The sequence below is a fragment of the Microbulbifer donghaiensis genome, assembly GCF_900129095.1.
In the GTDB taxonomy this organism is placed as follows: Bacteria; Pseudomonadota; Gammaproteobacteria; order Pseudomonadales; family Cellvibrionaceae; genus Microbulbifer; species Microbulbifer donghaiensis.
On the sequence record NZ_FQVA01000001.1, the window covers coordinates 692,057 to 749,727 of the forward strand.

The window sequence follows — 57,671 nt, forward strand, 5'->3', positions numbered from 1 at the left end:
AGGCCGGCGACGGTCCGCTGGTGTTCCTGCTGCACGGCTTTCCCGAGTGCTGGGCCAGCTGGGGACCGCAGATCAAGTTTCTTGTCGACCAGGGCTATAGGGTCGTGGCACCGGAAATGCGCGGCTACGGCGACAGCGACGCCCCCGAGGACATCACCGCCTACGATACCGTGGAGTTGGCGGCGGACGTGATCGGCCTGCTCGACGCCTACGATCAGGAGCGCGGCGTGATCATCGGCCACGACTGGGGCTGTATCGTCGCCTGGCATACCGCCTGGCTGCACCCGGAGCGCATCAAGGGCGTCGGCGGCCTCAGCGTGCCCTGGTTCGGGCGCGGGCAGACCGACACTTTAAGCGCGCTGAAGCGGCAGATGGGCGATAACTATTTCTACATCATCGATTTCCAGAACGCCGCCGCCCACGAGGCCCTGAACCGTGACAAAGGAAAATCACTGGAAGCGATCCTCACCGGCCATTTTGACCTGCTCGGGCAGAAGGCTGGCGACCAGGGCCTGCTGGAACGCATCACCATGCCGGCACGGCGCCCGGACTATATGCCGCAGGATTTCCTCGATTACATTACCAGCCGCTACCAGCGCCACGGCTTCGAGCCGGTACTCAACTGGTACCGCAACTTCGAACGCACCTGGCAGCGCACCGCCGACCGGGATGGACACACCATCACCGTGCCGGCCATGTACCTGACCGGCAGCAAGGACTGGACCAACCGCTACGCCGACAGCATCGGTCTGGACATGCACGAGCGCTGCAGTGACCTGCGTATCAATGAAGTGATCAAGGCCGGACACTGGCTCGGGCAGGAGGAGCCGGAGTTGGTCAATCGCAAGATTGCCGAGTTTCTTGCGTTGATCGGCCACTGACCGTTGGCCTGATTGACCCCAGAGGATACGCTTGTAATTTTGGTAACTTGTCTGAGTGCTTTGAAAAGTAGCAACTAAATGCAACAAGTCGGCTGCCGCTGCTGCAACAACAGGTAATTTAATATTTCGATACGGTGATTCGTTTCATCGCACTCGAAGTGGCACATAACCGGACCAGGCTGTACAAGCCGGCATCGCCATGCGTGAATCACGGAAGCAATTACTCATAAAAGCAATTAGTCATAAAAACAAGGAAGGATAGATAAGTGAAGGATTCGAAAGCGTTTTGGGACAAAACCGCACCTCGATACGCCAAAAGCAAGATCCGGGATGAGAAAACTTACCAAAAGAAACTGGCACTCACGCAGGAGTACTTCCGACCGGATTGGTCTGTCTTAGAGTTCGGCTGCGGCACTGGCAGTACGGCAATTATCCACGCGCCCCACGTCAAGCATATTATCGCCACCGATATATCGGACAAGATGCTGGATATTGCCAGCCGGAAGACAAGGGCAGCAGGCATTGAAAACATCAGTTTTCACCAGGGCACACTGGATAGCCTCGATCTGGCAGCAGAAAGTTTTGATGCCATTCTGGGCCTCAACGTCCTACATCTCCTCGAAGACGTGGATATCACGATTACACGAGTGCACGAGTTACTGAAGCCGGGCGGCGTCTTCGTATCCAGCACCGCGCTGATCGATGAAATTGCCCTCTATTGGAGATGGTTGATTCCCGTTATGCAGTTCGTGAACCTCGCACCTTATGTGAATCGCTTTACCAGGCAGGGTTTCGTCTCGAAACTGGTCGATGCAGGCTTTAACCTCGAGCTCGAATGGCAGCCGGGGAAAGGATCGATTTTTATCGTTGCCCGGAAGTGTGCATAAGCAAGGCTACCCCCAATGGCAAGGAACTGAAATTCCGGGGTATGGAAGTTAAATAACAAACTGGTAAATTGCGCGCCTGCAGTGCCAGACGCAGCTGTACTGCGCTGGTTGCCGAAGGAATAGTGGTCCAGCACCCACCCCTCGACGGCTGGCCTCATTACCAGCCAGCCGGAAAACTGGCTAGCATTAGAACGATTTCAGGTAGGATGCGGTCGCCGCTGGCGTCTCAACACGCTTGATCGAGATCAATCCAACCGCGGCGATGACGGCTATGCTTGCCGCGAGTCAAATAGCGGGGAAGCCCATGCAATCCAACTTCCAGAAACTAATCGAAGCCGCCCAGAACCAGCCCCAGCCGCAGCGACTGCTGTTCCTGCTGGCAAAGGCAGAGCGCAACAACAACCCGAAGAAGTCCACCGCCAAGGGAGCCATCACACCGGTGATGTGTGTGGACAAGCTGCCGGAGGAACTCTCCAGCTTTGCCGACTTCATCGCCGAAGCCGACGGGATCGACACCAGCTGGAACATGATCCTGATCGCCGGCCTGAACGGGGAGAACGGCCAGGCGCCGACCACCGAGGAGGCCGAGCCGCTGTTGAACAAGATGGCGAATGACCTGATGCAGGGGCAGGACCTCTCCCGCTACCTGATTCTGGACCGGGAAGAAAACCAGATTGAAATGATGCCGCGCTAACCGCGAGCAGCCCGCCTGACCTCCGCGCGCCGGCTTACTGCAAGCCGGCGCGTGCGGTCATCAGCCCCGCCCTGCGTTTCTTCGGGCAGCAGGCCTCACACCACCGTAATCAGCGCCTTGGCACCGTCCTGTGCCAGCAGTTCACCGATCGGCTCGATGCCGAAGCCGTCGCGGCGCAGCAGTGCCTGCACGCGCGCCTCGGCCTCCGGCGCAACCGCCAGCAACAGGCCGCCACTGGTCTGCGGATCGCACAGCAGCTGTTGCTGTTCTTCACTTAGTGCACCAACCTTGTGGCCGTAGCTGTCAAAATTGCGCCCGGAGCCCCCGGGCACACAGCCCAGCGCACGGTAGTGCCGCGCCGCCTCGATCACCGGCACCGCGGAATATTCGAGCCGGGCGCAGAGGCCACTGCCCTCGCACATTTCCGCCAGGTGTCCCAGCAGCCCAAAACCGGTGACATCGGTCATAGCCCGCACACCGTCGATCTGCGCCAGCTCGGCGCCGATGCTATTCATCAGGCACATGCTGTCGCGGGCCAGGTGGGCGTGTTCCGGTTGCAGCTTCTTCTGCTTCTGCGCGGTGCTCAGCACGCCCACGCCCAGGGGCTTCGTCAGGTAGAGCCGGTTGCCCGCCTCGGCGGTGTCGTTGCGCTTGAGTTGCTCGATGGCCACGGAGCCGGTCACCGCCAGGCCGAAGATCGGCTCCGGCGCGTCGATGCTGTGGCCACCGGCCAGCGGAATACCGGCCTCGCGACAGGCCTGGCGGCCGCCATCCACCACCTCACGGGCGATCTCGGCCGGCAGCACATTGATCGGCCACCCCAGAATGGCGATGGCCATTAGCGGCCTGCCACCCATGGCGTAGATATCGCTGATAGCGTTGGTGGCGGCGATGCGGCCGAAATCGAAGGGATCGTCCACGATCGGCATAAAGAAATCGGTGGTACTGATCACCGCCTGGCCGCCGCCGATATCGTATACGGCGGCATCGTCGCGGGAGCCGTTGCCCACCAGCAGGCGGTCACCCGCCGCGCACGGCTCGGCGGGCAGCTGGCTCTGCAGGATCACATCCAGCACGGCAGGGGAAATCTTACAGCCGCAACCGGCGCCGTGACTGTATTCGGTAAGCTTGACGGTCTCGCTCATAACCGCTGGAGGCCTTCGATTTGGATTGGAGCCGCTATCATACGAATTCTGCCGCCAACACAAAAGGTGGCCGGTGGCGAGGTCACAGAAAGCCACAGAGGCTGACGGTAGTAACCGCGTTTTTGAGCCAGACTGTTGGGGCAGTTTCCAGCCCAGATTAGTTTCCCCTCGCAGGAGCAGCCAGGGACAATGGCAGAATCCAAGACACCCCTCACGCGGTCCCAGAAACTGGGCTTGGTGGCACTGACTTTCGCGATCTTTCTGATCGGCAACGACTTCACCGCCTTCTCCGTTGCCGTGCCCGCCATCGAGAAACACTTCAATTCAGACATCACCACGACACAGTGGGTCATCAACGGCTACGCCCTGGTGTTCGGCGTCTTGATCGTATCCGGTGGTCGGCTGGCTGATATGTTCGGGCGGCGGCGCATCTTCTTTATTGGCACCGCAATATTCGTGGCCTTCTCGGTATTGGGCGGACTCGCGGTAGATATCTGGATGCTGTTAATTTGCCGCTGCCTGATGGGAGTCGGCGGTGCAATGATGTGGCCATCCGTTTTGGGCATGACCTACAACCTGATGCCAAAGGATCGCGCCGGCCAGGCCGGTGGCCTCATTATGACAGTTGCCGGTGCTTCCAACGCGATCGGCCCCCTGCTCGGCGGTACACTGACCGACGTCCTGAGCTGGCGCTGGATATTCTTTATCAACCTGCCCATCGCCGCGCTGGCGGTTTTTATCTGCTGGAAGGAGATCGCCGACGACAGGCCGGAAGATCGCCAGGAGCGCATCGATTATGCCGGCGTGACCACCTTGTCGCTGTCTCTGTTCGGCCTGCTACTGGCACTGGATCTCGCTGTAGACCTGAGTTTCAAGAACCCGCTGATCATGATGCTCCTTGTCGCTTTTTTCGTATTCATGGGTATTTTTATCAAGGTGGAAGGTCACAAAGGACGCAGTGGATTGATCCCCGAAGACGTGGCCAGCAACCGCAAGTTTTTCGCTGCCGGCCTGACGACCCTGCTGCTGTCGGTGATTTTCTTCGCCGCCCTGCTGTACATTCCGCAGTATCTGACCAAGGTAAAGGGCTTCTCGGCGATGGGCGCCGGCGCCGGGCTGCTGCCGATGATGGTGACCTTCGCACTGATGTCTTACCAATCGGGGCGGCTCTACGAAAAGCTCGGTGCCAAGCTGATCATCACGGCCGGCATCATCTGCCTGGGCGGTGGCATGTTTATGTTGTCACACCTGCACAAGCAGACAGAATTTTCAGCGCTGGTACCGGGCATGATTGTACTGGGCGCCGGCATCGGCCTCTTCTACCCGACAATTACGACCGCCGCGATTACCTCCGTGGATCCGAGCAGGTCGAGCCTGGCCGGCGCCATTCTGTATATGTTCCAGATTGCTGGCGGAGCCATTGGCCTCGGCATGAACACCACCATTGTTGCGATGGCACCAGATATTTCGACGGGTATTGACCGCGCATTTACCGTCAATTCCTATCTCGCGCTGGCGGGGCTGATTGTGTGCTTACTGTTTGTGAGCGGTAAACCGGCCGAGCAGACACAGTAGAACCAGGCCAAATAGGCGAGCACACTTCTCAACCTGGATTTTTCAGGATCATAAAATGACTCAAGTCATGAAACTGGCCGATGGCCGTCAGCTGACCTACGACATATTTGGCGATCCCCACGGAGTACCCGTGATCTTCAGCCACGGGTACTCAGACTCGCACCTAATCCGCCACCCGAACGACTTCCTCACCCGTTCAATCGGCGTGCGCTGGATTGCCGCCGATCAGCCGGGCGTCGGTGGATCAACCGCAAAGAATGGACGCAGAATGGTCGACTGGGGTGCAGACATGGAACAGCTGGCGAATCACCTCGCTCTCGACAGATTCAATGTTGCCGGACACTCGGGCGGCGGCCCGCACGCCCTGTCAATCGCCTACCGCATGCCGGAGCGGGTCGGGAAAGTCGTGCTCGCATCACCGGTAGCCCCATTTGACGACAAGGCCGTGACAGGCATGCTGGTGTTAAACGAACTCAAGGCCATTGTAAAGATGCGACACCTCCATCACGTCTTGCGCTGGCTGCTGAAAGCGGAGGCCAGAAGAATCAACAAAAACATCCCCGCGTACGTAGCCGCCACCGCCAAAATGCTACCGAGGGAATCCAGGACGATTCTACGCAACCCTGCTCAGCAAGCGCTGTTCGAAGACAACTTCCGGGCCGCCTTCGCGCAAAAGGAAGAAGGCATCTATGAAATGACCCTCGCGTTGTGGAACTGGGGATTTTCGCCGCGTGACATTCGCCCACCAGTGGAGATTTTCTATGGCAACAACGATGGGATCATCTCCCCGCGAATGCCACTATACCTTTCCGAGCAGCTTCCATCGGCCAAGGCACATGAATGGAATGGAGCAAATCACTACAGTTTCGTCGATGAGGACTGCTGGATTGATTTCATCACGGCCGCCCGGGGATAAAAATGATCCGCCGTCCATCGAGCGGCCAACGCAGAGTAAACAATTGGTTCTCATCCTAACAGAGACACTGAAGTGTTACTCGGCAACTGACTTTCAGCCGCGTGCCTGCGACCCTTGCCAACGCTAGTCGGCCGCAGACCATTGAGGCGCAGAGAACTACATAGCATGGCGGGAAAGGTCGCACTGTTGCGCCAGACTGTCAGGGCAGCATTCACCCAGATGATTCACCAGCGGTAAAGCGGGCAGCGGTTATGGCGCAATCCAAGACGCCCCTTGCAAGCGCTCAACGGTTAGGCTTGACGGCGCTGATTTTCGCCATTTTTCTGGTCGCCAACGATTACACCATTTTCTCCACCGCCCTGCCGGCGATAGAGCAAGAATTTCACACCGACATAACTACCACCCAGCAGGTCATCAATGGCTACACATTGGTCTTCGGCGTATTGATTGTGTCCGGCGGGCGACTGGCAGACCTCTTTGGGCGACGGCGTATCTTCTTTGTTGGCGCGGCGATTTTTGCCACTTTCTCACTGCTCGCTGGGCTCGCAGTTGAAATCTGGATGCTGCTACTGTGCCGGGCGCTGATGGGTATCGGCAGCGCGATGATGTGGCCATCCATTATAGGGATGACCTACCACTTGATGCCCGGCAATCGAGCCGGCCACGCCGGCGGCCTGATAATGACCGTCTGCGGCGTTGGCAATGCCGTTGGCCCGATTCTCGGCGGCACTCTCGCCGACATATTGAGCTGGCGATGGATCTTCTTTTTGAACCTGCCTATCGCCGCAGTGGCCATTTTTTTATGCTGGAAGGGGATCACAGACACCAGGCCGGAGAATCGCGGTGAGCATCTCGATTACGCCGGCGTAACATCACTGTCATTGTCCCTGTTTGGCTTGCTTCTGGCCCTCGATCTGGCGGTGGATATTGGCTTCCAGAGTCCGTTGACGTTGGCTCTATTGGGCGGGTTTCTACTATCTATGTGTATTTTCCTGCGGGTGGAACGCCGCGCAGGGCGCAATGCGCTGATCCCGAAGGACGTAGCCAGAAACAGAAAGTTTTTCGCCACGGGCATTGCAACCTTGTTGCTGGCAGTGATTTTCTTTGCCCCACTGCTATACATCCCCCAATTCCTGAGCAAGGTACACGGATTTTCGGCAATGCATGCGGGCATGGGACTGCTGCCGATGATGGTTACTTTTGCCGTCGCATCCTATGGTTCTGGGCAACTGTACAACAGGCTCGGAGCCAAGCCGATCGTATCGGCAGGTGCGGTATGTATGTGCATCGGCATGTTTGTGCTGTCGTATTTGCATGAACAAACACAATTTACGGCGTTGATACCGGGATTGGTGGTGGTCGGCGCCGGTATCGGTCTTTTCTATTCAACCGTTATTACCGCCGCGGTCACCGCGGTGGATCCCAGCAGATCGAGCCTGGCCGCTGCCATTCTGTTCATGTTCCAAGTTGCGGGTGGCTCCATAGGGCTCGCTATGAATACCACTATCGTCGCCATGTCTCCGGATCTAACGACGGGCATTGAGCGGGCATTTACCGTCAATGCCTATCTCGCCCTGGCGGGTCTTATCGTCTGCCTGCTCTTCGTGAGCGGCAAGCCCGTTGAACTGGCGCAAAAGGTCCGGGACAAGTAGCGCCTCGCCAATTTAATTGCCACCGGACATTAATTATGAGAGTTATTGGATCTCAGAACATACTGTAAAAGGAGTGTAATCAACCACTTGAATTACACTTCTATAGCCACGGTACAGTAGTTGCTGTACTGTAGAATCTTTCAGCGTTATCTGAGGGTTGCATGTCTACGGATCTCATCGATGCACAAGTGTCCCCAACCGGGCAGTTCGATATTCTATCCAAGTACGAAATCAACAAACTCAGCTGCGAAAGCCGCGGCCCCCAGTACCAGACTTTCCGCAACTGTTCCCTGGCCGTACTCAGCAGCGGCGGCCACATGGTCGACGGCAAGGAGCTCCTGGAAACCTATGCCGACTTCGATATCTCCGTTATCCCGACCGAACGCAGCGTAAAGCTCCAGGTCAAAAATGCCCCTGCCATTGCCTTCGTCGACGGCAAGATGATTCGCGGTATCGCCGAACATCTTTTTGCCGTACTCCGCGACATTATCTACGTGAACAGCGAAATCACCGGCGACCCGCGCTACGACCTGGTATCTGCACAGGGAGTTACCGACGCGGTATTCCATATCCTGCGCAATGCAGGCACTTTTGACCGGACCCGCGTCCCGCGGCTGGTGGTCTGCTGGGGCGGGCACTCGATCTCGGGCGAGGAATACGATTACACCAAACAGGTGGGCTACGAGCTGGCATTGCGACATCTCGATATCTGCACCGGTTGTGGTCCTGGCGCGATGAAAGGCCCGATGAAAGGCGCCACAATTGGCCACGCCAAGCAGCGCGACCGGCACGGTCAGTACCTCGGCATTTCCGAACCGGGCATCATCGCGGCAGAGGCGCCAAACGCTATCGTCAACCAGCTTGTCATCATGCCGGACATCGAGAAACGACTGGAGGCTTTTGTACGCACAGGCCACGGAATTATTGTATTCCCTGGCGGCGCGGGAACCGCCGAGGAGATTCTCTATCTTCTGGGAATACTCCTGCACGAAGACAACAGGAAGCAACCCTTCCCGGTGATTTTTACCGGGCCGGCGAGCGCCGCAGATTATTTTATTCGCATCGACCAGTTTATTGCCTCGACCCTGGGTGAGGAAGCGAGATCCAGGTACCAGATCATTATTGATGACCCTGAGAAGGTGGCACGGCAAATGGCCGCGGGCATTCAGGAGGTGCGGCAACACCGCAAGGAGAGCGGCGATGCCTATTACTTCAACTGGCAACTGAAGGTATCAACAGAGTTCCAACGGCCGTTTGCCCCCACCCACGAGAATATGCGCGGCCTCGAGTTACACAGAAACCAGGAACCTTACCTGCTGGCTGCCAACCTGCGCCGCGCGTTTTCCGGTATCGTCTCCGGCAACGTCAAGGACGAGGGTATCCGTACGGTGGAGAAAAATGGCCCATATGAACTGTGTGGAGACCCGGCAATAATGCATAGCATTGATACTTTGCTGGAGTCCTTCGTGAAACAGCAGAGAATGAAACTTCCTGGAAAAGAATACATTCCCTGTTATCGGATCAGTGAAGGCTAACAGTTAAAGCATCCAATAAATCGGGTCAGATTAACGTTCTGGTACGACATGCACCAAAACAAAGGAACGTCACAATGGCTATCTGACCCCATTTAATTCCGGAATCACCTCCTGGAGCGCTGTCGATCGGCAAATCGAACAAGTGGGCACCCTATTTATCGCATTGTTATCATTATCAAGCCCCATAAGTTTGCCCTACTTCCAACTGGACCCGCCAATGCCCAGCAGCAACGGCTCCAATGCCTCCTGCTACACTGGGGGGAGGCTGGAAGCACACCGAGTATCTACCGGCACCCGCTGTATGCGTGTTTATCCCTGTGGAACCTGCGTTCATGAGCGATCCCGACCGCACCCGGATTACCCCCTCCCGCAAGATCTATGAACACCTGGATGAAGCCAGCCTGGAGCTGGAGAAACACTACACTCCCGGCGGCGCTTCCGACCGTTTTGCCATGGCAATGGTCAAGATGCTGCGCTTTATTGCCGATACCTTTTTCGCCAAACGTTACGGAAACCGCGCCATTGTTCTGGAAACAGTTGCCGCAGTACCGGGCATGGTCGGCGGCACCCTGCAACACCTGAAATGCCTGCGCCGGCTGTGCGATGACGAAGGCTGGATTTTCACCTTGCTGGACGAGGCGGAAAACGAGCGCATGCACCTGATGGCATTTATGGAGATCATCCACCCCGCCTGGTACGAACGACTAATTGTGGTGATTGTGCAGGCGATCTTCTACAACGCCTTTTTCCTCTTATACCTGATCTCCGACAAGACCGCTCACCGTCTGGTAGGTTACTTCGAGGAGGAGGCGGTAATAAGCTACACGCTATACCTCCAGCGCATCGACAGCGGTGACGAGGAAAATGTGCCGGCGCCGCAGCTCGCGATCGACTACTGGGGGCTGCCCGAAGATGCTCGCTTGCGTGAGGTCGTGGAGGTGATTCGGGCTGACGAGGTGATGCACCGCGATACCAACCATCGCTTCGCCGACCGGATTGCGGCAGGACAGCATTATTAACGACGGCAATTATTCTCCCCGCTGTCGACAGGGTTACTTCACCGGAACAATGCGATCGCTGTTTTCACAACCTGCGATTCACCCGGGCTTCAGCACTCACCAGCGCCAGTTCGACACTGCGTCGCAGCACCCGGTTTTCGCAAACCCTGCCCTTGCTGATAAAGAATGGGGCGGACCCGCCTGACACTAGCCCGCTCGAAACTATGCCTCTCCAGCTTTGAGATTTTTCAGGAAAGGACCAAAGCCTTTCGCGCCCAGCCAGAAGCGCAACAGGTTTTCCACGCCATTGCTAGTTAACGTCGCCCCGGACAGGCCGTCGACCTGGTGTATCGCTTGTGGACTGTTGGGATCGACGCTGCCTTTGACAACACTAATGGCGACATCACCATCGGCGTCGAATACCTTGCGGCCATGCCACAGGGCCTTCCAGTTGGGGTTGTCGACCTCACCGCCAAGCCCCGGGGTTTCCCTGTGTTCGTAAAACGCGAGCCCCGCAACAGTGTTCAGGTCGCTCTCCAGAGCAAGGAATCCAAACAGGGTGCCCCAGAGACCGGAACCGCGCACGGGAAGAATCAAGCGATTCAGTTTGCCGTTCTCTTCCACCAGGTAGACTTCGGAAACATTCTCGCGGCGGAAAATCTTGGCGATGTCATCGGATCGCGCCAGGCGCTCATGGGCGCCTTTGATGCGGGAGGCCGCGCGACCGCTACCCCCGGCGGGCATTTCCTCCGTGAATTTACCGGTGGTCAGATCCACATAGCGCGTGGTCACTGTCTGGAAAGCCTCATTTACCTCTTTGGCACTGGCGCCGCTCTCAACCAGACCACCTGCCACCAGGACATTGCGCTTCCTGTCCAGCTCGACGTTGGCCTGCTGCGCCGGTCTCAGCAGCACCGCTGCAGTGGCGACCACCACGGAGCAGACGAGACACATTACCAGGGCAACCAGCAAAGTGCCCCTGACGGAATCCTTGTTTACCATGTGACAACCTCCTGCTGATCCGGGACTGCCCAAAAAGTGTACAGACAATAGTAAGAGTAGGATTGCGAGCAAATATCATCCGTCGGACGGACACCCAGACACGCCCGCTGCTGCTCTCGAGGAAAATCGGTCCGCCAAATACAGAGCCAAGGACATCGGCGGTGAGAATGTCGGCGAAGAGCTGTATGGGCACGACACAATCCTGGGCACGGCCCGCGCCCCCTGCACGGGTGTCTACCCGGAAGATCCGGTAGTTTCAGCAGATCGGCGGCCCCAGCGCTACCGCCTGGCGAGAGTCACGCTGGCTCGCGTAGAGCAAGCACAAAGCTCTGCACCCAGTCATTCCGCACCGCACTCCCGAGACTGATCGGTCAATCTCCGGGACTGGTCATAATGCCGCTCAATAACTGGTATAGTGCCTTTACTCTCACCAACCTGGTACGGGTGACGACTAACAAAAACTAGAGGGAGAATTCCCCCGTTGATTACCAAGGCCAAAGGCACTTTGCGGCACACCGTCAACGGTCTACAGAAGCGCCTTATCCAGCTGTTACCCCGTCACGTCCCGATTGCATTCAAATTGGCGCTGGTCATGACCCTGCTGCTGGTGCTGGGGATGGCGAGCCTGGGCCTGTTTATCAGCGATAACCAGAATCGCCTGATTCGGACACAACTGCATGAGTTCGGCAATACCATGGCGTTGCAGCTGGCGAAACTGGCCAGTGAGCCGATATTGTCGGAGAACAGCCTGAACCTGCGAATGCTGACCACCAACCTTGGCCAGGACGAAAAGATCCTCGGGGCCGGTATTTACGCACGCGACGGCGAACTGCTGTCGGCGACCGGTATCCAGCCGGTTTTGACCGATTCTCCTTTCGATGCCGCCGGGGTCATATCCCGGCCCTGGTTCCGGTACACTGCTGACGGTTCCCAGGAGCGGTTGCTCAGCTTTATCGCCCCGGCTACCTACCTAAACGTCCGGGTCGGCTCGGTGGTGGTGACCCTGTCGGCATCGCAGATGGACCAGGCCGCAACCAAGGCCCGCGATGCCATTGTCTACGCCACCCTGGCCATGACTGTGCTGGCGTCCCTGCTGGCCTATTGGCTGAGCCGGCGCCTGTCGCTGCCGATCCACCATTTGATGGAGGCGACCCAGGCCATCGACCGCGGCGACTTTGCCACCCGAATTGAGCAGCAGCGCAATGACGAGATCGGCTATCTATTCGAGGGATTCAACAATATGGCGGCCGGGCTGTTGAGAAAATCGCAGGTCGAGCAGGTCTTTTCCCGCTATGTGTCGAAAAACGTTGCCGACAAGGTACTGGCCAACCTGGACGAAATCCGGCTGGTCGACCGACCGATCGAGGCAACGGTGCTGTTCGCAGATATCACTGGTTTTACCGCGATGTCAGAAAAGCTGCAGCCGAGCCAGGTTTCCGAACTGCTGAACGAGTACTTCTCGTATATTTCACGCGCCTGCTCATTGTATGGCGGAGTGGTCGACAAATTTATCGGCGACTGTGCGATGCTGGCGTTCGGTGTGCTGGAGGACGATACCGACCACGCGTTCAACGCGGTCAGCTGTGCGGTGCTGATTCAGCAACTGGCCGCACAGTTAAACGAGGAGCGCCGCGCCGACGGCCGAGCCGAAGTGCATTTTCGCATCGGCATCAACTGTGGCGTGATGCTGGCCGGCAACCTGGGCTCCGACGAACGAATGGAATTCACGGTGGTCGGCGATGCCGTCAACCTGGCATCCCGCCTGTGCAGCGAGGCCCAGCCGGATCAAATTATCATTCGAAAACAATTATTTACCATGCTACAGCCGCGCATCGTCGCACAGTCCGAGCGGACAATCCCGATCCGCGGCAAGTCAGCCCCGGTGGCGATCTACTCGGTGCAAGATATCCATCAGAAAAATCAGCCGCAGCTGCAGACCAACCTGCAGAAGCTACTGAATAGCCGCCCCCGCAAAAAGAGCCGACAGGCGGCCTACCATGTGTGATCGCCGGTTAGCGCTTTTATGGTTTTTGCTGTTGCCGCTGCTGCCGGCGTGCAGCCTGATCCCCACACAGCAACAGGCGCTGGAAGATTTTCCAGCCGACGCGCTGCAACAGGTGCGCCAGCAGTCCGCCGAACTCGGCCGGCTGCAGAATCTGGCTACTGCAACGCCGGCCCAGCAACAACAAATCAAACAATTGCATAGCAGCCTGCGGCAGTTCGAGCGCAACGTAATCCATACCGCGAGCCGGCTGGAGAAACAGGACGACTGGCACGGCGCCGAGCGGGTTTTACAGGGTGCCAAAGACATACTGCCGCAAAGCCAGGCGCTATACAGCGCGCACCAACAATTTTCAGAGCGACGCCAGTTGCACGAAGAACGGGTGCGTATGGAACTGGCGATCCACCGCGGCGAGCAGTTGCTGAAAGACGCCGAGACTTACCAGCGCCTGCAGCAGCTCAAGGGTCCCGACGTTCTGACCTGGCTGGAACTGCAGAACTTTCACCGCAAATGCCGCGGCTCGGCACAGGCACTACAGCAACATGCGCAACAAGCGTTGCAACGGGAGGACTATACGCTGGCCCAGCGCGGCCTGAAGATTGCACGGCGTCTGTACGGCAGCGACCTTCTGCAGGATGAGAATCAGCGCGAAAAAATCGATCAGGACCTGGCCCTGGCCAACCGCCAGCTTCGCCCAACGAAACGCCATCCCGCCGGGGACTCCCAGAAAAAGGATAACCAGATCCTGGTCGCGGAAGTGCAACAGGCACTGGACGCCGGCGACCTGCTCGGCGCACGGCATCACTTGAACCGGCTACAGCAAGAATCGCCGCAAGATCCGCTCCTGTTGCCGCTGCAATCGCAGTTTCGAACGCAGCTGGACGCGCGGCTCGAAGCCGCGATCAAGCGGGGCAATGACCTGTACAGCGAGGGCAAAATCGAGCGCGCCGTGGAAATCTGGCGCGAAGCCAAAGCCCTGGATCCGGAGAATGTCGAACTGCTGACCAATATTGCCCGGGCCGAGAAAGTACTGGAGAACCTGAAAGCGCTGTCGGCACCAACCGGTGCCCGGCCCTAGGAGTAGCATTCAGAATTCTGTGCCATCTCTAGACGATTAACAAAAAGAGATGACCCATGTCCAAGCCTGCCTTCAACATGGATGCCACCATGGAGGCGCTACGTGAGGGCAACGACCTCAGCGGCGAGGTGGGCAACAGCTACAAGGACATCCGCACACATTGCCGATGTCGAACAAGTGGGGGGTGGTCAACGTTTTGGCACGGTGTGCGCCTAAATGAATAAGCGTCAAAAGTTGATCTGACCCCATTTATTTATTGCTCCTCTCCATTAAATTCTAGCTTGTAAATAGATCTCAACAAGCCGCCTGATTATTCGACTTATATTTATCAGCCACATTCTATCTAACCACCTGCATTACACCAGGATTGATATTGGGAAGGCTGCAGCTTTATATGAAATAAAAACCGCTGCATAATCAACATAAAACATACTAATCAATGGATTGTTGTTGGACTAAAGACATATGAATAATTTAAACATACCGAAGACACTTCAAGATGCTATTGAGAATGAGCGACTTGTATTATTCATAGGCGCAGGGTTATCTATAGGAAGTGGTTTGCCAAGCTGGGGGAAAATAGTAGAAGAAATCTTAGGGGAAAATGAACAGTATATAGACAATTCTCATGCCTACATCACGGCATTAAATGCGAAAATAATGTCTCCATTAGAAGTCCTCGATAAGTTGAGTGAACACAAAAAAATAATTTACAAATCTTTCGAGAAAATTCTAAATAGACCTACGTCTTCGTCAGAAATTCACGCTTCGTTAGGTAGATTGACGAAGCGATTTGTTACTACGAACTTTGATACACTTATCGAATCAAATACGGATTTAACCAATGTCATCACACATGAAAGCAACTACAACTTATCAAAAATAGATGATGATGATGAGTATGTGGTAAAAATCCATGGCGATATTAGTCGAGTGGATAAATGCATCATATTTTCCGAGCAATATGATTCACTTTATCAACACGAACAGCTGGCTACATTTCAATTAAAAAAACTACTATCTAAGTATAACTTTCTTTTTGTTGGATTTTCTTTCAACGACCCTTATGTAAAAGAGCTGTTTGATTATGTAAGTAGTATGCTGGAGGGCTATGGCCCCAAGCACTATTTTGTGTCGGATAATGATGTAAATATCGAACACTTAGAAAGTATAAACATTAATGACTACGCAAAATTGAATTCTTTTGTTGACAACCTCTTATCTTTCAAACCATCTGCCGAATCAGTCATCGCCGCCGATTCAGAAACACCTAAAGATAAATTTATCAAGGATATTGACGGAAGTGATAGAGCGCCTACAGTCAAAGGATGGGTTGGTAGAGGAAAGGAACTATCCATTCTACATTCAGATACATTTAAAGTGATATTTATCACAGGCATAGGAGGAGAAGGTAAATCAGCCTTAGCATCTCACTATATAGCTGAAGAAGAACAATATAGCTTGACTGACTGGAGAGATTTTAAAGAGGAGGATCATAAGTTCCAACACAAAATCGCTTCCATGATACAAAGAGTCGATCCGACTATTAATGCAAAAGAACTAATGGGATTAAGTGATGAGGAACTCGTCGATTTATTTTTCTTAAAACTTGGTCAGAAAAAAGCGCTTTTTGTTTTAGACAACGTAGATAGCTATATAGATTTGGAAAACTTCGAACCTGTGAATGGTGTGGGATATCTTTTCTATAAAGCCATAGAGCTAGATCATAATTCCAAATTCATGTTTACTTGCAGACCTTTTATTAGGTTTGCAAGTGTAGAATTTTATCAGCTTTCACTTTCAGGATTAACAGAGAAAAACACCATAGACTTTTTTTTGAATAGCGCAACTAATATCTCAAAGGACAAACTAGAGATATACGCCAAAAGAGCTTTTGAGTTAACTAATGGTCATGCTCTATGGCTAAGCTTGATTATTGCTCAATCGCATCGTGGTGAGAAATCACTTATAGCCTTTCTAGATAAAATTGAGTCAGGAATTTCGATTGATGAGAATGACTCGACAATTTTATCAAAAAATGTCTTAAGTAACATCTGGACTTCATTGCACGAGCGAGACCGCTTGTTACTTAGAACATTAGCTGAGTCAGTAGTTGCAGAAAGCACAGAAGACTACGCTGAGATTCTTCGGTCAGAGCTAAATTACAACCAGTACCAAAAAGCGCTAAAAGCGCTAAGAAATTTTAACTTGGTGGTAGAAAAGAGAGGAAGTAATTACATCGAGCTACATCCTCTTGTGAAGGAGTTTATACGAAAAAACTATCAAACCTCAGAGAGAAATAAATACATATCTCTCATTGCCACCTATTATGATAAGTTTATATATGTATTGAGAGAAAAATTAAGCTACAAACTCAGTTTTGATGAATTCGTGAACTTTACAAACAAAGCAGAGCTTTCAATTAATGCTGGAGATTATCAAAATGCTATAAACTCATTGTGGGAAGTGCATGACTCGATGGTTGCTGCAGGATACAACGAAGAATTTTTACGCGTTGGGAAACTGCTGCTTTCTTCAATAACCTGGTCAAAGAAACGCATAGATCAGTTTGAAAATTTCTATCTACTGATGGCTTATATTATTAGGTGCCTAGTGGAGTATGGCGACGATGAATATGCTTTAAAGTTCATTGAAAAGTATGAAAGCCTTATCAATAATAAAGAAGAAGCCTACATAAGATTATGCGACATTAAGTCATATAGATATTGGTTTAAATGTGAATACCCTCGCGCAATTAATGTGTGTGAAGAAGCGATTTATTTATTAGAAAAAGGTAACCAAGAAGATAAATTCAGCATTGCACATACTTTAGCACTTGCTCAGCGAGATAGTGGAGAATCGGAAGAAATCCACAAAGCATTAGAATATTTTAGAGGAACCACATCACTTGAAGAGTTATTATCTACCGAAAAAATAACGAGATCAGGTAACGGGCCAATGCTAGGAAACATTGGTAAGTGCATGTATTTAATGGGAGATTTGGAGAAAGCCCTCATCTGTTACACCAAGTCATATTATTGTTTGTTTGAAAGTGATTCACATAATCGGTTGATCAACTTAGGTTATGCCTCTTTCTGGCTAGCGGAATTACTACTCGAACTAGGAAAGAATGAAGTAGCCTATTATTTTTATAGGTTTGCTTTTGAATCTTGGAGTAATTCATCACCGGTTCTTTCTAATAGACACAGATCAAAAATAGAGCCAAACTCCACATACCGCTCTATATATTCTCAAGAATTATGGCGTGTAGAAAAATATTGTAATGACTGGGTAAAGAAAACTCTCGACATTAAATAAATATTTAACCGGATTTAAGTCAATTAGCTAGGCATATGTGTCTAGCTAATCCGGTAGTATTCAGAATTCGTAAGCGCTCAAAATTTCCCAGTTGAGAAATTGTAACTTTAAGGAGTATGCGGGTTTTTCAGCAGCCTGCTAGATAGGTGGTCAATTGCAAACTAGAACCATCAAGCCAAACGGCCCTTTACCGATCAGCATTAATTGAATTTACTTTAGATTTATTTTGCAAAACGCGAAGACAGCTCGTGCGCGAAATGGATGTACAGTGAGGGTATTCACCTGACAGTTGCCTCCTAGGATCTGTGGATAACTTAGGCTGCTGCCGGTGTGCTCTTCTTCTCTCCTCCTGGCTTAGGTAAGCCAGCTTTAAACATCGTATACGGCGTTCGACCGTTCATGTTGCGGCCCTGATGGGGCCGTTTCTCGTTGTACTTGAGCAGATACTGATCCAGATCATTCTGCATTTCTGCCAGGGACTCGTACCACTTCTCCCTTCCCTTGATACGGAAGTGTTCATCGAGAAGTGTTCGGTGAAGTCGCTCTACGAAGCCGTTGCTCTGAGGACGCCGCACTTTAGTTTTCCGGTGCTCGATCCCCTCCAACTGTAAGAATAGTTCATAGGGGTGGGTGTCCGAACGGCCACAGAATTCGCGGCCGTTGTCACTCAGGATAGTGCTGATTTTTGCTAGATGTTTCTCGAAGAATGGCAGCACATCACTATTCAGAACATGGACGGCAGTATCCGGCATCTTGTTGGTGTAGAGACGGCCCCAGGCATAGCGGCTGTAACAGTCAATGACAGACTGCAGGTAGATCTTGCCGACGCCTTTCAATACGCCGACAAAGAACGTGTCTACAGCAACTAAATCACCTGTATGCCGCGTTTCTATGTGTCTTTCGCGGAATTCAGGACTGAAGCGTTCGAGCGCTTCGACTTGGGAATCTGTGAGGTGAAAGCCCGATTGAGAGCTGGTCTTTTCCAGCCGCAATAGCCGCTCGTGCTTGGTCGTGAGGTTATGGCGAACCCAGACACCTCTGACTCCACCGGAGCTTACCTGTATGCCTTGAAGTGAGAGTTCTTGGGCCACTCGTAGACAACCCTCGGTTGGATTCTTCAGGCAATAGTCCAGGATGGCTTTTTCTACCTCGTCGGTTACTCGGTTTGGGTGGGGGGCCCCTCGCCCCCGGCAGCCGATCTATCAACCCCTGAGAGCCGTAAGTCTGGTAGTTACGGCGGATCTCGTAGAATTGCTGGCGGGAGTAGCCCATGACCTTGCAGGCCTTGGAAACATTCCCCAGTTCATGTGCCAGCTCTAGCAACGACAGTTTGCGACGTGCTACTTTCGCTTGTGTGGCCATGGTGATTCTCCTGAGTAAAAGATTGGTTTGGCGATTAATCTTTTAACCCAATGGAGGCACCATGGCCACCGCTTAAAAAGTGGCCAGGTGTCAGGTAAATACCATCACACTACAAAATGGACAGCAGAATACAGGGCCTGTTAGGCAGCAGGCAGAACCCCAGAACTTCAAAACCTCCAACCAGAAGAGGTCTGGCGAAGTAACTTGATTACCCATGTAAATCCCAAGTGACACATCAAATATCCATTTGGGATCCTCACCACCTGAATTTAATACGAACTTAATTTCGAGGCACAAAAAAGCCCGCTAAAAGCGGGCTTTTTGATATATGGTCGGAGTGGCCGGATTTGAACCGACGACCACCACACCCCCAGGGGGAAAATGGCGTGAATCTCAATGAATCCCAGTGAACAAGAATGAACGTCGAAACATACTTTAATCTTTATATATCAAACACTTACAAAGTTCATTGTTGTTCATTCAAGTCTACTCCCCTTCCCCCGAGTTCACTCCAATTGGACTTAATATGGACTTAAATTTACTATCCCATCAAAACGGGGGTAGTGATGAAGGCCAAACTCACCAGCAGAACAATCAAGGATCTCGCGCCAGCCGAAAAGGCCTATGAGGTCGTCGATACAGACGTGAAGGGGTTCCTACTCCGGGTCCAGCCCACCGGCCGTATGACCTACTACTACGCATACCGCACCGCAAGCGGAAGCAAGAAGCGCATCAAGATCGGCTCTCATGGTACCCAGGTGACTGCTCAGCAGGCCCGAGATCTCGCTACCCGCTATGCGGGACAAGTGGCCGAAGGCAAAGACATCCAGGAAGAGAAGCAGTCCTCCCGTAAGGCCGCCCGCGCCGCCTCGGAAAAGACCCTAAAGCGGTTTACCGAGAACCACTACAGGCCCTGGGCACAGACCAACCTGAAAAGCTCAGACAGCACTATTCAGAGTGTCTACGCCAGCTTCCCCGACCTCCTCGATACCCCTATGGCAGATATCTCTGTTGCCTGGATCGAGCGCTGGCGGGTCCAACGATTGAAGGATGGCAACAAGCCGGCCACTCTCAACCGCCTAGTCAATGCATTGCGCTCCATTCTCACCAAGGCCGTAGAGTGGGAAACCATTGAGGAGCACCCTCTCCGCAAACTCAAAGCGCTCCATGTCGATAGTGCTCCCAAAGTTCGCTACCTGAACAGTGACGAGGAAGAGCGACTCTACCGAGCTCTGGAAGAGCGCGACATGAAGCTCAAGGAAGCCCGGGCGAGAGCCAATGAGCACCGGGCTATTCGCGGCTACGAGCTGATGAGCGACCTTTTCCGATTTACATACGGAGATCGGCTCACACCTTTGGTGACCCTGAGTCTCAAAACCGGCATGCGCCGGGGCGAACTATTCGACCTGACGTGGGAGAACGTGGACCTCGACACCAAGGTCATCACAGTCACAGCCGAAACCGCGAAATCTAGGCGCACCCGGCATATCCCCCTGGGGCCAACCGCACTGAAAGTCCTTACGGCCTGGAAACAGCAAGCTCCTCTTCAAGCTGGGCGCGTATTCCCGGCAGACGACGGTGGCAGGCTCGATAACGTGAATACAGCCTGGCGCAACCTTCTAAAGGCCGCAGATATCTTCAATTTCCGCTGGCATGACATGAGGCACGACTTTGCCTCAAAGCTAGTGATGAAGGGAGTTCCTCTAAATACCGTACGAGAGTTGTGCGGCCATTCGGGACTTGATACCACCTTGCGTTACGCGCACTTGGCGCCAGATCACAAGGCCGAAGCTGTCGCCCTAATTGGGTAAGATCCATACCAACCTGCTCTATATAGAACTGCTATGAAAGATTACACAGGACTCTGTTATACCTTCGCGGAAGCTCAAGACATCATGTCCTTGCGCCCGTCGGAGCTCCAGCACGAGATAAGAACCAAGAAGTTGAAGCCTGTTATCTATACAGAGCCCAGGCAAATACTCCTCTTCCTTCCGAGAGAGTCAGGAGAATGGGTAGGCCTCGCCACCTGCACTTATCGCGGCCATATGACTGTTGCTTTTAGCACAGTTGCCAACCTCCTAGACGGCAGTTCTTCCAATGTTGGTAACGGATGGGGCCGGCTGCTCGATGAGAGTGGTATTTCCCATTGGAATAGCGCTTATCCGTTTCAGCGCCCAGTGCCCCACGGGCACTTAAAGGAGTGGCGACCTCTCGCAAGGGATGAAATCCCTCTCCACCGCCTTTGCGCAACGCCCTTACCAAAGGAATTCACCCCACTTCACGATACGGTTAATGATTTCATTCGCCAGATTGCCACTGTATATAAGGGCGAAGAGGCTACAGATAAGGCCTTGAAGGAGCTTCCTGAGAAAAACGGCCTGATGCTAGATTTCAAAACAAACTCTGAAATCCACCCAAATTCGCTACGGATACCAGCTTCTGAGATTGATCAATATCAACAATCTCTCAAGGAAGATAAGGTCGTAGTATCTACGACGACAAATGGGAAGAAGGAAAACCAGTTCCATACCCTGTTAACACGAGTAATTAAGCACTCGCCAGAAATCAAGGCCAAGCATGCTTGGACGCTGCTGGAGAAAGACTTCGAGTCCGATGAGGCCGCTTTCGATCTCGATGGCATCATACAGGCAATAAGCCCAACTGAACTGGAGTGGAAAAGTAGGCACGGAAATACGAGCTATCTAAAATTTAACTCTTTCGCCCCTACTCTCAGCAAAGTCCGCGGCAAACTTAAAGAGGATGAAAAGAATAACTAATGGAAAGGCTATTAAAAAAATCTTATGAACTGGAGGCCGAGTTAGGCCAGTTTTTCCAGCTTGGGCTGCGCGATGATTCTGCAAATTTTGTCGCAAGCCATGCAATGTGCAGTTTGGCATTTGAATACGCAGAATCTGTGAAGTACTTGGTTGCGGCTGAAAAATACAATGCTGCAATTAGCCTTCTTAGACTTCAGTTCGAAGTACTGGTTAAGGGGATGTGGTGCCTCTATAGCGCTCCAGAGAAGGCAATAGAAAATCTCTTCACACCAATATCAATAGATAATTTTAAGCAGTTAAACAAGACTCCTGGGCTGAGTCAGATGCTAGAGGAACTGGAGGGAAAGGCACCTCGAGAAGCCACATCCATGCTCAACGAGTTCAAAGAGTGCCATTGGCAACCCCTTTGTTCATTCGTTCACGGAGGCGTGTTTGCATTTCAAACACACGCAATCGGTTTCCCACCCAGTCTCATCCTGAATATGCTTCAAACCTCTAATGCGATCTCTACCATGGTCGCCATGCTTATGATCATCCTATCGGGCGATATTGAGCAAAGAGGCAAGCTTACTGAATTGCAGAGAAAGTACGCAGACTGTCTCCCTATCCTCCTTCCAGCCTAACACTCAAGCGTTCACATTTTAACCAACCTCAAGCTGCGGGTGCCCTGCTCGCATCACTTCGCATCACTTCTTCACCGTTCGCTTCACCATTCGGTTCACTTTCGGTTCACTTTCGGTTCACTTTCGGTTAAGCGGAGGGTCCAGTTCGGTTAACCCAAAGGGTTAAAAATTAACGCTGAGCCCGATTTTTTAACTCTGGGCTTAACGCCCCATTCCAGCACTTACGGTTAGATCATCGACTTCAAAAGCTTGGTGAGACAACTGATGACTACTGGTAAACAAGCCCTGCTACCCAGATCCCTCTCGGAGGCACAGGCCGCTCAATACATCTGTATGAGCCGGTCATTTCTTCGCCAGTCCCGTATGGATGGCAAACGGGACTCTCGTACACCTGCACCGCCCTTCATCAAGATCGGTCGCTCAGTTCGCTACCTACGGGAAGACCTGGACCAATGGTTGGACGAACAACAGAAGTTGGACCATTTGGGTCAGATGGGGCTATAGCATGGCTGTCGTATCAGATCCGGCCTATAGCCCAAAGCTCGCAAAACCCTGTTTGGCTTATAGCCTTAACCCTGTTTTGACCCTGCCTGGAACCCTGCAGGGACCTATAGGCCATGTCCGACCTATAGGCCAATGGGCTAAGCCCCACGCTCTACCTATAGGCCACCAACCCTCACGAGAACCTACGCTCGCGCTAAAGGGGTCTGAGTCCCGTGACTGAGTTCGCCGTCGACGAGGCTCTACAAATCACCGAAGGCTTCGGGACCCACGAGTGTCGCGCTTTCAGAGCCCACATATTCAAGTCACACGAGTTCATCTGCCTTGCTCTCGCCCAACACTACAAACGCATTGCCTTCGCGGAGGGGCACGTAAAGGCTAATCAGACCCTACGAAAAATCCACGAGACCCTAAAGCTTGGGAAGTCATTTGAAGGATTGTTGATGACATCCCCTGATGACGATGTACGGCACTTCGCCCAGCACAAGGCCAAGATGCTTAAAGCTATGTTCTTTAGGGAGAACAAGGCCGGGCGATACAGGAATGGACTACGCAAGGCGATTAAGAGCGTCGAGAACTGCCAGCTGACCTTTCCCCATCCCGATCCTCTCCAGGCAAGCCAAGAAGAGATAATGCCGGCGCTCGCCCGTGTATTCTGCCCCGACTGGTGGCGGCGAGGCGTTCGAGCGCTTCAAGACACTTACTTGGAAGCAGTCCATATCGAGCTTGGCTTGGTCAACAAACGATCAGGGATCTATGCCAGTAACCATGGGGTGAACCGAAAGCTCGCTCAATGGAAGCGAAATGAAGCGGTGCTGGCCGCTTTGGAAGCGGTGAACGAGCTAGGCGAAGTCTTCAACTTGCTCGATGTAGCGAAGCGAAGTGTAGCGAATCTGGCCAACCGGCGAAGCGAACTCATGACTCGTATGGCTGGCTTTGAAGCGATCTCCCAGAAGCGTGGTGAGGAAGGCGTATTCCTTACTCTTACCGCCCCCTCCAAGTACCACAGCCACTTGTCCGCCAACTGCAAGCCAAACCCACGGTACAACGGCGCCAACCCAGCCGAAGTCCAGGCGTACTTCAACCAACAGTGGGCCAAGATCCGAGCGAAACTAAAGCGAAGCCAGATCCAACCCTATGGTTTCCGCGTGGTTGAACCACATCACGACGGTTGCCCGCACTGGCACATGCTCTTGTTCCTTGCACCCGAGCAGGTCAAGGAGGCACTCAGTATCTTCCGCCACTACGCGCTGGAGATAGACGGCAACGAACCCGGAGCCCAGGAACGGCGCTTCACCGTCAAATACATAGACCCGAACAAAGGCACTGCTGCGGGCTATATCGCTAAATACATAGCCAAGAATATCGACGGTGAGCAGGTCGGCGAAGACCTATATGGACATGACGCAATTCAGAGTGCCATCCGCATCCGAGCCTGGGCGTCCACCTGGAAGATACGTCAGTTCCAGCAGATCGGCGGCCCCAGCGTCACCGCCTGGCGAGAGTCACGCCGGCTCGCACACAGTGAGCATGCCGAAGCCGCCCTAGACTCGATAGATAGTGGACTATTGAAAGGGCTCATCGATGCTGCGGACAAAGGGGACTGGGAAACCTTCACTGAGCTATCCGGCGGCCCCACTCCAGAACGGGCCAGCCTGCCATTGCGAGCTTTGCACGTAGTCAAAGAAGGTGTAAACAAATACGGCCAAGAAGCTCAAAAATTGATCGGCCTGCTATTCCAGGCGAAGTCCTGGGTTATCACTCGCTTCCACGAATGGACAGTTCGACCTGTAGCCGACTACCCGAGCAGCGGCGCAGAGGCGGAAGCAATAGGAGGGGCGAACGCCCCTCCCTTGGAGTACTGTCAATAAGTGTACGGCAGGCGTTTTCTCGATCGGTATCTTTGAGAAGAGATTAAGAAAAAATAAGACTCGAAAATGGGGAAAAAACCATCCTCTCAAACGAATTGATACCTATCCCGAAAACTTGAAAAACTCAAACCCTTCAGTCTTGTCCGACACTCTTTCCAAAACGCCGTATCCCGTACCATTCATAACCATTTTCTGCCTTTCAATGACATAATCAATGATATGCTGGCCTTTATCGATTCCGATATATTGCCTTTTCATTTTGTGGGCAACCGCAACCGATGCTCCAGCCCCCAAATATGAGTCGAGGATAAGGTCTCCCTCGTTCGTAGCTATCTCGAAGATCTGCTGAATTAACCTTTCAGGCTTAGGTGTATCAAAAACATCCTTCCCGGGAAACAGTTTAAGTAAGTGTTTCTTAGCCTCTTTATTAGTCCCCACCGTGTCTGCAAACCACAGCGTCTCAGGAGTCAAACCTGGGCGCGACTCAGAAAGATATTTCTTTAGCCTCGGAACTCCTGCCCCATCTTTTCCAAACCATATTCTCCCCTCCTCAATAAGCCCCAACATTTTACTTTCGTTATATGCCCAGCACCTTCCATTAGGAGGAGCATGAACAACACCGGCAGGAGAAACCAACTTGTAAAATTGACTTTTAACTGCATGTCCAGCTTGAACATTAACAGACACTGACTGCCAAGGTCCTTTGGGATCATTATCTGGATTTTTGTACCTACTCAATACGTCATCGGTTGGCGGCAGCTTATTTATTGACGCTACAAATTTTTTTCTTTCCTTCGCATAAACCAAAATATATTCGTGGTTATTTGAAAAATGCTTTCTATTCTCTCTGGTCGTTCGCTGCTGCCAAACTACAGTTGTAATAAAATTCTTTCTACCAAAAACTTCATCAGCTGCAACTTTTAGGTAGTGAACCTCCCCATCGTCAATTGATATCCATATACTTCCATCATCACGCAAGAAATCTCTTAAGCTCTTAAGTCTTTTTTTAAGGTCAGACAACCATAAATCGTGGGTACTATCGTCATAATGAGTATACTTTTCTCCATTATTGTAGGGGGGATCAATATATACACACTTAACTTTAGATTTATAATCTGCCCTGAGAGCAGATAAAACATCTAAATTATCACCCAGAATTATTTTTCTGGTTTTCCCATCAGTTTTTGGTGAAGAGTATTTCTTGATTTTTTTAAGCATAGGACAGATACCACTACCTACAGACAATTAATACTTCAGCTACGTCTTCGGACTGAAGATGAAGATCTGAGCGATTTAACTTACTATGCGAAAATTTTCCAGGTGAGCGCAGTTCAACCGTAGAAAAGTACTCACTGGCCAAATCTAACAGAAACTCCAGCTCCACCACTCTAGGATGTGCACCCTTGCTTTTATCATAGGGAGAATACGAAAGCAGCAATATCTTTTGTCTGCTAGCTACAGACGCAAACAATTCTCTAAACGCTCCAGGAGCCTTAGACCTAATACAAAAATCAGACTGATGCCTATCCTCTCTATACAGCCCCCGGCTCAATCGAGTGGCGCCACCTATATTTGTGGTGGATACCGCTGGAAAATCCATCTTAGCGATTGTCTCGAGCCCATGATAAAAACGGCTATAGTGATCCCTTGTATAGGGCGGATCCGCATACACTACTGAAATATCGTCGTCCAAGTGATTCAACGCTTCTCTAAAATCCATTCGCAGAACTTGATGCGAAAAATCTCCTGCTTGACTGCTAGTATATTTATTGATCCAAGCTTCAAAAATAGGCAACACTTTCAAATTTCGATCTTTTCTGACCTGGTTCAATATCCCTTTCTTCGGCTGGCCGCTTTTATTTCTGGGGCGAATTGGCTGAGCGAATTGCTTGCCGACAGTATTTACGATGTCACTTGCGGTACTTAAAGCTGACGCCATCAGCGTATCGCGATTCCTTGCGTCGACTCCTTTTAATGAATCCAAAATGACATCCAATTCCAGCGCCTGCCTGAAAGAAAAGTAAATGCCCCCAAAGTATATAGACGCCAACAGGCAGTTTTTATCGAGCCCCTTAACTCTGTATGCGACCTCAGATAGTGCCTTTTTTATTTCTTCATGTTTGACAGATTCTTCACTGTTAATCGAAGAGTACAAAGATGAGGATTCGAGAAAATCACAAACCACCTCTGGGTTTGAAGATAAATCCCCATTAACTATCCTCTCTTCCAGATCAATCATTGGGCGCAATATTGCATAATATTGATCGAAGAGATCCGAGCTAGAGATTTTTCGCGAGCACTTGAGAGCGGCGTCATTATTTACTGGCTTAAGCAACGCCGAACAAATAACCCGCGAATATTCTTGAATATCTACTGATACTACCTTCCTATCCCTGGAGAGGTACTGACTAACTGATCCAGAGCCAGCGAACAAATCACAAACGCCGCCCCCTTCAGGTGCTACATCATCTACAACCGCCTTTATGAAGTCCAGGAACCTCAACTTGCTTCCCAGGTAGTGAACGGTTCTAAAAGGTAGCTTTTGCGAGCCCACAGAAATATCAAGCGGCAAACTCTCTTGCATCGTCATTCTAGACTCTACCAACCCTTATACTGACTAAATACAGTTTCATTAATCATTGATTCAACATCAGAAATTTGCGCAACTATTCTCTTCATTCTGTCAGCCCGACCATCCCAATTTTCATCCATCCAAGCGACCAATGTTTCATAGTGTGAGTCACCAGGTAAAAAAAGATGGTAGAGGAATACTCGAGTACTTACTTGAACAAAAATACCGATAGGCTTTCCCGTATCCGGGTAACTGATTCCCGATGCCGCATCTAATTCAAAACGGTAATTTTGACTTTTAACAGAAACACTTTGCCTCACTTCTACGTGCGCCAGAGTTCCATCTGCATTTACATTTCTGAGCAAAACCCTCTGGCTGTTATCCCCGGGAATTGCACCAAAAAATTCCTGAAACGTTCCGACATCAAAATTTGCCTGCTTCCAACGGTCCCCACTCCTTGGAATTTCGGCAAACAACACTTTGCTACTAGCGGAAAAGCTCCATTCTGAATCTAGGTCTGCGGCGCCGGAGGCCACAACTTCAGGACTCTCCGACTCCTCTTCCCGCTCCACTCTACGCACCACACCAGCGCGCCTTCTGAGTTGATTTTGCCTAACCTTCTGAATTACAAGGTCATCGGAAATCGGCCTCAGCCGATCTCCAGATTCGGCTAGCCAAGAACTCCAATAAGACTCTATTGCTCTAGTTTGATCTTGCTCCAACTCTATAACCGCAAAACCCTCGCGATTTTTCCGAAGGCCCCCTAAAGTCAAGTTCCCGGAGCCGACGATCAATGAGCCCAGATCTTCTTCGTTCTTAAAAAAACTGAATTTAGGATGGAATAGTGAAGGCTCGTCATGCAGAAACGCTTGTACATTAAGACTAGGTCTACGCTGCTGAATCCGATCCAAAGACTCCAAGCACGCAGCGTTCGTTATTTCATCAATCCCAAGGACGAGAGAGTACTCCCCCCGCTCCAGAAGCGCATCGAATACTTCATCATTGAACAACAGCTCAACCCCTGTCGCGGATGCGAATGCGAATGCGCCATACCCGGCAATTGAGCTTGAGCAAGTATTTATTAGCGCTTCGTGAGTTGAATATGACCGGGTAAAGATCGGGTCTTGTATATGAAGCATTATTTTTTTCCTTTCACCGATGTAATACTGAGGCAGATTTCACATACCCCTATCACCTACCACTATTCATGATGCCCTGATTTGTATCACAGCCTTCGCGGCTCCTATGTCACGTGACATTTTAACTTACTTGCTACTCACATGGACTTAATATGGACTTAAACTGAAGACACAAAAAAGCCCGCTCAAGAGGCGGGCTTCTAAGTCGCTGATTTACAACGGTTTTATGGTCGGAGTGGCCGGATTTGAACCGACGACCACCACACCCCCAGTGTGGTGCGCTACCAGGCTGCGCTACACTCCGACGGAGAGAAATCAAGCACCTAAAACAACGTAAGTGATTGATTTATAAGGGGCATCGCACTGCGATGAGGCGCAAATCATACATTAGTGGCGGGGGATTGCAAGCCCGGATTTGCGCCCTTCAATTAAGTGGAAAATCAGGCCTCCAGCAGGGTCAGTACGCTCTCCAGCTCGGCGATGACCTGCGGGATGATCTGCTGTACCTGCACTGTCTCGGCCTTGTCGCTGCCGCTCTCCATTTGCAGGCGGGCGCCGCCGATGGTGTAGCCCTCTTCGTACAGCAGAGCGCGGATCTGGCGGATCAGGATAACGTCCTGGTGCTGATAGTAACGGCGGTTACCGCGGCGTTTGACCGGGCTCAGCTGGGGGAACTCCTGCTCCCAGTAGCGCAGCACGTGGGGTTTCACGGCGCACAATTCGCTGACTTCGCCAATAGTGAAATAGCGCTTGCCGGGGATAGTTGGCAATTCGCTATTGTGACTCGCTTCCAGCATCTTCTTCTACTCGTGCCTTGAGTTTCTGTCCCGGTTTGAAGGTCACTACCCTGCGCGCGGAAATAGGGATTTCCTCTCCGGTCTTGGGGTTGCGGCCCGGTCGCTGGCTTTTATCACGCAGGTCGAAATTGCCGAAACCGGACAGCTTTACCTGCTCGTTATTTTCCAGCGCGTTGCGGATTTCCTCGAAAAAAAATTCGACGATTTCTTTGGCTTCGCGTTTATTAAAACCCAGCTCTTCGTACAGCTTTTCGGCGAGCCCGGCCTTGGTCAGTGCCTCTGTCATTGGTTCCTACCAACAGATTCAGAGGCGTCGACTCCAGATCGGAAGCGGCCCAAACCGCGGCGGCTTCAACCCGGTAGCAGACGCTCTCGGGATGCCAGACAACCTGCACCCCGGAGCATCTGACTCCACTAGCGCAGGCTGGCGTTGTATTTTTGTTCTAATTTGCCGACCACCGCATCCACGGCGGCATTGATTTCGTCGTCGTTAAGGGTGCGCGAGGGATGCTGAAAGGTCAAGCCCATGGCGACACTTTTTCTATTGAAATCAATGCCTTTGCCCTGATAAACGTCAAAAACCTTGAGGTCCGTCAAAGTTTCGCCGGCTGCTTCAACGGCTGTTTCCACCATGCTGGCGGCCGGCACATCGGCGTCGATCAGCAGGGCCAGATCGCGGCGCACTTCCGGGAACCTGGACAGCGGGCGGAACGCCGGCAGGCGGGCCTGGCCGAGAGCCTCGAGGCTCAGCTCGAACACGAACGCGGCCTTGGGCAGGTCCAGCTTCTTCTGCAGCTGCGGGTGCAGGGCCCCCACTACGCCAACCTCGACGTCACCGCGAAGGATCCTGGCGCACTGGCCCGGGTGCAGGGCCGAGTGCTCGCCGGCTTCGAAGCGGAACTCGTCCTCGGCACTGCAGTGGGCCAGCAGGGCTTCGATGTCGGCCTTGATGTCGAAGAAATCGACCAGATCCTTGCCTCCGGTCCAGTTCTCCGCGAAGCGGTTGCCGTAGATCAGGCCGGCCACCATCGGCTCCTGCTTCAGCTCGCGCTCCGAATTACCGGGGGGTACGAACCGCAGGCCGGTCTCGAACAGGCGCACGCGGTTCTGCTGGCGGTTCAGGTTGTACTGCAGCGACTTGCACAGGCCGGGAATCAGCGAGGTGCGCATCACCGCCAGCTCGGCGCTGATCGGGTTCTGCAGCGCCACCGGCTCGGCTTTCGGGTCGAAGAGCGCGGCGGAGTCGCTGTCGATAAAGCTGAAGGTGATCGCCTCGTTGTAGCCGCGCGCCAGCAGGGTCTGCTCCAGCGCGTCTTGTGCAATCTCGCTCTCCTGCTGCGGCACTATATCCAGTGCGGCGGTGAAGCTCTCACTCGGAATGCGGTTGTAGCCGTAGACCCGCGCCAGCTCTTCGAGCAGGTCGGCCTCGATGGCGATATCGAAGCGGAAGCTCGGCACCAGGAAGGTCCAGCCGTCGGCGTTCTGCTCGATCTTCTCCAGGCCCAGGCGGGTCAGGATATCGACGATCTCGTCATCGCCCAGGGCAACCCCCAGGCCCTGCTCTACCCGCGCGCGGCGCAGGGTGATATGGCGCTCGGCGGGCATGACTTCGCTCAGCTCACGCAGGTGTACCGGGCCCGGTTCGCCGCCGACGATATCCAGCAGCAGCTGGGTGGCACGCTCGACCGCCTTTTCCTGCAGGCGGTAGTCGACACCGCGCTCGAAGCGGTGCGAGGAATCGGTGTGCAGACCGTAGGAGCGCGCCTTGCCGGCGATGGCCAGCGGGCTGAAGAAGGCGCTCTCGAGGAAGATATCGCGGGTGCTCTCGGTCACGGAGGAATCCAGGCCACCCATAATGCCGGCCATTGCTAGCGGCTTCTCTTCATCGGTGATCAGCAGAGTGCCGGCCTGCAGTTTCACTTCCTGGCCGTCCAGCAGGGTCAGCTCTTCGCCCTGCTCTGCCAGGCGCACCTTGATGCCGCCCTTCAGCTTCTGCAGGTCGAAAGCGTGCATCGGCTGGCCCAGCTCAAGCAGCACATAGTTGGTCACGTCCACCACCGGATCGATGGAGCGCAGGCCGCTGCGGCGCAGGCGCTCCTGCATCCACATCGGCGTGGTGGCAGTGATATCGATATTGCGGATCACGCGCCCCACATAGCGCGGACAGGCCTCTTCCGCCATCAGCGAGACCGGCAGGCTGTCGTCGATCTGCTGCGCAACCGGAGCGATCTCCGGGCCGCTGACCGCGCAGCGGTTCAGCACACCCACTTCGCGGGCGATACCGGCGATACCGAGGCAGTCGGAGCGGTTCGGGGTCAGGTCCACCTCGATGGTCTCATCGTCCAGCTGCAGGTATTTGCGCAGGTCCTCGCCCGTGGGCGCGTCTTCCGGCAGTTCCCAGATGCCGTCGCTGTCTTCACCCAGCTCCAGCTCGGTCTGGGCGCACAGCATGCCGAAGCTCTCGACGCCGCGCAGCTTGGCCTTCTTGATCTTGAAATCGCCCGGCAGCATGGCGCCGACCAGTGCGAACGGAATCTTGATGCCGACGCGCGCATTGGGGGCACCGCACACGACCTGCATCTCGCCGTCCGGGTGGCCGGCCACTTTGCACACACGCAGCTTGTCCGCGTCCGGGTGCTGTTCGGCGGCGAGTATCTCGCCCACGACTACGCCGGAAAATTCACCTGCGACTTTCTCAACGCCATCCACTTCCAGGCCGGCCATGGTGATCTGGTCGGCCAGTTCCTGCGCGGTCAGTTGCGGGTTTACCCATTCCCGCAGCCAGGAGTTGCTGAATTTCATATCCGAGTCTCTGTTCTGAATTCTTGGTGATGGGCACGCTTCGCTTTGCCCACCCTACAAATATTTCGCTGGCGGAGTGCGAGCTCCGCGGTTCCGGGATTAAAACTGTTTCAGGAAGCGCAGGTCGTTGTCGAAGAACAGGCGCAGGTCGTTGACGCCGTAGCGCAGCATCGCCAGGCGCTCTACCCCCATGCCAAAGGCGAAGCCGGAATAGGTTTCGCTGTCGATATTGCAGGAAGCGAACACGTTCGGGTGCACCATGCCGCAACCCATGACTTCCAGCCAGCCGGTGCCGGAACACACGCGGCAGCCCTCGCCGCCGCAGGCGGTGCACTGGATGTCCACCTCGGCAGACGGCTCGGTAAACGGGAAGTAGGACGGGCGGAAACGCACCGGCACGTCCGCTTCAAAAAATGCTTTCAGGAACTGGTCCACACAGCCTTTCAGGTGCGCGAAGCTCACGCCCTTGTCCACTACCAGCCCTTCCACCTGGTGGAACATGGGCGAGTGGGTGACGTCGGAGTCGCAGCGGTATACGCGGCCCGGACAGATAATACGGATCGGCGGCGCGGCCTTTTCCATGGTGCGGATCTGCACCGGCGAGGTGTGGGTGCGCAGTACCGTGGACGGATCGATATAGAAGGTGTCGTGCATCGCGCGCGCCGGGTGGTGCGCGGGAATATTGAGCGCTTCGAAGTTGTGGTAGTCGTCTTCGATCTCCGGTCCCTCTTCCACGGAGAAACCGAGGCGTACGAACAGCTCTTCGATACGGCGCATGGTGCGGGTGACCGGATGCGCATTGCCCTGCTCTTCGCCGCGGCCCGGCAGGGTCACGTCGATGGTCTCTTCGGCCAGCTTGGCGTTGATCGCGGCCTGCTCCAGCTCGTTGCGGCGCGCGTTGATTTTTTCCTGCACCTGCTGCTTGGCTTCGTTGATTTTCGCCCCGGCAGCCGGGCGCTCTTCGGCAGACAGCTTGCCCAGGCCCTTCAGCAGCGCGGTGAGCTGCCCCTTCTTGCCCAGGTAATCCACGCGCACCTGGTCCAGTGCCGCCAGGCCGTCAGCCTGCTCCACCAGCTCCAGCGCCTGATCGGTGAGGGACTGCAAATCTTGCATCGAACTATTCCCGTTCCAAGTTAACTCTAATTGTTTCTGCGTCATTCTATGTGGGAGCCTGCCCTGCAGGCGATCACCGCGGCGCAACACCACCCTTTCGCCAGCAGGGCTGGCTCCCACAAGGGGCCGTCTTAACTTGGCCGTGTTGAACTCCGCCCCATTACCGCTATCGGTAAAAAATAGCGGATACCCCATAAAAAAATAGGGAAGGGCCAAACAGCCCTTCCCTATTTTTTGTATTCAGTCTTGCAACTGAAGTGACAGCTTACGCTGCCAGGGCTGCCTTGGCTTTTTCAACTACGGCAGCAAAAGCGGCTTTGTCGTAAACCGCCAGATCGGCCAGAACACGGCGATCCAGTGCGATGTCGGCCTTTTTCAGGCCGGCAATCAGGCGGCTGTAGCTCAGGCCTTCAGAGCGGGACTGGGCGTTGATACGAGTGATCCACAGAGCGCGGAAGTTACGCTTCTTGACACGACGGTCGCGGTAAGCGTACTGGCCGGCTTTGATCACCGCCTGCTTGGCTACGCGGAATACGCGCGAACGCGCACCGTAATAACCTTTAGCTTGCTTCAGAATTTTCTTGTGACGACGACGCGCCTCTACACCACGTTTTACACGGGCCATAACTCTATCCTCTTAAACCTTTTAGCGATGAGCCAATTACTTGGCGCGCAGCATGCGATCGACCAGGGTGGCGTCAGACTTGTTCATGGTCTGAGTGCCGCGCAGCTGACGCTTACGCTTGGTGGTCATCTTGGTGAGGATGTGGCTCTTGTTAGCGTGCTTGTGCTTGTAGCCCGCAGCCGTCTTCTTGAAGCGCTTGGCGGCGCCACTGTGCGTTTTTGCTTTCGGCATTTTGTACTCCAAAAGTAATTAAGTGCCTGCGAACAGGCTTCTTTCAAATAACCGCCGGAAGCCGGCGGCGTTGCGAGAGTGGGGAGGCAGCCGTCGCCCAACCACTTCTCAAAGGAGACCTGAGGGTAGCTTAGCGCTTCTCAGGATCTCACTTTTTCTTCTTGATGGGAGCAATCACCATGATCATCTGGCGGCCTTCCAGCTTCGGCCGCTGCTCCACGGTGCCCAGTTCTTCCAGGTCTTTCTCGATGCGCTGCATCATTTCCATACCCAGTTCCTGGTGCGCCATCTCACGGCCGCGGAATCGCAGGGATACCTTGGCCTTGTCGCCCGCCTCCAGGAAGCGGCTCAGGTTGCGCAGTTTGATCTGGTAGTCCCCGATATCGGTACCGGGGCGGAACTTCATTTCCTTGATCTGCTGCTGCTTCTGCTTCTTCTTGGCGGCGTTCTTGGCCTTTTTGGCCTCAAACACGTGCTTTCCGTAGTCCATAACCTTACAGACTATCGGATCGGAGTCCGGCGAAATTTCAACGAGATCCAGACTGGCTTTCTGCGCGGCTTCCAGTGCGTCATCCAGGGAGACAATGCCTACCTGCTCGCCGTCGGCGCCAATGAGGCGAACTTCCGACGCCTCGATCTGATCATTGATGCGGGCCTTCTTAGACCCTCCCTTGCTCTCTCGTTTAATAGCTATCGTCTCCGTTAATTTTCAGAAATAGACAAACGGCCGCGGCGATCCACATCCTGGCCAAGAATCTCGAGGAATGACTCAAAAGTCATGGTTCCGAGATCTTCACCGCTGCGTGTTCGCACGGCAACCGTCTGGCTTTCTACTTCCTTATCGCCGATTACCAGCAGATAAGGAACACGCTGAAGCGTGTGCTCGCGGATTTTAAAGCCGATCTTCTCGTTTCTCAAGTCGGCCGCAGCGCGATACTGCAGGGCGCCGAGGCGCTCTTCCAGATCGCGACAGAAATCCGCCTGGCGGTCAGTGATATTCAGGATCGCCACCTGCTGCGGGGCCAGCCAGGTCGGGAAGGCACCCTCGTAGTGCTCGATCAGGATACCGATGAAGCGCTCGAAGGAACCCAGCGCCGCGCGGTGCAGCATGACCGGGGTCTGGCGCGAGCCATCTTCCGCCACATACTGGGCGTCCAGGCGGCCCGGCATGGAGAAGTCCACCTGAATGGTACCGCACTGCCAGACTCGGCCGAGGCAGTCCTTCAGGGAGAACTCGATCTTGGGCCCGTAGAAGGCGCCCTCGCCCGGCAGCTCTTCCCACGGCAGGCCGGCGGCGTCCAGTGCATTGGCCAGCGCCTTCTCGGCCTTGTCCCAGCTCTCGTCGGAACCGACGCGCTGTTCCGGGCGGGTGGAAAGGCGGTAGATAACGTCGTCGAAGCCGAAATCCTTGTACACGGAGTGCAGCAGCTCCATGAAATCGGACACTTCCGACTGGATCTGGCCTTCGGCACAGAAAATGTGACCGTCGTCCTGCACGAAGCCGCGCACGCGCATGAGGCCGTGCAGGGAGCCGGACGGCTCGCTGCGGTGACAGGAGCCGAATTCCGCCAGACGCAACGGCAGATCGCGGTAGCTGCGCAATCCCTGGTTGAACACCTGCACGTGGCAGGGGCAGTTCATCGGCTTGATTGCGAACTGGCGCTCCTCACTGGTGAGGGTGAACATGTCGTCGCCGAACTTGTCCGCGTGACCGGATTTGCGCCATAGAGAGAAGTCCACCAGCTGCGGGGTCTTGATCTCTTTGTAGCCGTATTCGCGCTGGCGACGGCGCATGTACTGCTCGATGGTGCTGTAGATGGTCCAGCCATTCGGGTGCCAGAACACCATGCCCGGCGCCTCTTCCTGGATATGGAAGAGATCGTATTTCTTCGCCAGCTTGCGGTGGTCGCGCTTCTCCGCCTCTTCGATGCGGTGCAGGTAGGCCTTCAGGTCTTTCTTGTTGGCCCAGGCGGTGCCGTAGACACGCGTCAGCATCTCGTTGCTGGCGTCGCCGCGCCAGTAGGCGCCGGCCACCTTGGTCAGCTTGAACGCCTTGAGCTTGCCGGTGGACGGCACATGCGGGCCGCGGCACAGATCCTCGAAGTCACCCTGGCGGTACAGGGAGATATCTTCGTTGGTGGGAATACTGGCGATGATCTCCGCCTTGTACTCCTCACCCATCTCGCGGAAGTACTTCACCGCATCGTCGCGCGGCAGCAGGCGGCGATTGACCGGAATATCTTCCTTGGCCAGCTCTTCCATGCGCTGCTCAATTTTCTCCAGATCTTCCGGAGTAAACTGGCGCTCATAGGCGAAATCGTAATAGAAGCCGTCCTCGATCACCGGACCGATGGTGACCTGCGCGCCGGGATACAGCTGCTTGACCGCCTGGGCCAGCAGGTGCGCGGTAGAGTGACGGATAACCTCCAGCCCCTCCGGCTGGCGATCGGTAATAATGGCCAGTTCCGCGTCGCGGTCGATCACATAGCTGGTGTCGACCTCTTTGCCGTCGACCACACCGGCAAGCGCAGCTTTGGCGAGACCGGGGCCGATATCATTGGCAACGTCGTATACGGAAACAGGGCTGGAAAATTCTCGACGGGAACCGTCGGGGAGAGTGACAACAGGCATTGTACTTCCTTATCTATCAGTGGCGATCCCTACCAAAGACCGCGTGAACGTATGTAGCTGATTTTGGGAGTGCGGTGCATGGATGCACCGCCGCCGGCACCTGGCCGGCGCGAGCTTTGAAAAACCAGCAAAATCACATTTTGTGCAGATTTTTCAAAGCGACCTTTGCGAAGCGACAGGATGTCGATTTGCAAAGTGCAGGTAAATGGTAGACCCGAGCGGACTTGAACCGCTGACCTCTGCCATGTCAAGGCAGCGCTCTAACCAACTGAGCTACGGGTCTTCTACTCTGCAGCGGGGAGCCCCTGGCTGCGAAGAGCGCGAACTTTAGCACCGGTTTTCAGCGTTTTCAACAACTTAGTGAACGCCTTTGCCGGAAACGTCGATCGCCTTCGCGGGTCACCCCAACAGGACAGGAAAACGACCGAAACCCGATGTCGAGCCCCTGATGCCGGTGGCCGTCCGGGAAATATTTACCGACAAGGTTTTTTTCCCGGGCGGCGGCCGGCATCAGGGGTGCCACCCGAATTGCCTCCCCCGACTACTGCTCCTCCTTGAGGCGGGCAATCTCGTCGCGCAGCTTGGCCGCCGCCTCGAATTCCAGGTTTTTGGCGTGGTTGTACATCTGCTCCTCGAGCTCTTCGATGCGCGCCCAGCGCTGCTTGTCGGACAGCGGCTGCTTGTCGACCTTGTAGGCGCCCTTCCCTTCGGCCACCTTGCGCCGCCCCCGGCCCGGCACACCGGGAACTACCGCGCCCTCGAGGATATCCGCCACGCTCTTGCGAATGCCCTGCGGCGTGATGCCGTGTTCGGCATTGAATGCCACCTGCTTTTCGCGGCGGCGCTGGGTTTCGTCAAGCGCGCGCCTCATCGAATCGGTGACCTTGTCCGCATACAGAATTGCGCGACCCTCCAGGTTGCGTGCTGCGCGGCCGATGGTCTGGATCAGCGAGCGGTCGGAGCGCAGGAAACCCTCCTTGTCCGCATCAAAAATGGCCACCAGGGCCACTTCCGGCATATCCAAACCCTCCCGCAACAGGTTGATACCGACCAGCACATCGAACTCGCCGATGCGCAGGTCGCGAATAATCTCCACCCGCTCCACCGTGTCGATATCCGAGTGCAGGTAGCGCACACGCACGCCGTTCTCACCCAGGTACTCGGTCAGGTCCTCCGCCATGCGCTTGGTCAGCACCGTAATCAGCACCCGCTGGTCCGCATCCGCACAGCGGCGTATCTCGGACAGCGCATCGTCCACCTGGGTGGACGCGGGGCGAATCTCGACTTCGGGATCCACGAGCCCGGTCGGGCGCACCACCTGCTCCACCACCTGACCGGCGTGCTCCGCCTCGTAAGGGCCGGGTGTCGCGGACACGAAAATGGCCTGCGGGGCCAGGTGCTCCCACTCCTCAAATTTGAGCGGCCGGTTATCCAGCGCGGACGGCAGGCGGAAACCGTATTCAACCAGAGTCTCCTTGCGCGAGCGATCGCCGCGGTACATGCCGCCGATCTGCGGTACGGTGACGTGACTCTCGTCAATAAACAGCAGCGCGTCGTGCGGCAGGTAGTCAAACAGCGTGGGCGGCGGCCGGCCGGCTTCGCGCCCGGAAAGGTAGCGCGAGTAATTCTCCACACCGTTGCAGTATCCAAGCTCCTGCATCATCTCCAGGTCGTACTTGGTGCGCTGCTCCAGGCGCTGCGCCTCCAACAGCTTGCCGTTGTCGCGCAACTGTTTCAGACGGTCGCGAAGCTCGTCCTTGATCTGGTCGATGGCGCTGACGATGGTCTCTCGCGGCGTCACGTAGTGGGACTTGGGAAAGATGGTCACCCGAGGGACCTTCTTCAACTGCTCCCCGGTCAGCGGGTCGAACAGCGTGATTTCCTCGATCTCTTCATCGAACAGGGACAGCCGCACTGCCTCCATATCCGAGTCCGCCGGATAGATATCGATAACGTCACCGCGCACCCGATAGGTGGCGCGGCGGAAATCCGTGTCGTTGCGGGTGTACTGCAGCTCCGCCAGACGCCGCAATATCGTGCGCTGATCCACCAGGTCACCGCGATCCAGGTGCAGCACCATCTTCAGGTATTTGTCCGGATCACCCAGACCGTAGATCGCGGAAACGGTGGCCACCACAATCACGTCGCGGCGCTCGATCAATGCCTTGGTCGCGGACAACCGCATCTGCTCGATATGCTCGTTGACCGAGGCATCCTTCTCGATAAAGGTGTCCGATGACGGCACATAGGCTTCGGGCTGGTAGTAGTCGTAGTAGGAAACGAAATACTCGACGGCATTCTTGGGGAAGAACTCCTTGAACTCCCCGTACAGCTGCGCCGCCAGCGTCTTGTTGTGGGCCATGACGATCGCCGGGCGCTGCAGGCGCTCGACGATATTGGCCATGGTGAAAGTCTTGCCGGAGCCGGTCACCCCCAGCAGTGTCTGGTGACTGAGGCCATCCTCTATACCTTCCACCAGCTGCTCAATCGCGGCTGGCTGGTCACCCGCCGGACTGTATTTGCACACCACCTCAAACGGACGCGACTCCATAAATCTCACCGCCAAAACCAACTGAAAAGCAATCTGCGATTGTAGAGCCTGCTCCCAGGCCCCACAAATCCAGGACAGATCAAAGTTCCATCTGCCACCAGCCCGAGCGAGCTGGTGACTTTTCGCTCAACCACCAGTAAAAAATAAACTCCTGACAAATCAATTACTTAAAGTGCAAAAAAGGGGTTGACCCGCACGAAAGGCCTCTATAATATACGCGCCATCTGAACGGCACTGCACACAAGCAAGCCGCTAAGAAATTCCGCCTTAGCTCAGTTGGTAGAGCAAATGACTGTTAATCATTGGGTCGCTGGTTCGAGCCCAGCAGGCGGAGCCAAATAGCAAAAAGGCCCCTCAGCGCGAGTTGAGGGGCCTTTTTGCTATTTGGCTTTCAACTATTTGCCGGGCGAGAAGAGCCCAGTTGGGTGAGGCAAGCGTCTGCGACGTATACGTCGCGCGCAGTCGAACGACGCCCATCTGTGATGGGCGGCCGGAGGAGCCAAACATGAAAGCCCTTAGCGAAAGCTAAGGGCTTCAGTTTTCTGACAAAGTTACACAGTCAAAATTTAAGGCAAAGTGCTAGGACGAGTGTTTCGAACCGTCGGCGACAGGACGTCGCCGCCGGAGCTTACAGGGATGTATTCACAGCGCTTCGAAATACTCGTCCTAGTGCTTGGCCGCCACCGCACCGGCTCAAAACGAAATGCGGGGTTTATCAATAGTCTGAAGCCCTTAGCGAAAGCTAAGGGCTTATTTCGTTATGCGCCGGGTGGACACACACCGCGATGATCGGTGCCTGGATACAAAAAAGCCCTGCAATGCTGCAGGGCTTCTCGTGCATCATGGAAATTCGCCAGGGCTTAGCGACGACCGGCATCCACCGGCAGCGGCAATCTCTCCACCTGCCCCACCTGGGGTGCCGGCTTGCTTTCGCGACGCTGCGTCCAAACCACATCCACCAGGCTCTGCTTGGGCGCATAATCTTTTACGGCCTCCATCAGTATCCGGTGAACTTCCTCACAATCGTGCCGGGTGCAAGCCTGCCGCAGTCCACCGATCAGTGTTTGGAGCCTTTCGCTGGCGAGCCGCTCTTCTTCGGCACGCATGATCATCGGATGGTCGGTTCCGGAAACATTGTCCCCAAGCAATAATTCTTCGTAGAGCTTTTCTCCGGGACGCAGACCGGTGATTTGGATTTCGATATCGCCATCCGGGTTCTCTTCATCCCGCACCGTGTGCCCCATGATCTGGATGAGGCGCTTGGCCAGATCGTAGATCCGCACCGGCTCGCCCATATCCAACACAAACACATCACCATTGCGCCCCATACTACCGGCCTGCAGCACCAGCTGTGCCGCCTCAGGGATAGTCATGAAATAACGTGTCACCTTGGGGTGCGTGACCGTGACCGGACCGCCGGCATTAATCTGGTCAGTAAACAGCGGAATCACGGATCCAGATGAGCCGAGCACATTGCCGAAACGGACCATACACACACGGGTCTTGGCAAAACGGCGCCCGAAATCCTGGCACACCAGCTCGGCAAATCGCTTGGTCGCCCCCATCACGTTGGTGGGGCGCACCGCTTTATCGGTTGAGATCAGCACGAACTGCTCGACGCCAAAGGCCTCGGCCGCCTCCAGTACGGACAGGGTGCCGAGGACATTGTTGTCTGCACCCAGCACCACATTCTGCTCCACCAGCGGCACATGCTTGTAAGCCGCCGCATGGTAAATCGTGTGGATGGAGAAACTCTCGATAATCTCCGCCATGCGTACGCGATCGCGCACATCACCGAGAAGCGCCGTCACCTTCAGCTGATGCCCTTCGTCCTGCTGTTGCTGGTAGAGCTCCCGCTCGATCTGATAAAGCGCATATTCCGAGGATTCCACCAGCACCAGGTGCGCTGGCCTCCACAGGGCAATCTGCCGGCACAACTCGGAACCGATAGAACCGCCCGCACCGGTTACCAGCACCACCTTGCCGCTGATGGAGCCGGCAATCAGGGCCTTTTCCGGCTCGACCGGCGCGCGGCCAAGGATATTCTCGTAGATCTGTGACACATCGGCAGTGCGGCCGGCGCCATCGACAAGCTCCTCCAGCCCTGGAATCACCTTAACCACCAGCCCGCGCTCGCGCAGGCCGCGGGTAATTTCGCGGCGGCGGCGCTTCGGCACACCCGGCATCGCCAGTAGAACCTCGGAGATATCGCGCTCCACCACCACGTCGAGAATATTGCTCGGGTTATAGACGAGCACACCGTCGATCAGTGTCTTCTGTTTGGAGGCATTGTCATCGAAGAAGGCCACCGGCTTGTAGATTTCGCCGTGTACCAGCGCCTTGTATAACTGCAGCCCGGCGGTACCCGCACCGTAAATGGCGACGCGGGTCTTGTGAATTTCCAGCGCCATCTGGTAATAAATGCGCACCAGCCAGCGGGAGCCACCGACGGCAATCAGGGCGAAACACCAGTAGATGACCGGCACCGAACGCGGCACCCCGGCGAAGGTAAGATAGGAAGCTACCGCGAGCACAACTGCGGAAGCAGTGACTCCCTGCAGCACCGCCACAATGGCCTGCTGCCCCATATAGCGGATGACCGTGCGGTAGAGACCGAGGCGTAGAAAGATGAAGCTGCTGGAGGCAAGTGTCAGCGCCAGGCAGATCAGCATCTCCACCTCCAGCGCCGGAGACAGCCCGTTGACCCGGATCGCCATCGCCATCACAAAGGCGAAGCTCAACATCAACAGATCAAAAAGCAGCATCAAAACCGGCTTATGATGCTTATGTACGGTCCGCCAGATGCGTGTCACATAGCCCCCAGATTTTCCCCATTTCCCCATTTCCCCATTTCCCCACTCGCGGCCCCCTGCCCCACACAGGGTCCCGACCGGTTACACCAGGCCGAGTATTGCCAACGCAAGCGCCAGTATAGACGTACTCAACATAAATCCCAGCTGCCAGTACAGCGTTTTTTTCACCCCAATACGCAGCGCACTGCGCTGGTAGATATGGTCGCGATGCGCTTCCCACCAGCGCTGTCCCGCCAGCACCCGACGCAGCAGCGTAAAGCTAGCGTCCAACCAGAAGGGTGCGAACACAATGATTGGCACCAGCAAACCAAAAGCACCGCGCTGCCAACCGTAAAGACTGACGGCCACCACAGCCAGCCCCAGGGTCGTGGAGCCCGCATCGCCCAGGAAGATACTGGCCGACGGCCAGTTGAAGCGCAGGAATACCAGCGCACAGACAACCAGCAGCGTACAGACACCGGCGATATCGCCCTGCCCGCGCAGACCAGAGACGAATCCCAATGTCGCGAAACCGATGGCCGTCATACTGCCTGCGAGGCCATCCATACCATCCATAAAATTGTACAGATTGATCATCCATACACCGCCCAGTAAGAGCAGCGGGTACCACCACCAAGTGAGCGGCTGCGGCAAAGCGGACAGCACCAGGGCCACGGCCAGCAAATGGACTGAAAAGCGGATGCGTGCAGCAACGTGCCGCAGGTCATCGATTACCGAGACGGCCAACAGCAGCACAAATCCCGCCATCAATGACAATGGTAACGAGACGGGGCTCGCGACCAGCGCCGCCAAACAGCCGGCGATTAGCGCCCAGCCACCAGTCCTCGGCACTGGCGTTTCATGCATGGAGCGATGGTTCGGCAGGTCTAGCGCGAATTCGCGCAAATTGGACAGCAACACAACGGTTACTCCGTAGCTGACCACAACTGCCAGTACCGCTGGGGGCAACCACCCCCCCATAAACTCCATCAGGCAACCCCTTGCAAAAACTGGCTGTATCTCTCTTCAGCACGCCACGGCAGTGCGCGACGCAATCGAGCGGCACTATAAAGTTCGCTCTGCTCCAGCTCAAGTAAAGCGCGGACAACCGACAGGCCCCGCAGGGGGCGCAGTGGCGCCAGTACCAGGGAAGTCAGACGCCTACTGGTCCGCACATGTACACCGGTCAACGCGAGAATGATGCCTGCCAGGTCGTAATAGTTGGGCTCGGCGACGATATAGACCTGCCGGTCACAGTATTCCGCCTCCGCCAGCAGGACGATTGCCCGCACCAGATCCTGAAGATTGATAACGCTGCGGCGACCACTGGCTGGCAACACCGGGGCCAAACGGCCCAGAATACTCAACCGCCCCCGCCAGCGCCCGGCTTTACCACCTCTTTGGGCATTCTCGTTTTCGCAGCCGTAAACCGCTGCCGGACGAACCAGGTTGACCCGGCACCGGCATTGTTCGGACAGCAACTGCTGCTCGCCCAGCCACTTGCTGTATCCGTAGACATCTTTCGCCGGCGAGCCGGTATCCTCATCCGCAACCCGGCCCTGCGGCGGGCAGACCGCCTTGACACTGGAGAGGTAAGTAAAAGACTCGGCACCCGCGGCTTCCGCAAATCGCAGCAGCAGCGTCGGGCAGTCACTGTTGAGCCAGCGCGCGAGACCCGGACTACGCTCACAGTCAGACCTGCCGGCCAGTCCGGCCGCGTAGATCACCCGGTCACCGGTCTGGAAAAGAGAGGAAAAATCACCGTCGGGCGTCAGTGAGAGAGATCGGTGGTCACAACCTTCCGGGCCATTGGGGGCGCGAGATACAGACAGCACCAGCTGGCCGTCCGAAGCAAGGCGACGACAGAGTGCCTCGCCGATATATCCAGTGCCGCCTATTACCACCCAACGCGCCATCTGTTGTGTTACCCACAGTAGTTCTTTTCCCGAGACACTAGTCGACAGTCAACTACTAAACTGCCGACTGTGCACGGATTGTTAAATTTAGAGCTGAATCCTGTCGCGATTCTTCTCCAGGGTTGCGGTGCCTATGCCTTTGATCTCGAGCAACTGCTCAATCGAGGTAAATGGCCCCTTCTCCTCGCGGTATTTGACGATCAATTCCGCGCGAGCAGCGCCGACACCTTCGAGCTTTTCAGCCAGTTCGGTAGCCGAGGCGCTGTTGAGATTGACCGTTACTACAGCCATCTGCGTATTATCGGTCTGCATGTCATCGGCAACGGCAAGTGCCGAGGTACAGATCATAAGCAGCGCGGCGAATATGATAGAAATTGGTGTACGGATAAGATTCATTACGAACTCCCAGTGAACATTAATTATTTTCACATTGGGACTGCGTTTACTCCCCCAACCCGCGACACTTTACCAACTCATTGCGCGCCTTTGGTCACTAAATGATTACACGCCATTACAACAGCGTTACATCGATTATTCCGCGCCGATCTCCGCCAGAATTTTTCGCAACGCCTGCATCGGGTCCGCTGCGGCAGTAATCGGCCGACCGATCACCAGATAATCGGCCCCCCATTCCAGTGCCTGGGCTGGGGTCACGATTCGCCGCTGATCATCGGCGGCAGCGCCGGCCGGACGGATGCCGGGCGTCACCAGGGCAAACTCCGCGCCACATTGGCGGCGCAGAGCCTGAGCTTCCTGCGCAGAACAAACGACACCATCCAGGCCGGCATCCTCAGCCAGGGCAGCGAGAGACAACACCTGCTCTTCAAGGGTGCGCTCCACGCCGATGGCCGCCAACTCTTCCGGCGCAGTGCTCGTCAGGACAGTCACTCCGATCAGCAGCGGTTTACGCTCGCCATACGGGCGCAACGCCTCAACAGCCGCTGCCATCATACGCGCACCGCCACTCGCATGGACATTGACCATCCAGACCCCCAACTCTGCAGCCGCTCTCACCGCGGAGGCGACAGTATTGGGAATATCGTGAAACTTGAGATCGAGGAAAACCTGAAAGTCCCGTGACACCAACTCTTTGACGAGCTGCGGCCCGGCAATGGTGAACAGCTCCTTGCCGACCTTGACACGACACAGGCTGGGATCGAGCTGATCCGCCATCGCCAGTGCAGCTTCGGCGTTGTCGTAGTCCAGCGCGACAACGACAGGGGAAGAAACCTGAGATTGCAAAGATATACCTCTCATTAGCGCGCCCGGCGCGCCCTATTCGTGGACAATGGTTGACCGCTCACTCGCCCTCCACCCCCTTGACGGAGCGCACGGAATCCCAGTGCTTACAACTGGGGCAGAGCCAGTGGAGCTGATTACCGGAAAAACCGCAATTACTGCAGCGGTAATGGGGTCGACTGGCAATCAGTTGGTCAATCAGGGTTTTGAGCAGAGACAGATTCTCTCTCGCCCGCCCCTGAGTAGTGTCGATATGCAAGTCAATAAAGTGCCCCAGACCGCGCAACGACGGGCGCAGAGCCAGCTGCTTGCCCATAAAGGCCGCAGCAGCCGCCTCGCTTTCATGGCGATGGATTCTCTCGGTCAGCGCAATCAGCACGCTGTTTGACGGGTGTTCCCGCAACAGCGACTCCAGATAGCGATCCAGCCCTTTTTCATCGCCTATCTCCTGGTAACAGGTGATCAGCAACTCGAGAATTTCCGGGATATAGTCCGGATTCTGCTTTGGAATCCGCTGCAAAACCTTGATTGCCTCGCGCGGGCGGCCGAGCAGGTACTCGAGCTTCCCCCAGAGCAGGTTGGCGCGCACGGAGTTGCGATCATACCCAAGCGCAGCATCGATATGTTTACGGGCACTCAGGTAGTCCTTGTTGTTGATCGCCTCCTCCGCCAGCTCACAGCAGAAATGCGCCTGTATCGGCGCCCATTCAGGCGACAGGCGTTTGAAGCGGCGACCGTGCAGGAGATTGACCGCATGAATGGCTTTCGACCATTCGCGCTCGTCGCGGTAGACCTCCACCAGATGTTCGAGACTGGTATTGCGCAGCTCGGAAGAAGTTTCCACCAGTTCCTGTAGCAAGCGCTCCGCCCTATCCAGCCAACCGGCGGCGATATAGTCACGCGCCAGCTCGAGCTGGGCCTTCTGCTGGCTGACACGCGTAAGGCTCGGGCGCGCGAGCAGGTTCTGGTGCACGCGAATGGCCTGGTCGTGTTCACCGCGCTTGCGCAGCAGATTGCCCAGTGCCAGATGCGTGTCGAAAGTTGCGCTGGTGACTTCGAGCGCATCGATAAATTTATCTATGGCGTCATCGTGACGCTCGCTCAACAGGTAGTTGAGCCCCTGCGCATAAGAGCGCGCCAGCGCCTGCTGTTGCTGGCTGCAATCGGCTTTTTTTCTCGTGCTTCTGCGCCCCAGTATCCAGCCGATAGCGATGGCGGCGAGCAGAAAAAAGAAAAAAGTGAGGTCGAGCAAGTTAGTCTCCGGACACCTGTCGGCGTACTGTCTGGAGTTCACGCTCCAGCCGCTGCAACTGCCGCTCCAGCCCGCGTGCGCGACGGCGCTCCGCATAGAACGGCAACAGGCTGACAACAAAGCCCAGCAACAGCCCAAGCAACAGAAAGCCGATCAACCAGAAGCCCACACTACCCGACGGCAGCGCGTATCCGGCAAAACTTGGCGCTATGACATTGGGATTGTCCACAGCGAAGTAGACCCCGACGGCAATGCATAGCAGGGCCAACAATCCGTAGAAGAGACGCATCAACCAGCGCAAGAATGACAAGGGAACCTCCACGTTCCACCAGGTGTGACTAGCTCAACAATCCGACGGGGTTTCTATCTCGCCTTCCTTGCCCCATCTTTTCCCGCAGCGATCGGCATTTTGGCCAGCCTCGGGCAAAATAATCATACTTCGGTCACCGTCTCGTCGTGCATACTGCGATTGACCCGGTCGCGCAGCTCCTTACCCGGCTTGAAATGGGGTACATATTTGCCGGAGAGCGCCACCGCATCTCCTGTCTTAGGATTGCGGCCGGTCCGCGGTGCGCGATAGTGCAGCGAAAAGCTGCCAAAACCCCGTATCTCTATGCGTTCCCCCTGGGAAAGCACGTCCGACATAGTGTCCAACATCACCTTCACCGCCAGCTCCACATCTTTGACTGGCAGCTGATCCAACCTCAACGCAATCCTATCGATCAGTTCGGATTTGGTCATGCGCCCCGCAACCTTCTGTAAGTCATTGATTATTCTAGATTAGAGCGGCAATCATCTAATAGAAAGCCGGACTGGGCAACCCCAGTCCGGCTCTCAAATTGCCCTAAACAATCAATTCAGGGCTTTTAACAACCAAGAGCTATGACACCCCTGCAAAACGTAGCGAGCGGGTGGCTGGCGGTGACCGCCGGAGCGCAGGAAGCGGAGTGTACTGCAGTACATGAGCATTCCGAGCACCGCCGGCCGCCGTCAGGCGCACGCGCAGTAGTTTTTCAGGGGTTCCCGATTACTCTTTGTTGTTCATCTGCGCCTTGATCAGGTCACCGATAGTCGCCGGCTGAACCTGCTCAGCCTGCTTCTTGCTGTGATCCTTGATCGCTTGCTTCTCGTCGTCCTGATCCTTGGCTTTGATGGACAGGCTGATCACGCGGTTCTTGCGATCCACGCTGGTGATCTTGGCCTCTACCTCTTCGCCTTCCTTCAGCACGTTGCGGGCGTCTTCGACCTTGTCGCGGCTGATTTCGGAAGCGCGCAGTACGCCTTCCACTTCTTCCGCCAGGACAATAACCGCCTGCTTGGCGTCAACTTCTTTCACGGTACCGGTAACGATGGTGCCGCGGTCGTTGGTCGCCACGTAGTCAGAGAACGGATCGGACTCCAGCTGCTTGATACCCAGGGAGATGCGCTCGCGGTCGGAGTCGATACCCAGGATAACAGTCTCGATTTCATCGCCTTTCTTGAACTTGCGCACAGCTTCTTCGCCGGCTTCGTTCCAGGAGATGTCGGACAGGTGCACCAGGCCGTCGATGCTGCCGTCCAGACCGATGAAGATACCGAAATCGGTGATGGACTTGATCTTGCCGGAGATCTTGTCGCCCTTGGCGAACTTACGCGCGAAGGCATCCCACGGATTTTCCTGGCACTGCTTGATACCCAGGGAGATACGGCGACGCTCTTCGTCGATGTCCAGAATCATCACCTCTACCTCGTCGCCAACGTTGACAACTTTGGACGGGTGGATGTTCTTGTTGGTCCAGTCCATTTCGGAAACGTGAACCAGACCTTCGACGCCCTCTTCCAGCTCGGCAAAACAGCCGTAGTCGGTCAGGTTGGTCACAACCGCCTTCACGCGGCTGTTTTCCGGGTAACGCTGCTTGATGGATACCCACGGATCTTCGCCCAGTTGCTTCAGGCCCAGGGATACACGGCTGCGCTCGCGGTCGAACTTCAGTACCTTGACTTCGATCTCGTCGCCAACGTTCACGATCTCGCTCGGATGCTTGATACGCTTCCAGGCCATATCGGTGATGTGCAGCAGGCCGTCGATACCGCCCAGGTCCACGAAGGCACCGTAGTCGGTCAGGTTCTTGACGATACCCTTGATGCTCATGCCTTCCTGCAGGCTGGCCAGCAGTGCTTCGCGCTCTTCGGAAGTCGCAGCTTCCATAACGGCGCGGCGGGATACCACAACGTTGTTGCGCTTGGCGTCCAGCTTGATGACCTTGAATTCGAGCTCTTTGCCTTCCAGGTGCGCGGTATCGCGAACCGGACGTACGTCTACCAGAGAGCCGGGCAGGAACGCGCGGATGTTGGCAACGTCGACAGTGAAGCCACCTTTAACCTTGCCGCTGATAACACCTTTAACCACCTCGTCAGCAGCGTGGGCCGCGTCGAGGATCTTCCAGGCTTCAGCGCGCTTGGCTTTTTCACGGGACAGACGGGTTTCACCGAAACCGTCTTCTACCGCTTCCAGGGCAACCTGTACTTCGTCGCCCACCTGCAGCTCAATTTCACCTTTGTCGTTGGCGAACTGCGCAGCAGGGATAACGCCTTCAGACTTCAGGCCCGCGTGTACGGTAACCCAGTCTTTGTCCACGTCGATCACAACACCGGTCACGATGGAACCCGGTGCCATCTCTACGCTTTTCAGGCTCTCTTCAAATAAATCAGCAAAGCTCTCGCTCATTACATTACCTATATAGATGGGCCCAGCCGTTGGTAACTATTCAGTTTAGTCAACCGCCAGCCGTGACCCCACCGCGCTGCCAGCACGCGGGTCGGATTACGACAACGGCCGGGCGATTCTGGCTGATCCCGGCCGCTGTCGTTTAAAAACTATTTACCTTATCAAGCTCGATCGCTCCCGGCGATCGAGCTTGGTCGCGGCAGAAAACCTGGCGCAGGTGCGCGGACCCGCTGGGTTTTCTGTCGCTCGCATTGGCTGCGCCAATGGCGGCACAGCCCTGTGCCGCTGCGTTGTTCAAGCAAGTGCCGGTGCAGGCTAAGCGCGGATGCGGTCGCGCACCAGCTGCAGCACTATCTGCAGGACGCCGTCGATATCCACCCCGGTACTATCCAGCTCAACCGCGTCTTCGGCGGGAGCCAGGGGGGACGTGGCGCGGTTCATATCGCGCGCGTCGCGGGCGCGGATGTCCTCCAGCAGGTCGCGGAGGCTAACAGAAACCCCCTTCTCCCGCAACTGCTCGAAGCGCCGCCTGGCGCGCTCCTCGGCGCTGGCGGTCAAAAAGATTTTGACCGGCGCGTCGGGGAACACGGTGGTGCCCATGTCGCGCCCGTCGGCGACCAGCCCCGGGGCCTGACGGAAGTCCCGCTGGCGCTGTAATAGCGCGGCACGCACACCGGGCATTGCGGCCACCTTGGACGCCGCCATACTGACCCGTTCCAGGCGGATATCGTGACTGACGTCCTGCCCCTCCAGCAGTGATACCACCTCCCCATCGCGCAGCTCAAAGCGGATATCCAGGTTGGCGGCGATCTCGGTCAAGGTCGCCTCGTCGGTCAGATCGGCCTCGCGGTTCAGTGCCGACAGGGCCGTCAGCCGGTAGAGGGCACCGGAGTCCAACAGGGCGTAGTTCAGTTTGTCGGCCAGCAATCTGGCAATAGTGCCCTTACCCGATCCACTGGGGCCGTCGATGGTAATGACCGGCGACGGATTGTTTACTTCACTCATAAGATCCTTACTTTCGGGATGCCGCAAGCGCCCCGCTCAATACAGTGCGCTACGCCAGCTGCAACTTCAGGCCAGCCCGCTTCGCCAACTCGGCAAAGTTCGGGAACGAAGTCGCCACATTGGCGCAGTGCAAAATGCGTATGGTATCGCGCGCGCGCAGAGATGCCACGGCAAAGGACATCGCAATGCGGTGATCGCCGAGACTGTCCACGGTGCCACCACCAAAGGCCGTATCTTCCCCCGCCCCCTGAATGACGATACCGTCCGGTGTTGGCTCGGCATTGACACCAAGAATGCGCAGCCCATCCGCCATCGCCTGGATGCGGTCGCTCTCCTTGACTCGCAACTCCTCGGCACCGGTCAATACCGTCTCCCCCTCGGCACAGGCAGCAGCGACAAACAGCGCCGGAAATTCATCAATCGCCAGCGGCACCTGGTCTTCGGGGATGCGAATACCCTTCAGGGGCGCGTAGCGCACGCGGATATCCGCCACTGGCTCACCGCCGACTTCACGCCGGTTCAGCAGCTCTATGTCCGCTCCCATCGCGCGCAGGATATTGATCACGCCGTCGCGGGTCGGATTGATACCCACGTGCTCGAGCAGCACGTCGGACCCCGGCGCGATTGCCGCGGCCACCATAAAGAAAGTGGCCGAGGATATATCCGCCGGCACATCGATTTTGCACGCGACCAGCTTGCCGCCGCCGCTGAGCATCGCGCGGGCGCCGCTACGCTGCACCTCGTAGCCAAATCCCTGCAACATGCGCTCGGTGTGATCGCGGGTGGGCGCGGGTTCAGTAGTACTGGTCTCGCCATCGGCGTAGAGGCCGGCGAGCAACACGCAGGATTTCACCTGGGCACTGGCCATCGGCAACAGATAATCGATACCGTGCAGTGTACGTCCACCCTTCACCACCAGGGGTGGGCGCCCCTCCGGGCCGGTTTCGATAACCGCGCCCATCTCGCGCAGCGGGTCGGCGACACGGTTCATCGGGCGCCTGGACAGGGACTCGTCACCGGTCAGCGTGACATCGAACGCCTGCCCGGCCAGCAAGCCCGCCAGCAGGCGCATCGAGGTGCCGGAATTGCCCAGGTACAAAGGCCCCGGCGGCGCCTGCAGCCCGTGCAGTCCCACGCCGTGAATCACCACACGACCGTCCACCGGCCCTTCGATAACAACACCCATATCGCGAAACGCCTGCAGGGTCGCGAGCGCGTCCTCACCCTCGAGAAAGCCCTCCACCTCGGTGACGCCTTCGGCCAGGGACCCCAACATAATGGACCGGTGGGACATGGATTTGTCGCCGGGCACCCGCAGGCTACCGCTGACAGCGCCCCCCGGTTGTGCAATAAAAGTAACTTCCTGTGCTTGCATAGGCTCTGTATACGCTTTTCTGGCCAACAATTTTGTAAAGTGATCCCGCGCCGCCTTGGCCCGGGTGAAGACGCCCATCAGGCGCTCGCTGTCACCGGCCGCAATGGCTGCGCGCAGCGAAGACAGATTAGCGCTATATAGATCGATCGCCTGCAGAATTGCATCGCGATTTGCGAGCATAATGTCCCGCCACATAACCGGATCACTGGACGCGATACGGGTAAAATCGCGGAAGCCGCCGGCGGCGTAGCGGAAGATATTTTCGTTCTCGGCATCATGCGCGAGGGTATCCACCAGGCCGAAGGCAATCACGTGCGGCAGGTGACTGGTGGCGGCGAGCACTTCGTCGTGCTCAGCCACCGGCATATTCAGGACTTCCGCACCCGTCGCCTGCCACATCTGCACCACGCGTTGCAGATGATCCGCAGCGGTATTTTTCAGTGGCGTCAGGATAATGCGATGGGCAATGTAGAGATCGTCTCGCGCTGCCGTCACGCCGCTCCTTTCCGAGCCGGCTATCGGATGACCGGGTACCAGAAATTCCGGCACCCGCCCCCAAACCCTTTCCGCCGCGGCGATCACACTGCCTTTGACACTGGCGCCGTCGGTTACGGTGACACCTGCGGGCAGCCGGCCGCGCAACTCGGCAAACACCTGCTCCACCGCAAGCGTCGGCACCGCGATAAAAATCACATCTCCGGCGTCCAGCTCGGGTAGCAGTTCGCCGAGATCTGTCACCGCGCGATCCACTATGCCGAGTTCAACGGCCTGCTCACAGGTGCGCGGACGGCGGGCAACGCCAACCACCTCGCGACAGGCACCGGCCGCTTTCAGGGACAGCGCCAGACTGCCCCCGATCAAACCGATGCCAACAACCACCAGGCGGCCGATAAGCGGTCGCCCCATCAGAGCACTCCGCGCGGATAGGAGCCGAGCACCTTGAGATCCGATGCGCAGGCTCCGACTTCTGTCAGCGCCGCGGCAATTTCCGCGGTATCGCGGTGACCCTTGAAGTCGATAAAAAACACATAAGTCCAGTTGCCGGATTGCGAGGGCCGGGTTTCCACCCGCGTCAAGTCGACATTGTGGCGCCGGAAAGGCTCGAGCAGGTCGTGCAGGGCGCCCGGCTCGTTGCGCATCGACACCATCAGCGACGTCTTGTCGTCGCCGCTGGCCGGCACTGCCTGCGAGCCGATTATCAAGAAACGGGTGGAGTTGTCGGGACGGTCCTCGATTTTCTCCGCCAATACCTTCAGGCCGTAGAGTTCAGCGGCCATATCGCCGGCGATTGCCGCGGCATTCCACTCCCCTTTCACCCGCTTGGCCGCCTCGGCATTGCTGGCCACCGCCACCCGCTCCACATTCGGGTAATGGGAATCCAGCCACTTGCGGCACTGCGCCAGACTCTGCGCGTGCGAGTAAATGCGGGTGATCGCGTCCGGACGGGTGATATCGGAAATCATCAGGTGATGGTGTATACGCAGCTCCACCTCACCGCAGATCCTGAGGTTTGATGTCATAAAGTTATCAAGCGTGTGGTTGATTACACCCTCGGTGGAATTCTCCACCGGCACCACGCCGTAACTAACCGCGCCGGCTTCTACCTCACGAAACACTTCATCGATCGCCGCCAGCGGACGGCTCTGCGCCGAATGGCCGAAATGCTTCAGCGTAGCCTGCTGCGTAAAAGTGCCCTCGGGTCCGAGATACGCGACCTTGACCGGTTCTTCCAGGGCCAGACAGGCTGACATGATTTCGCGGAACAACCGCGCCATTTCCTCATCGGTAAGCGGCCCCTTGTTACGCTCCATGGCCCGGCGCAACACCTGCGCCTCGCGCTCCGGCCGGTAATACAGCGCGTCTTCACCGGTCGCTTTTTTAACTTTCGCGACTTCCAGCGCGCACTCGGCCCGCTCACTGATCATGCGGGCGATCTCGCCATCGATCTCGTCGATACGGTCGCGCAGCGCCAGCAGGCGCTGGTCACTGCTGATGGTTTCTTCAGTCATCCGTCTGCCTACATATTTCCTGATTACTCTGGATCCAGAACCCGGGAAAAGGTACCAGAGCCAGATGCGAAGGCCCTGCTGTCGGGGGACGTCCGGGAAACGATTGCCGATAAGGTTGTTTACCGGACGTCCACCGGCGGCGGGGCCGCCACTAAGCCTAACCGAAATCGCTCAGCCGCAGCGCTTCTCGAAATCGACCATAAAGGCCACCAGCGCCTCGACCGCCTCTAAAGGCACCGCGTTGTAGAGCGATGCACGCATACCGCCGACGGAGCGATGCCCTTTCAGGTTCAGCAAGCCCGCCTCTTCGGCCTGCTGCAGAAACTCTTTGTCGAGCCTTTCATCGGCGAGCACAAAAGGCACGTTCATCCGCGAGCGACTGGATTTTTCCACCGGGCTGGAATAAAAATCGCTGCCATCGATAAACTCATACAGCAGAGAGGATTTTCTCTCCGCCAGTTGCGCCATCGCCTCGACTCCGCCCTGCTCCTTCAGCCACCGGAACACCAGACCCGACAGGTACCAGGCGAACGTGGGCGGCGTGTTGTCCATGGAACCGGCGTCGGCGGCGATCTTCCAGCTGAGGCTACGCGGAATCTCCGGCAGGGTGCGATCCAGCAGATCATCACGCACTACGCCTACCGCAATACCGGAGGGGCCGATATTTTTCTGCGCCCCGGCATAAATTACCCCGAATTTCTCCACCGGAATCGGCTGCGACAGGATATTCGAAGACATGTCCGCCACCAGCGGACAGCTGACTTCCGGCACGTAATCAAATTCCACACCGCCGATGGTTTCATTCGGCGTGTAATGGAAGTAAGCCGCATTCTCGTTCTGGCACCAGCTGTCGGGACCGGGCGCATAAGTAAAGTTCCGGTCTTCACTGGAGGCCACTATATTGACCCGCCCGTAGCGTCGCGCCTCCTTGATGGCTTTTTCAGCCCACTGCCCGGTATGAATATAGTCCGCGACCCGCTCCTCCCGGCTGCCACCGGCGCCGAACAGATTCCACGGCACGGCACTGAATTGACCCGTGGCGCCCCCCTGCAGGAACAGCACCTTGTAGTTGTCGGGAATATTGAGCAGGTCGCGCAGATCCTGTTCGGCGCGCTCGGCCACCTCGACAAATTCCGGCGAGCGATGGCTGATCTCCATCACCGAACAGCCGAGGTCGCGCCAGTCGAGCAGTTCCTGTTGCGCCTGTAGCAAAACAGGTTCCGGCAGCGCAGCCGGGCCGGCACAGAAATTAAATTTCCTCATGAAGCAACTTCCACAAGAACACAGAGAAATGGTTACAAATTCAACTAGATAAACCGACGCAAAAACCGCCATTCGGAGCAAAGCGCATCACGCTTTTGCCGCGGTTTTAGCGCGCCAGAGTCAAAAAAGGCCGCGAAGTTCGCAGCCTTTATTGTCAGCGCCGATGGGGATCACTCCTCCCCACCCTCGTCATGCTCGCCATCTTCGCCTTCCTCACTCTCCTGGATGCGCGCCAGACCAACCAGCTTCTCGCCGGTCTTGAGTCGGATCACCCGCACACCCTGAGTGTTGCGACCAAGTATGGAAACTTCGTCGACACGGGTCCGCACCAGTGTACCCTGGTCGGAAATCAGCATGATTTCCTCACCCGGATGGACCTGGCAGGCACCGACCAACTCGCCATTGCGCTCACTTTCAGCGATAGCAATGACACCCTGAGTACCGCGTCCCTTGGTGGGGAAATCCGCAGTGGCGGTGCGCTTGCCGTAGCCGTTCTCGGTCACCATCATCACGGACCCACCCTCTTCCGGGATCACCATGGCGATGACACACACACCCTCGGCCATGCGGATACCGCGCACACCGCGGGACACCCGCCCCATGGAGCGCACATTCTCTTCCGCAAAGCGCGCCGCCTTACCAGCGCTGGTAAGCAGCAGCACATCGCGGCCGCCGTCGGTGATGGCAGTGGCCACCAGGCGATCATCCTCATCCAGTTCGATGGCGCGCAGGCCGACGCTGCGCGGGCGCGCGAAGGCGGTCAGCGGGGTCTTCTTCACGGTGCCGTTGGCGGTGGCGAAGAAAATAAAGTGGTCCTCGTCGTACTCGGACACCGGCAGCATGCTGGATATACGTTCATCTTCCTCAAGCGGCAGCATGTTCACCATCGGGCGACCGCGGGAAGCTCGGCCGGCGGTCGGTACTTCGTAGACCTTGAGCCAGTACACCTTGCCCCTGTTGGAGAAGCACAGGATGGTGTCATGGGAGTTGGCAATCAGCAGGTGCTCGACGAAGTCCTCGTCCTTCACCTGGGTTGCAGACTTGCCCATGCCGCCGCGGCGCTGGGCCTGGTAGTCCGCCAGCGGCTGGCTCTTGGCGTAGCCACCGTGGGAAATGGTCACTACCTTGTCTTCTGGGGTGATCAGGTCTTCTACGGTCAGGTCCTGGCGGGAGGCGACAATATCGGTGCGGCGCTCGTCGCCGAACTCCTTGTCGAGCTGTTCCAGTTCCTCGCGGATCACTTCCATCAGGCGCTCGAAGCTGCCGAGAATATGCAGGTATTCAGCGATCTGCTCCAGGCGCTCCTGGTATTCGGCCAGCAGCTTGTCGTGCTCCATGCCGGTCAGGCGGTGGAGGCGCAGCTCCAGGATTGCCTGGGCCTGGGCCTGCGACAGGTAATAGGCACCATCACGCAGGCCGAATTCCTTCGGCAGGTCGTCCGGGCGGCAGGCGTCGGCGCCGGCGCGCTCGAGGAACTGCTGCACCTCGCCGACCGGCCAGCCCTTGGCCAGCAGTGCCTCGCGCGCATCCGCCGGAGTGGCGGAGGACTTGATCAGCTCGATCACGGGATCGATATTGGAAATCGCTATCGCCAGGCCTTCGAGGATATGTCCGCGCTCACGTGCCTTGCGCAGCAGGTAGACAGTGCGGCGGGTGACCACTTCCTGGCGGTGGCGGATAAAGTATTCGAGCAGCTGCTTCAGGTTCAGCACCTTGGGCTGGCCGTCCACCAGCGCCACCATATTGATGCCGAACACACTCTCCAGCTGGGTCTGGGAGTAGAGGTTGTTCAGGACCACATCGCCCAGCTCACCGCGCTTGAGCTCGATGACTACGCGCAGGCCATCCTTATCGGATTCATCGCGCAGCTCGGAGATACCCTCGATCTTCTTGTCCTTGACCAGCTCGGCGATGCGCTCGATCAGGCGCGCCTTGTTCAGCTGGTAGGGAATCTCATGAATGACGATGGTCTCTTTATTGGCCTTGTCATCGCGCAGCACCTCCGCCTTGGCGCGCACATAGATGCGCCCGCGACCGGTGCGGTAGGCCAGCAGGATACCGGCGCGGCCGTTGATGGTGGCCCCGGTGGGGAAGTCAGGCCCCGGGATATATTCCATCAGGTCGTCGACAGACAGCTCTGGATTGTCGATTAGCGCCAGGCAGGCCCGCACCACTTCACTCATGTTGTGCGGGGGGATATTGGTGGCCATACCCACGGCAATACCGGAGGAGCCGTTTACCAGCAGGTTCGGCACCCGCGACGGCAGCACTTCCGGCATCTGCTCGGAACCGTCGTAGTTGTCGATAAAGTTGACGGTTTCCTTGTCGAGATCGGACAGCAGTTCATGGGCCAGCTTGTCCATGCGGATCTCGGTGTAACGCATCGCCGCCGGGCTGTCGCCATCGATGGAACCGAAGTTGCCCTGGCCATCCACCAGCATGTAGCGCAGCGAGAAAGGCTGGGCCATACGCACGATGGTGTCGTAGACCGCGGTATCGCCATGCGGGTGGTATTTACCGATTACGTCACCAACGACACGTGCCGATTTTTTGTACGGCTTGTTCCAGTCGTTCTTCAGTTCGTTCATCGCGAAAAGCACGCGCCGGTGCACCGGCTTCAGGCCATCGCGTACATCCGGCAGCGCGCGGCCCACAATCACACTCATCGCATAGTCCAGATAGGACTGCTTGAGTTCTTCTTCGATATTGATCGGAGAGATTTCTTTGGCTAATTCGCCCATGGCTTATGGCGTTCCTTTTTATAGCGCGGGCGTTAGTACGGTGCCCGGATAAGCGGGCGATTCTACCACAGTTTGGCGCCAGAGGATGGTGTCC

43 protein-coding genes, 3 tRNA genes and 1 pseudogene (1 of these 47 cut by a window edge) are annotated in these 57,671 nt (G+C 55.9%); 16 read left to right on the top strand and 31 right to left on the bottom strand.

Annotated elements, in window-relative coordinates:
- The 3 genes from BUC36_RS02885 to BUC36_RS02895 all read left to right on the top strand — a co-directional run.
- A protein-coding gene (locus BUC36_RS02885; RefSeq protein ID WP_073271254.1) for an alpha/beta fold hydrolase crosses the window boundary here: on the top strand, nt 1–881 show its 3' portion. Its footprint begins 88 nt before the window's first position; the window shows 881 of its 969 coding nt (coding positions 89–969); its start codon lies beyond the left edge, outside the window; the stop codon is at nt 879–881.
- A gap of 266 nt (nt 882–1,147) precedes the next feature.
- Entirely contained in the window at nt 1,148–1,768 is a 621-nt protein-coding gene (locus BUC36_RS02890) for a class I SAM-dependent methyltransferase (protein WP_073271256.1), read from the top strand.
- A 304-nt stretch (nt 1,769–2,072) separates the two neighbouring features.
- Nucleotides 2,073–2,462, top strand: a complete 390-nt coding sequence (locus BUC36_RS02895) for a ribonucleotide reductase subunit alpha (RefSeq protein WP_073271258.1) — start codon at nt 2,073–2,075, stop codon at nt 2,460–2,462.
- Nucleotides 2,463–2,557: 95 nt separating this feature from the next.
- Here the strand turns inward: BUC36_RS02895 and selD are convergent, their stop codons facing one another.
- Entirely contained in the window at nt 2,558–3,607 is a 1,050-nt protein-coding gene (gene selD / locus BUC36_RS02900; RefSeq protein WP_073271260.1) for a selenide, water dikinase SelD, read from the bottom strand.
- A 189-nt stretch (nt 3,608–3,796) separates the two neighbouring features.
- On the opposite strand from selD, the gene BUC36_RS02905 reads away from it, so the two are divergent.
- The 5 genes from BUC36_RS02905 to BUC36_RS02925 all read left to right on the top strand — a co-directional run bounded on the left by BUC36_RS02905 (nt 3,797) and on the right by BUC36_RS02925 (nt 10,304).
- A complete protein-coding gene (locus BUC36_RS02905) occupies nt 3,797–5,182 on the top strand; it encodes an MFS transporter (protein ID WP_073271262.1) in 1,386 nt (461 codons plus the stop codon).
- Between the two features lie 55 nt (nt 5,183–5,237).
- On the top strand, nt 5,238–6,098 hold the full coding sequence (locus BUC36_RS02910) for an alpha/beta fold hydrolase (RefSeq protein ID WP_073271264.1): 861 nt from the start codon (nt 5,238–5,240) through the stop codon (nt 6,096–6,098).
- 251 nt (nt 6,099–6,349) lie between these two features.
- A complete protein-coding gene (locus tag BUC36_RS02915) occupies nt 6,350–7,750 on the top strand; it encodes an MFS transporter (protein ID WP_073271266.1) in 1,401 nt (466 codons plus the stop codon).
- Nucleotides 7,751–7,911: 161 nt separating this feature from the next.
- Nucleotides 7,912–9,285, top strand: a complete 1,374-nt coding sequence (ppnN, locus tag BUC36_RS02920; protein WP_073271268.1) for a nucleotide 5'-monophosphate nucleosidase PpnN — start codon at nt 7,912–7,914, stop codon at nt 9,283–9,285.
- Nucleotides 9,286–9,617: 332 nt separating this feature from the next.
- The gene (locus BUC36_RS02925) at nt 9,618–10,304 is read left to right on the top strand and encodes an alternative oxidase (RefSeq protein ID WP_084535533.1); all 687 of its coding nucleotides are present in this window, start codon (nt 9,618–9,620) and stop codon (nt 10,302–10,304) included.
- Nucleotides 10,305–10,505: 201 nt separating this feature from the next.
- On the opposite strand, the gene BUC36_RS02930 is transcribed toward BUC36_RS02925, so the two are convergent.
- Nucleotides 10,506–11,285: a Na(+)-translocating NADH-quinone reductase subunit C gene (locus tag BUC36_RS02930; RefSeq protein ID WP_073271270.1), complete on the bottom strand. Its 780-nt coding sequence runs from the start codon at nt 11,283–11,285 to the stop codon at nt 10,506–10,508.
- Nucleotides 11,286–11,766: 481 nt separating this feature from the next.
- Here BUC36_RS02930 and BUC36_RS02935 point away from each other — a divergent pair, with 481 nt between their 5' ends.
- The 3 genes from BUC36_RS02935 (at nt 11,767) to BUC36_RS02945 (ending at nt 17,683) form a co-directional block, all read left to right on the top strand.
- Nucleotides 11,767–13,290: an adenylate/guanylate cyclase domain-containing protein gene (locus BUC36_RS02935; RefSeq protein ID WP_084535535.1), complete on the top strand. Its 1,524-nt coding sequence runs from the start codon at nt 11,767–11,769 to the stop codon at nt 13,288–13,290.
- Nucleotides 13,283–14,365, top strand: coding sequence for a tetratricopeptide repeat protein (locus BUC36_RS02940; protein WP_073271273.1), 1,083 nt, complete (start codon nt 13,283–13,285; stop codon nt 14,363–14,365). Before BUC36_RS02935 ends, BUC36_RS02940 begins: the two co-directional genes overlap by 8 nt.
- Nucleotides 14,366–14,830: 465 nt before the next feature.
- A complete protein-coding gene (locus BUC36_RS02945) occupies nt 14,831–17,683 on the top strand; it encodes an SIR2 family protein (protein WP_084535537.1) in 2,853 nt (950 codons plus the stop codon).
- 314 nt (nt 17,684–17,997) lie between these two features.
- Here the strand turns inward: BUC36_RS02945 and BUC36_RS02950 are convergent.
- Nucleotides 17,998–19,045: pseudogene (locus BUC36_RS02950) on the bottom strand (IS481 family transposase).
- 566 nt (nt 19,046–19,611) lie between these two features.
- Between BUC36_RS02950 and BUC36_RS02955 the strand changes: the two are divergent.
- The 4 genes from BUC36_RS02955 (at nt 19,612) to BUC36_RS02975 (ending at nt 24,817) form a co-directional block, all read left to right on the top strand.
- Nucleotides 19,612–20,856: a site-specific integrase gene (locus BUC36_RS02955; protein ID WP_073271277.1), complete on the top strand. Its 1,245-nt coding sequence runs from the start codon at nt 19,612–19,614 to the stop codon at nt 20,854–20,856.
- A 33-nt stretch (nt 20,857–20,889) separates the two neighbouring features.
- Nucleotides 20,890–21,822, top strand: coding sequence for a hypothetical protein (locus BUC36_RS02960; protein WP_073271279.1), 933 nt, complete (start codon nt 20,890–20,892; stop codon nt 21,820–21,822).
- The gene (locus BUC36_RS02965; RefSeq protein ID WP_200797174.1) at nt 21,822–22,445 is read left to right on the top strand and encodes a DUF6988 family protein; all 624 of its coding nucleotides are present in this window, start codon (nt 21,822–21,824) and stop codon (nt 22,443–22,445) included. Before BUC36_RS02960 ends, BUC36_RS02965 begins: the two co-directional genes overlap by 1 nt.
- A gap of 716 nt (nt 22,446–23,161) precedes the next feature.
- Complete coding sequence (locus BUC36_RS02975) at nt 23,162–24,817, top strand: replication endonuclease (RefSeq protein WP_073271284.1); 1,656 nt, start codon at nt 23,162–23,164, stop codon at nt 24,815–24,817.
- A gap of 102 nt (nt 24,818–24,919) precedes the next feature.
- Here BUC36_RS02975 and BUC36_RS02980 read toward each other — a convergent pair whose 3' ends face one another.
- The 14 genes from BUC36_RS02980 to uvrB all read right to left on the bottom strand — a co-directional run bounded on the left by BUC36_RS02980 (nt 24,920) and on the right by uvrB (nt 39,278).
- Nucleotides 24,920–26,035, bottom strand: coding sequence for a site-specific DNA-methyltransferase (locus tag BUC36_RS02980; protein ID WP_073271286.1), 1,116 nt, complete (start codon nt 26,033–26,035; stop codon nt 24,920–24,922).
- 13 nt (nt 26,036–26,048) lie between these two features.
- Nucleotides 26,049–27,407 carry a DNA adenine methylase gene (locus BUC36_RS02985; protein WP_084535539.1) on the bottom strand — a complete coding sequence of 453 codons (1,359 nt, stop codon included), beginning with the start codon at nt 27,405–27,407 and terminating at the stop codon, nt 26,049–26,051.
- 8 nt (nt 27,408–27,415) lie between these two features.
- On the bottom strand, nt 27,416–28,528 hold the full coding sequence (locus tag BUC36_RS02990; RefSeq protein WP_073271287.1) for a phospholipase D family protein: 1,113 nt from the start codon (nt 28,526–28,528) through the stop codon (nt 27,416–27,418).
- Nucleotides 28,529–28,755: 227 nt separating this feature from the next.
- Nucleotides 28,756–28,832: transfer RNA gene (locus tag BUC36_RS02995), tRNA-Pro, on the bottom strand.
- A gap of 136 nt (nt 28,833–28,968) precedes the next feature.
- Nucleotides 28,969–29,325 carry a MerR family transcriptional regulator gene (locus tag BUC36_RS03000; RefSeq protein WP_073271289.1) on the bottom strand — a complete coding sequence of 119 codons (357 nt, stop codon included), beginning with the start codon at nt 29,323–29,325 and terminating at the stop codon, nt 28,969–28,971.
- A complete protein-coding gene (ihfA, locus tag BUC36_RS03005) occupies nt 29,303–29,611 on the bottom strand; it encodes an integration host factor subunit alpha (protein ID WP_073271291.1) in 309 nt (102 codons plus the stop codon). Before ihfA ends, BUC36_RS03000 begins: the two co-directional genes overlap by 23 nt.
- 128 nt (nt 29,612–29,739) lie before the next feature.
- Nucleotides 29,740–32,127 carry a phenylalanine--tRNA ligase subunit beta gene (gene pheT / locus BUC36_RS03010; protein ID WP_073271293.1) on the bottom strand — a complete coding sequence of 796 codons (2,388 nt, stop codon included), beginning with the start codon at nt 32,125–32,127 and terminating at the stop codon, nt 29,740–29,742.
- Between the two features lie 99 nt (nt 32,128–32,226).
- Complete coding sequence (pheS, locus tag BUC36_RS03015; protein WP_073271295.1) at nt 32,227–33,240, bottom strand: phenylalanine--tRNA ligase subunit alpha; 1,014 nt, start codon at nt 33,238–33,240, stop codon at nt 32,227–32,229.
- A gap of 265 nt (nt 33,241–33,505) precedes the next feature.
- A complete protein-coding gene (rplT, locus tag BUC36_RS03020; RefSeq protein WP_073271297.1) occupies nt 33,506–33,865 on the bottom strand; it encodes a 50S ribosomal protein L20 in 360 nt (119 codons plus the stop codon).
- Between the two features lie 36 nt (nt 33,866–33,901).
- Nucleotides 33,902–34,096, bottom strand: coding sequence for a 50S ribosomal protein L35 (gene rpmI, locus BUC36_RS03025; protein WP_073271300.1), 195 nt, complete (start codon nt 34,094–34,096; stop codon nt 33,902–33,904).
- A gap of 148 nt (nt 34,097–34,244) precedes the next feature.
- Nucleotides 34,245–34,790, bottom strand: a complete 546-nt coding sequence (infC, locus tag BUC36_RS03030) for a translation initiation factor IF-3 (protein ID WP_073271304.1) — start codon at nt 34,788–34,790, stop codon at nt 34,245–34,247.
- Between the two features lie 8 nt (nt 34,791–34,798).
- On the bottom strand, nt 34,799–36,727 hold the full coding sequence (gene thrS / locus BUC36_RS03035; protein WP_073271306.1) for a threonine--tRNA ligase: 1,929 nt from the start codon (nt 36,725–36,727) through the stop codon (nt 34,799–34,801).
- A 206-nt stretch (nt 36,728–36,933) separates the two neighbouring features.
- Nucleotides 36,934–37,010: transfer RNA gene (locus BUC36_RS03040), tRNA-Val, on the bottom strand.
- A gap of 258 nt (nt 37,011–37,268) precedes the next feature.
- Nucleotides 37,269–39,278: an excinuclease ABC subunit UvrB gene (gene uvrB, locus BUC36_RS03045; RefSeq protein ID WP_073271308.1), complete on the bottom strand. Its 2,010-nt coding sequence runs from the start codon at nt 39,276–39,278 to the stop codon at nt 37,269–37,271.
- A 261-nt stretch (nt 39,279–39,539) separates the two neighbouring features.
- On the opposite strand from uvrB, the gene BUC36_RS03050 reads away from it, so the two are divergent.
- A tRNA-Asn gene (locus tag BUC36_RS03050) sits at nt 39,540–39,615 on the top strand.
- A gap of 523 nt (nt 39,616–40,138) precedes the next feature.
- Here the strand turns inward: BUC36_RS03050 and BUC36_RS03055 are convergent.
- The 14 genes from BUC36_RS03055 to gyrA all read right to left on the bottom strand — a co-directional run bounded on the left by BUC36_RS03055 (nt 40,139) and on the right by gyrA (nt 57,577).
- On the bottom strand, nt 40,139–42,043 hold the full coding sequence (locus BUC36_RS03055) for a polysaccharide biosynthesis protein (RefSeq protein ID WP_234994873.1): 1,905 nt from the start codon (nt 42,041–42,043) through the stop codon (nt 40,139–40,141).
- Between the two features lie 129 nt (nt 42,044–42,172).
- The gene (locus tag BUC36_RS03060; protein WP_073271312.1) at nt 42,173–43,060 is read right to left on the bottom strand and encodes an MraY family glycosyltransferase; all 888 of its coding nucleotides are present in this window, start codon (nt 43,058–43,060) and stop codon (nt 42,173–42,175) included.
- Entirely contained in the window at nt 43,060–43,986 is a 927-nt protein-coding gene (locus BUC36_RS03065) for an NAD-dependent epimerase/dehydratase family protein (protein ID WP_073271316.1), read from the bottom strand. The genes BUC36_RS03060 and BUC36_RS03065 overlap by 1 nt, the downstream gene beginning before the upstream one ends.
- Before the next feature lie 87 nt (nt 43,987–44,073).
- Complete coding sequence (locus BUC36_RS03070; RefSeq protein WP_073271318.1) at nt 44,074–44,382, bottom strand: ComEA family DNA-binding protein; 309 nt, start codon at nt 44,380–44,382, stop codon at nt 44,074–44,076.
- A 135-nt stretch (nt 44,383–44,517) separates the two neighbouring features.
- Entirely contained in the window at nt 44,518–45,228 is a 711-nt protein-coding gene (gene pyrF / locus BUC36_RS03075; RefSeq protein ID WP_234994874.1) for an orotidine-5'-phosphate decarboxylase, read from the bottom strand.
- A 58-nt stretch (nt 45,229–45,286) separates the two neighbouring features.
- Nucleotides 45,287–46,477, bottom strand: coding sequence for a lipopolysaccharide assembly protein LapB (gene lapB, locus BUC36_RS03080; protein ID WP_073271322.1), 1,191 nt, complete (start codon nt 46,475–46,477; stop codon nt 45,287–45,289).
- A 1-nt stretch (nt 46,478) separates the two neighbouring features.
- On the bottom strand, nt 46,479–46,787 hold the full coding sequence (locus tag BUC36_RS03085; protein ID WP_234994875.1) for a lipopolysaccharide assembly protein LapA domain-containing protein: 309 nt from the start codon (nt 46,785–46,787) through the stop codon (nt 46,479–46,481).
- Between the two features lie 122 nt (nt 46,788–46,909).
- Entirely contained in the window at nt 46,910–47,218 is a 309-nt protein-coding gene (gene ihfB, locus BUC36_RS03090) for an integration host factor subunit beta (protein ID WP_073271328.1), read from the bottom strand.
- A gap of 286 nt (nt 47,219–47,504) precedes the next feature.
- Nucleotides 47,505–49,184: a 30S ribosomal protein S1 gene (rpsA, locus tag BUC36_RS03095; RefSeq protein WP_073271330.1), complete on the bottom strand. Its 1,680-nt coding sequence runs from the start codon at nt 49,182–49,184 to the stop codon at nt 47,505–47,507.
- Nucleotides 49,185–49,499: 315 nt separating this feature from the next.
- On the bottom strand, nt 49,500–50,189 hold the full coding sequence (cmk, locus tag BUC36_RS03100; protein ID WP_073271332.1) for a (d)CMP kinase: 690 nt from the start codon (nt 50,187–50,189) through the stop codon (nt 49,500–49,502).
- Between the two features lie 49 nt (nt 50,190–50,238).
- A complete protein-coding gene (locus BUC36_RS03105) occupies nt 50,239–52,470 on the bottom strand; it encodes a bifunctional prephenate dehydrogenase/3-phosphoshikimate 1-carboxyvinyltransferase (protein WP_073271334.1) in 2,232 nt (743 codons plus the stop codon).
- Nucleotides 52,470–53,573: a prephenate dehydratase gene (gene pheA / locus BUC36_RS03110; RefSeq protein ID WP_073271337.1), complete on the bottom strand. Its 1,104-nt coding sequence runs from the start codon at nt 53,571–53,573 to the stop codon at nt 52,470–52,472. Before pheA ends, BUC36_RS03105 begins: the two co-directional genes overlap by 1 nt.
- A gap of 171 nt (nt 53,574–53,744) precedes the next feature.
- Entirely contained in the window at nt 53,745–54,836 is a 1,092-nt protein-coding gene (gene serC / locus BUC36_RS03115; RefSeq protein ID WP_073271339.1) for a 3-phosphoserine/phosphohydroxythreonine transaminase, read from the bottom strand.
- Between the two features lie 170 nt (nt 54,837–55,006).
- Nucleotides 55,007–57,577 (bottom strand): DNA gyrase subunit A, encoded by a 2,571-nt coding sequence (gyrA, locus tag BUC36_RS03120; protein WP_073271340.1) that lies wholly within the window; start codon nt 57,575–57,577, stop codon nt 55,007–55,009.
- Nucleotides 57,578–57,671: the final 94 nt, after the last annotated feature.

What these genes read in the sequence shown, in the direction of transcription:
- BUC36_RS02960 (WP_073271279.1), top strand. Translation starts at nt 20,890, where the DNA reads ATGAAAGATTACACAGGACTCTGTTATACCTTCGCGGAAGCTCAAGAC.
- BUC36_RS03065 (WP_073271316.1), bottom strand. Translation starts at nt 43,986, where the DNA reads ATGGCGCGTTGGGTGGTAATAGGCGGCACTGGATATATCGGCGAGGCA.
- BUC36_RS03070 (WP_073271318.1), bottom strand. Translation starts at nt 44,382, where the DNA reads ATGAATCTTATCCGTACACCAATTTCTATCATATTCGCCGCGCTGCTT.
- pheT (WP_073271293.1), bottom strand. Translation starts at nt 32,127, where the DNA reads ATGAAATTCAGCAACTCCTGGCTGCGGGAATGGGTAAACCCGCAACTG.
- thrS (WP_073271306.1), bottom strand. Translation starts at nt 36,727, where the DNA reads ATGCCTGTTGTCACTCTCCCCGACGGTTCCCGTCGAGAATTTTCCAGC.
- BUC36_RS02915 (WP_073271266.1), top strand. Translation starts at nt 6,350, where the DNA reads ATGGCGCAATCCAAGACGCCCCTTGCAAGCGCTCAACGGTTAGGCTTG.
- selD (WP_073271260.1), bottom strand. Translation starts at nt 3,607, where the DNA reads ATGAGCGAGACCGTCAAGCTTACCGAATACAGTCACGGCGCCGGTTGC.
- BUC36_RS02910 (WP_073271264.1), top strand. Translation starts at nt 5,238, where the DNA reads ATGACTCAAGTCATGAAACTGGCCGATGGCCGTCAGCTGACCTACGAC.
- gyrA (WP_073271340.1), bottom strand. Translation starts at nt 57,577, where the DNA reads ATGGGCGAATTAGCCAAAGAAATCTCTCCGATCAATATCGAAGAAGAA.
- ihfA (WP_073271291.1), bottom strand. Translation starts at nt 29,611, where the DNA reads ATGACAGAGGCACTGACCAAGGCCGGGCTCGCCGAAAAGCTGTACGAA.
- rpmI (WP_073271300.1), bottom strand. Translation starts at nt 34,096, where the DNA reads ATGCCGAAAGCAAAAACGCACAGTGGCGCCGCCAAGCGCTTCAAGAAG.
- BUC36_RS02955 (WP_073271277.1), top strand. Translation starts at nt 19,612, where the DNA reads ATGAAGGCCAAACTCACCAGCAGAACAATCAAGGATCTCGCGCCAGCC.
- BUC36_RS02895 (WP_073271258.1), top strand. Translation starts at nt 2,073, where the DNA reads ATGCAATCCAACTTCCAGAAACTAATCGAAGCCGCCCAGAACCAGCCC.
- BUC36_RS02905 (WP_073271262.1), top strand. Translation starts at nt 3,797, where the DNA reads ATGGCAGAATCCAAGACACCCCTCACGCGGTCCCAGAAACTGGGCTTG.
- pheA (WP_073271337.1), bottom strand. Translation starts at nt 53,573, where the DNA reads ATGACTGAAGAAACCATCAGCAGTGACCAGCGCCTGCTGGCGCTGCGC.
- rpsA (WP_073271330.1), bottom strand. Translation starts at nt 49,184, where the DNA reads ATGAGCGAGAGCTTTGCTGATTTATTTGAAGAGAGCCTGAAAAGCGTA.
- BUC36_RS03055 (WP_234994873.1), bottom strand. Translation starts at nt 42,043, where the DNA reads ATGCTGCTTTTTGATCTGTTGATGTTGAGCTTCGCCTTTGTGATGGCG.
- serC (WP_073271339.1), bottom strand. Translation starts at nt 54,836, where the DNA reads ATGAGGAAATTTAATTTCTGTGCCGGCCCGGCTGCGCTGCCGGAACCT.
- BUC36_RS02965 (WP_200797174.1), top strand. Translation starts at nt 21,822, where the DNA reads ATGGAAAGGCTATTAAAAAAATCTTATGAACTGGAGGCCGAGTTAGGC.
- BUC36_RS02980 (WP_073271286.1), bottom strand. Translation starts at nt 26,035, where the DNA reads ATGCTTAAAAAAATCAAGAAATACTCTTCACCAAAAACTGATGGGAAA.
- uvrB (WP_073271308.1), bottom strand. Translation starts at nt 39,278, where the DNA reads ATGGAGTCGCGTCCGTTTGAGGTGGTGTGCAAATACAGTCCGGCGGGT.
- BUC36_RS02940 (WP_073271273.1), top strand. Translation starts at nt 13,283, where the DNA reads ATGTGTGATCGCCGGTTAGCGCTTTTATGGTTTTTGCTGTTGCCGCTG.
- BUC36_RS02925 (WP_084535533.1), top strand. Translation starts at nt 9,618, where the DNA reads ATGAGCGATCCCGACCGCACCCGGATTACCCCCTCCCGCAAGATCTAT.
- ihfB (WP_073271328.1), bottom strand. Translation starts at nt 47,218, where the DNA reads ATGACCAAATCCGAACTGATCGATAGGATTGCGTTGAGGTTGGATCAG.
- ppnN (WP_073271268.1), top strand. Translation starts at nt 7,912, where the DNA reads ATGTCTACGGATCTCATCGATGCACAAGTGTCCCCAACCGGGCAGTTC.
- pheS (WP_073271295.1), bottom strand. Translation starts at nt 33,240, where the DNA reads ATGCAAGATTTGCAGTCCCTCACCGATCAGGCGCTGGAGCTGGTGGAG.
- rplT (WP_073271297.1), bottom strand. Translation starts at nt 33,865, where the DNA reads ATGGCCCGTGTAAAACGTGGTGTAGAGGCGCGTCGTCGTCACAAGAAA.
- BUC36_RS02930 (WP_073271270.1), bottom strand. Translation starts at nt 11,285, where the DNA reads ATGGTAAACAAGGATTCCGTCAGGGGCACTTTGCTGGTTGCCCTGGTA.
- BUC36_RS03105 (WP_073271334.1), bottom strand. Translation starts at nt 52,470, where the DNA reads ATGGGGCGACCGCTTATCGGCCGCCTGGTGGTTGTTGGCATCGGTTTG.
- BUC36_RS03060 (WP_073271312.1), bottom strand. Translation starts at nt 43,060, where the DNA reads ATGGAGTTTATGGGGGGGTGGTTGCCCCCAGCGGTACTGGCAGTTGTG.
- BUC36_RS02985 (WP_084535539.1), bottom strand. Translation starts at nt 27,407, where the DNA reads ATGACGATGCAAGAGAGTTTGCCGCTTGATATTTCTGTGGGCTCGCAA.
- cmk (WP_073271332.1), bottom strand. Translation starts at nt 50,189, where the DNA reads ATGAGTGAAGTAAACAATCCGTCGCCGGTCATTACCATCGACGGCCCC.
- BUC36_RS03000 (WP_073271289.1), bottom strand. Translation starts at nt 29,325, where the DNA reads ATGCTGGAAGCGAGTCACAATAGCGAATTGCCAACTATCCCCGGCAAG.
- BUC36_RS02945 (WP_084535537.1), top strand. Translation starts at nt 14,831, where the DNA reads ATGAATAATTTAAACATACCGAAGACACTTCAAGATGCTATTGAGAAT.
- BUC36_RS02990 (WP_073271287.1), bottom strand. Translation starts at nt 28,528, where the DNA reads ATGCTTCATATACAAGACCCGATCTTTACCCGGTCATATTCAACTCAC.